Source organism: Micrococcus sp. 63XJN7_8_ISO-PGPR-S23-253 (genome assembly GCF_056173425.1).
Map to the genome: position 1 here is coordinate 560,728 of NZ_CM149673.1, position 54,756 is coordinate 615,483.

The 54,756-nt window shown below is 72.5% G+C and carries 63 protein-coding genes and 1 pseudogene (2 of these 64 cut by a window edge); 53 read left to right on the forward strand and 11 right to left on the reverse strand.

Annotated elements, in window-relative coordinates:
• The 26 genes and pseudogenes from rpsC to AC0VX4_RS02765 all read left to right on the forward strand — a co-directional run.
• Positions 1 to 332: the 3' portion of a 30S ribosomal protein S3 gene (gene rpsC / locus AC0VX4_RS02640; protein ID WP_002857479.1), read on the forward strand. It extends 487 nt beyond the left edge of the window; 332 of the gene's 819 nt are visible here — the last part of the coding sequence; the start codon falls outside the window, past its left edge; the stop codon is at positions 330 to 332.
• Positions 332 to 748 carry a 50S ribosomal protein L16 gene (gene rplP, locus AC0VX4_RS02645; RefSeq protein WP_002857481.1) on the forward strand — a complete coding sequence of 139 codons (417 nt, stop codon included), beginning with the start codon at positions 332 to 334 and terminating at the stop codon, positions 746 to 748. Before rpsC ends, rplP begins: the two co-directional genes overlap by 1 nt.
• Before the next feature lie 4 nt (positions 749 to 752).
• A complete protein-coding gene (gene rpmC / locus AC0VX4_RS02650) occupies positions 753 to 1,022 on the forward strand; it encodes a 50S ribosomal protein L29 (RefSeq protein ID WP_002857484.1) in 270 nt (89 codons plus the stop codon).
• Entirely contained in the window at positions 1,019 to 1,300 is a 282-nt protein-coding gene (rpsQ, locus tag AC0VX4_RS02655) for a 30S ribosomal protein S17 (protein WP_002857485.1), read from the forward strand. Before rpmC ends, rpsQ begins: the two co-directional genes overlap by 4 nt.
• A 341-nt stretch (positions 1,301 to 1,641) precedes the next feature.
• A complete protein-coding gene (rplN, locus tag AC0VX4_RS02660) occupies positions 1,642 to 2,010 on the forward strand; it encodes a 50S ribosomal protein L14 (protein ID WP_002857487.1) in 369 nt (122 codons plus the stop codon).
• 4 nt (positions 2,011 to 2,014) lie between these two features.
• Positions 2,015 to 2,356 carry a 50S ribosomal protein L24 gene (rplX, locus tag AC0VX4_RS02665; RefSeq protein ID WP_002857489.1) on the forward strand — a complete coding sequence of 114 codons (342 nt, stop codon included), beginning with the start codon at positions 2,015 to 2,017 and terminating at the stop codon, positions 2,354 to 2,356.
• A complete protein-coding gene (rplE, locus tag AC0VX4_RS02670) occupies positions 2,356 to 2,931 on the forward strand; it encodes a 50S ribosomal protein L5 (protein WP_002857492.1) in 576 nt (191 codons plus the stop codon). Before rplX ends, rplE begins: the two co-directional genes overlap by 1 nt.
• A gap of 73 nt (positions 2,932 to 3,004) precedes the next feature.
• Positions 3,005 to 3,403 (forward strand): 30S ribosomal protein S8, encoded by a 399-nt coding sequence (gene rpsH / locus AC0VX4_RS02675; protein WP_002857494.1) that lies wholly within the window; start codon positions 3,005 to 3,007, stop codon positions 3,401 to 3,403.
• Between the two features lie 30 nt (positions 3,404 to 3,433).
• Positions 3,434 to 3,967, forward strand: a complete 534-nt coding sequence (rplF, locus tag AC0VX4_RS02680; protein WP_002857496.1) for a 50S ribosomal protein L6 — start codon at positions 3,434 to 3,436, stop codon at positions 3,965 to 3,967.
• Positions 3,967 to 4,341: a 50S ribosomal protein L18 gene (gene rplR, locus AC0VX4_RS02685; protein ID WP_002857498.1), complete on the forward strand. Its 375-nt coding sequence runs from the start codon at positions 3,967 to 3,969 to the stop codon at positions 4,339 to 4,341. The genes rplF and rplR overlap by 1 nt, the downstream gene beginning before the upstream one ends.
• The gene (rpsE, locus tag AC0VX4_RS02690; protein ID WP_002857500.1) at positions 4,338 to 5,087 is read left to right on the forward strand and encodes a 30S ribosomal protein S5; all 750 of its coding nucleotides are present in this window, start codon (positions 4,338 to 4,340) and stop codon (positions 5,085 to 5,087) included. Before rplR ends, rpsE begins: the two co-directional genes overlap by 4 nt.
• Positions 5,088 to 5,090: 3 nt before the next feature.
• Positions 5,091 to 5,315, forward strand: a complete 225-nt coding sequence (rpmD, locus tag AC0VX4_RS02695) for a 50S ribosomal protein L30 (protein ID WP_002857502.1) — start codon at positions 5,091 to 5,093, stop codon at positions 5,313 to 5,315.
• Positions 5,308 to 5,760 (forward strand): 50S ribosomal protein L15, encoded by a 453-nt coding sequence (rplO, locus tag AC0VX4_RS02700; RefSeq protein WP_012751036.1) that lies wholly within the window; start codon positions 5,308 to 5,310, stop codon positions 5,758 to 5,760. Before rpmD ends, rplO begins: the two co-directional genes overlap by 8 nt.
• A gap of 165 nt (positions 5,761 to 5,925) precedes the next feature.
• On the forward strand, positions 5,926 to 7,233 hold the full coding sequence (gene secY / locus AC0VX4_RS02705; RefSeq protein WP_145032770.1) for a preprotein translocase subunit SecY: 1,308 nt from the start codon (positions 5,926 to 5,928) through the stop codon (positions 7,231 to 7,233).
• Between the two features lie 51 nt (positions 7,234 to 7,284).
• Positions 7,285 to 7,902, forward strand: a complete 618-nt coding sequence (locus AC0VX4_RS02710; RefSeq protein WP_002857506.1) for an adenylate kinase — start codon at positions 7,285 to 7,287, stop codon at positions 7,900 to 7,902.
• A gap of 4 nt (positions 7,903 to 7,906) precedes the next feature.
• On the forward strand, positions 7,907 to 8,749 hold the full coding sequence (map, locus tag AC0VX4_RS02715) for a type I methionyl aminopeptidase (RefSeq protein ID WP_100057082.1): 843 nt from the start codon (positions 7,907 to 7,909) through the stop codon (positions 8,747 to 8,749).
• 204 nt (positions 8,750 to 8,953) lie between these two features.
• Entirely contained in the window at positions 8,954 to 9,175 is a 222-nt protein-coding gene (infA, locus tag AC0VX4_RS02720) for a translation initiation factor IF-1 (RefSeq protein ID WP_010080397.1), read from the forward strand.
• Between the two features lie 35 nt (positions 9,176 to 9,210).
• Positions 9,211 to 9,324: a 50S ribosomal protein L36 gene (rpmJ, locus tag AC0VX4_RS02725; RefSeq protein WP_002857509.1), complete on the forward strand. Its 114-nt coding sequence runs from the start codon at positions 9,211 to 9,213 to the stop codon at positions 9,322 to 9,324.
• A 274-nt stretch (positions 9,325 to 9,598) separates the two neighbouring features.
• On the forward strand, positions 9,599 to 9,967 hold the full coding sequence (gene rpsM / locus AC0VX4_RS02730; protein ID WP_002857511.1) for a 30S ribosomal protein S13: 369 nt from the start codon (positions 9,599 to 9,601) through the stop codon (positions 9,965 to 9,967).
• Between the two features lie 83 nt (positions 9,968 to 10,050).
• Complete coding sequence (rpsK, locus tag AC0VX4_RS02735) at positions 10,051 to 10,455, forward strand: 30S ribosomal protein S11 (RefSeq protein ID WP_002857513.1); 405 nt, start codon at positions 10,051 to 10,053, stop codon at positions 10,453 to 10,455.
• Positions 10,456 to 10,587: 132 nt separating this feature from the next.
• Positions 10,588 to 11,586 (forward strand): DNA-directed RNA polymerase subunit alpha, encoded by a 999-nt coding sequence (locus AC0VX4_RS02740; RefSeq protein WP_002857515.1) that lies wholly within the window; start codon positions 10,588 to 10,590, stop codon positions 11,584 to 11,586.
• Between the two features lie 75 nt (positions 11,587 to 11,661).
• On the forward strand, positions 11,662 to 12,390 hold the full coding sequence (gene rplQ, locus AC0VX4_RS02745; RefSeq protein ID WP_002857517.1) for a 50S ribosomal protein L17, sunset domain variant: 729 nt from the start codon (positions 11,662 to 11,664) through the stop codon (positions 12,388 to 12,390).
• 113 nt (positions 12,391 to 12,503) lie between these two features.
• The gene (locus AC0VX4_RS02750) at positions 12,504 to 13,397 is read left to right on the forward strand and encodes a tRNA pseudouridine synthase A (RefSeq protein ID WP_002857518.1); all 894 of its coding nucleotides are present in this window, start codon (positions 12,504 to 12,506) and stop codon (positions 13,395 to 13,397) included.
• A 277-nt stretch (positions 13,398 to 13,674) separates the two neighbouring features.
• On the forward strand, positions 13,675 to 14,118 hold the full coding sequence (gene rplM / locus AC0VX4_RS02755; protein ID WP_002857519.1) for a 50S ribosomal protein L13: 444 nt from the start codon (positions 13,675 to 13,677) through the stop codon (positions 14,116 to 14,118).
• 41 nt (positions 14,119 to 14,159) lie between these two features.
• Positions 14,160 to 14,648: a 30S ribosomal protein S9 gene (gene rpsI, locus AC0VX4_RS02760; protein WP_002857521.1), complete on the forward strand. Its 489-nt coding sequence runs from the start codon at positions 14,160 to 14,162 to the stop codon at positions 14,646 to 14,648.
• A gap of 246 nt (positions 14,649 to 14,894) precedes the next feature.
• Positions 14,895 to 15,426: pseudogene (locus AC0VX4_RS02765) on the forward strand (polyphosphate kinase 2 family protein); the annotation flags it as partial.
• Positions 15,427 to 15,491: 65 nt separating this feature from the next.
• Here the strand turns inward: AC0VX4_RS02765 and AC0VX4_RS02770 are convergent.
• Positions 15,492 to 16,292 carry a peptidoglycan recognition protein family protein gene (locus tag AC0VX4_RS02770; protein WP_163721087.1) on the reverse strand — a complete coding sequence of 267 codons (801 nt, stop codon included), beginning with the start codon at positions 16,290 to 16,292 and terminating at the stop codon, positions 15,492 to 15,494.
• Positions 16,293 to 16,454: 162 nt separating this feature from the next.
• Between AC0VX4_RS02770 and glmM the strand changes: the two genes are divergently transcribed.
• Entirely contained in the window at positions 16,455 to 17,810 is a 1,356-nt protein-coding gene (gene glmM / locus AC0VX4_RS02775; protein ID WP_206496473.1) for a phosphoglucosamine mutase, read from the forward strand.
• An 8-nt stretch (positions 17,811 to 17,818) separates the two neighbouring features.
• Positions 17,819 to 18,046, forward strand: a complete 228-nt coding sequence (locus tag AC0VX4_RS02780; protein WP_163721086.1) for a hypothetical protein — start codon at positions 17,819 to 17,821, stop codon at positions 18,044 to 18,046.
• A 94-nt stretch (positions 18,047 to 18,140) separates the two neighbouring features.
• Here AC0VX4_RS02780 and mscL read toward each other — a convergent pair whose 3' ends face one another.
• Genes mscL through coaA form a run of 3 tightly spaced genes read right to left on the reverse strand, consistent with a single transcriptional unit; the run spans position 18,141 to position 20,380 of the window.
• On the reverse strand, positions 18,141 to 18,563 hold the full coding sequence (gene mscL / locus AC0VX4_RS02785) for a large conductance mechanosensitive channel protein MscL (protein ID WP_044659423.1): 423 nt from the start codon (positions 18,561 to 18,563) through the stop codon (positions 18,141 to 18,143).
• 59 nt (positions 18,564 to 18,622) lie between these two features.
• The gene (locus tag AC0VX4_RS02790; protein WP_475464544.1) at positions 18,623 to 19,366 is read right to left on the reverse strand and encodes a M15 family metallopeptidase; all 744 of its coding nucleotides are present in this window, start codon (positions 19,364 to 19,366) and stop codon (positions 18,623 to 18,625) included.
• Positions 19,367 to 19,369: 3 nt separating this feature from the next.
• A complete protein-coding gene (gene coaA, locus AC0VX4_RS02795; RefSeq protein WP_044659424.1) occupies positions 19,370 to 20,380 on the reverse strand; it encodes a type I pantothenate kinase in 1,011 nt (336 codons plus the stop codon).
• 74 nt (positions 20,381 to 20,454) lie between these two features.
• On the opposite strand from coaA, the gene galE reads away from it, so the two are divergent.
• From galE to AC0VX4_RS02855, 12 genes are all read left to right on the forward strand, one after another.
• A complete protein-coding gene (gene galE, locus AC0VX4_RS02800) occupies positions 20,455 to 21,510 on the forward strand; it encodes a UDP-glucose 4-epimerase GalE (RefSeq protein ID WP_225348608.1) in 1,056 nt (351 codons plus the stop codon).
• 50 nt (positions 21,511 to 21,560) lie between these two features.
• A complete protein-coding gene (glmS, locus tag AC0VX4_RS02805; RefSeq protein WP_475464545.1) occupies positions 21,561 to 23,432 on the forward strand; it encodes a glutamine--fructose-6-phosphate transaminase (isomerizing) in 1,872 nt (623 codons plus the stop codon).
• A 158-nt stretch (positions 23,433 to 23,590) separates the two neighbouring features.
• Complete coding sequence (glgX, locus tag AC0VX4_RS02810) at positions 23,591 to 25,720, forward strand: glycogen debranching protein GlgX (protein WP_475464546.1); 2,130 nt, start codon at positions 23,591 to 23,593, stop codon at positions 25,718 to 25,720.
• Complete coding sequence (locus AC0VX4_RS02815) at positions 25,717 to 26,448, forward strand: hypothetical protein (protein ID WP_475464547.1); 732 nt, start codon at positions 25,717 to 25,719, stop codon at positions 26,446 to 26,448. Before glgX ends, AC0VX4_RS02815 begins: the two co-directional genes overlap by 4 nt.
• Positions 26,445 to 26,825 carry a holo-ACP synthase gene (locus AC0VX4_RS02820; protein ID WP_002857550.1) on the forward strand — a complete coding sequence of 127 codons (381 nt, stop codon included), beginning with the start codon at positions 26,445 to 26,447 and terminating at the stop codon, positions 26,823 to 26,825. Before AC0VX4_RS02815 ends, AC0VX4_RS02820 begins: the two co-directional genes overlap by 4 nt.
• Positions 26,822 to 28,399 (forward strand): NAD(P)H-hydrate dehydratase, encoded by a 1,578-nt coding sequence (locus AC0VX4_RS02825; protein ID WP_475464548.1) that lies wholly within the window; start codon positions 26,822 to 26,824, stop codon positions 28,397 to 28,399. Before AC0VX4_RS02820 ends, AC0VX4_RS02825 begins: the two co-directional genes overlap by 4 nt.
• Positions 28,396 to 29,601: an alanine racemase gene (alr, locus tag AC0VX4_RS02830; protein WP_002857554.1), complete on the forward strand. Its 1,206-nt coding sequence runs from the start codon at positions 28,396 to 28,398 to the stop codon at positions 29,599 to 29,601. Before AC0VX4_RS02825 ends, alr begins: the two co-directional genes overlap by 4 nt.
• Complete coding sequence (gene tsaE / locus AC0VX4_RS02835; protein WP_060775398.1) at positions 29,598 to 30,224, forward strand: tRNA (adenosine(37)-N6)-threonylcarbamoyltransferase complex ATPase subunit type 1 TsaE; 627 nt, start codon at positions 29,598 to 29,600, stop codon at positions 30,222 to 30,224. Before alr ends, tsaE begins: the two co-directional genes overlap by 4 nt.
• Before the next feature lie 10 nt (positions 30,225 to 30,234).
• Positions 30,235 to 30,906: a tRNA (adenosine(37)-N6)-threonylcarbamoyltransferase complex dimerization subunit type 1 TsaB gene (gene tsaB, locus AC0VX4_RS02840; protein ID WP_060775397.1), complete on the forward strand. Its 672-nt coding sequence runs from the start codon at positions 30,235 to 30,237 to the stop codon at positions 30,904 to 30,906.
• Positions 30,903 to 31,490, forward strand: a complete 588-nt coding sequence (locus AC0VX4_RS02845; RefSeq protein ID WP_136940340.1) for a GNAT family N-acetyltransferase — start codon at positions 30,903 to 30,905, stop codon at positions 31,488 to 31,490. Before tsaB ends, AC0VX4_RS02845 begins: the two co-directional genes overlap by 4 nt.
• A 26-nt stretch (positions 31,491 to 31,516) precedes the next feature.
• Complete coding sequence (gene tsaD, locus AC0VX4_RS02850; protein ID WP_065573544.1) at positions 31,517 to 32,608, forward strand: tRNA (adenosine(37)-N6)-threonylcarbamoyltransferase complex transferase subunit TsaD; 1,092 nt, start codon at positions 31,517 to 31,519, stop codon at positions 32,606 to 32,608.
• 50 nt (positions 32,609 to 32,658) lie between these two features.
• The gene (locus AC0VX4_RS02855) at positions 32,659 to 33,189 is read left to right on the forward strand and encodes a hypothetical protein (protein WP_136940339.1); all 531 of its coding nucleotides are present in this window, start codon (positions 32,659 to 32,661) and stop codon (positions 33,187 to 33,189) included.
• A gap of 8 nt (positions 33,190 to 33,197) precedes the next feature.
• Here AC0VX4_RS02855 and AC0VX4_RS02860 read toward each other — a convergent pair whose 3' ends face one another.
• From AC0VX4_RS02860 to AC0VX4_RS02880, 5 genes are all read right to left on the reverse strand, one after another.
• A complete protein-coding gene (locus AC0VX4_RS02860; protein ID WP_002857567.1) occupies positions 33,198 to 34,229 on the reverse strand; it encodes a cation diffusion facilitator family transporter in 1,032 nt (343 codons plus the stop codon).
• On the reverse strand, positions 34,226 to 34,720 hold the full coding sequence (locus AC0VX4_RS02865) for a transglycosylase SLT domain-containing protein (protein WP_002857568.1): 495 nt from the start codon (positions 34,718 to 34,720) through the stop codon (positions 34,226 to 34,228). The genes AC0VX4_RS02860 and AC0VX4_RS02865 overlap by 4 nt, the downstream gene beginning before the upstream one ends.
• 5 nt (positions 34,721 to 34,725) lie before the next feature.
• Entirely contained in the window at positions 34,726 to 35,757 is a 1,032-nt protein-coding gene (locus tag AC0VX4_RS02870) for an NAD-dependent epimerase/dehydratase family protein (protein ID WP_060775392.1), read from the reverse strand.
• A complete protein-coding gene (locus tag AC0VX4_RS02875) occupies positions 35,754 to 36,929 on the reverse strand; it encodes an alcohol dehydrogenase catalytic domain-containing protein (RefSeq protein ID WP_060775391.1) in 1,176 nt (391 codons plus the stop codon). The genes AC0VX4_RS02870 and AC0VX4_RS02875 overlap by 4 nt, the downstream gene beginning before the upstream one ends.
• Before the next feature lie 82 nt (positions 36,930 to 37,011).
• Positions 37,012 to 38,208, reverse strand: coding sequence for a glutamate--cysteine ligase (locus AC0VX4_RS02880; protein WP_475464549.1), 1,197 nt, complete (start codon positions 38,206 to 38,208; stop codon positions 37,012 to 37,014).
• A 69-nt stretch (positions 38,209 to 38,277) separates the two neighbouring features.
• On the opposite strand from AC0VX4_RS02880, the gene AC0VX4_RS02885 reads away from it, so the two are divergent.
• The 5 genes from AC0VX4_RS02885 (at position 38,278) to AC0VX4_RS02905 (ending at position 43,732) form a co-directional block, all read left to right on the forward strand.
• A complete protein-coding gene (locus tag AC0VX4_RS02885) occupies positions 38,278 to 39,609 on the forward strand; it encodes a class I SAM-dependent methyltransferase (protein ID WP_002857576.1) in 1,332 nt (443 codons plus the stop codon).
• A gap of 170 nt (positions 39,610 to 39,779) precedes the next feature.
• Positions 39,780 to 40,844, forward strand: coding sequence for a siderophore ABC transporter substrate-binding protein (locus tag AC0VX4_RS02890; RefSeq protein ID WP_002857578.1), 1,065 nt, complete (start codon positions 39,780 to 39,782; stop codon positions 40,842 to 40,844).
• Entirely contained in the window at positions 40,841 to 41,899 is a 1,059-nt protein-coding gene (locus tag AC0VX4_RS02895; RefSeq protein ID WP_185194418.1) for an ABC transporter permease, read from the forward strand. The genes AC0VX4_RS02890 and AC0VX4_RS02895 overlap by 4 nt, the downstream gene beginning before the upstream one ends.
• A complete protein-coding gene (locus AC0VX4_RS02900; RefSeq protein ID WP_002857582.1) occupies positions 41,892 to 42,980 on the forward strand; it encodes an iron chelate uptake ABC transporter family permease subunit in 1,089 nt (362 codons plus the stop codon). The genes AC0VX4_RS02895 and AC0VX4_RS02900 overlap by 8 nt, the downstream gene beginning before the upstream one ends.
• On the forward strand, positions 42,977 to 43,732 hold the full coding sequence (locus AC0VX4_RS02905) for an iron ABC transporter ATP-binding protein (protein ID WP_002857584.1): 756 nt from the start codon (positions 42,977 to 42,979) through the stop codon (positions 43,730 to 43,732). Before AC0VX4_RS02900 ends, AC0VX4_RS02905 begins: the two co-directional genes overlap by 4 nt.
• A gap of 250 nt (positions 43,733 to 43,982) precedes the next feature.
• On the opposite strand, the gene AC0VX4_RS02910 is transcribed toward AC0VX4_RS02905, so the two are convergent.
• Positions 43,983 to 44,960: a hypothetical protein gene (locus AC0VX4_RS02910; RefSeq protein WP_002857586.1), complete on the reverse strand. Its 978-nt coding sequence runs from the start codon at positions 44,958 to 44,960 to the stop codon at positions 43,983 to 43,985.
• A 629-nt stretch (positions 44,961 to 45,589) separates the two neighbouring features.
• Here AC0VX4_RS02910 and groES point away from each other — a divergent pair.
• The 4 genes from groES to AC0VX4_RS02930 all read left to right on the forward strand — a co-directional run bounded on the left by groES (position 45,590) and on the right by AC0VX4_RS02930 (position 49,139).
• Entirely contained in the window at positions 45,590 to 45,886 is a 297-nt protein-coding gene (groES, locus tag AC0VX4_RS02915) for a co-chaperone GroES (protein WP_002857590.1), read from the forward strand.
• Positions 45,887 to 45,994: 108 nt separating this feature from the next.
• Positions 45,995 to 47,602 carry a chaperonin GroEL gene (gene groL / locus AC0VX4_RS02920; RefSeq protein ID WP_060775388.1) on the forward strand — a complete coding sequence of 536 codons (1,608 nt, stop codon included), beginning with the start codon at positions 45,995 to 45,997 and terminating at the stop codon, positions 47,600 to 47,602.
• Between the two features lie 151 nt (positions 47,603 to 47,753).
• On the forward strand, positions 47,754 to 48,032 hold the full coding sequence (locus AC0VX4_RS02925) for a hypothetical protein (protein WP_330986838.1): 279 nt from the start codon (positions 47,754 to 47,756) through the stop codon (positions 48,030 to 48,032).
• Positions 48,033 to 48,125: 93 nt separating this feature from the next.
• On the forward strand, positions 48,126 to 49,139 hold the full coding sequence (locus tag AC0VX4_RS02930) for a BCCT family transporter (protein WP_330986837.1): 1,014 nt from the start codon (positions 48,126 to 48,128) through the stop codon (positions 49,137 to 49,139).
• A 1-nt stretch (position 49,140) separates the two neighbouring features.
• Here AC0VX4_RS02930 and AC0VX4_RS02935 read toward each other — a convergent pair whose 3' ends face one another.
• A complete protein-coding gene (locus AC0VX4_RS02935; RefSeq protein WP_060775387.1) occupies positions 49,141 to 50,574 on the reverse strand; it encodes a dicarboxylate/amino acid:cation symporter in 1,434 nt (477 codons plus the stop codon).
• Between the two features lie 186 nt (positions 50,575 to 50,760).
• Here AC0VX4_RS02935 and guaB point away from each other — a divergent pair, with 186 nt between their 5' ends.
• The 4 genes from guaB to AC0VX4_RS02955 all read left to right on the forward strand — a co-directional run.
• On the forward strand, positions 50,761 to 52,305 hold the full coding sequence (gene guaB, locus AC0VX4_RS02940) for an IMP dehydrogenase (protein ID WP_002857598.1): 1,545 nt from the start codon (positions 50,761 to 50,763) through the stop codon (positions 52,303 to 52,305).
• Positions 52,306 to 52,398: 93 nt separating this feature from the next.
• Complete coding sequence (locus AC0VX4_RS02945; protein ID WP_002857600.1) at positions 52,399 to 53,535, forward strand: GuaB3 family IMP dehydrogenase-related protein; 1,137 nt, start codon at positions 52,399 to 52,401, stop codon at positions 53,533 to 53,535.
• Between the two features lie 48 nt (positions 53,536 to 53,583).
• Positions 53,584 to 54,549: an SURF1 family protein gene (locus AC0VX4_RS02950; protein WP_475464550.1), complete on the forward strand. Its 966-nt coding sequence runs from the start codon at positions 53,584 to 53,586 to the stop codon at positions 54,547 to 54,549.
• On the forward strand, positions 54,546 to 54,756 hold the 5' portion of the coding sequence (locus AC0VX4_RS02955) for a DUF3817 domain-containing protein (protein WP_144825882.1). It continues 338 nt past the right edge of the window; the window shows 211 of its 549 coding nt (coding positions 1-211); the start codon lies at positions 54,546 to 54,548; its stop codon lies off the right edge, out of view. Before AC0VX4_RS02950 ends, AC0VX4_RS02955 begins: the two co-directional genes overlap by 4 nt.

The window sequence follows — 54,756 nt, forward strand, 5'->3', positions numbered from 1 at the left end:
GCGCCGAGATGAGCCGCTCGGAGTTCTACCGCGAGGGTCGCGTGCCGCTGCACACCCTCCGCGCGAACATCGACTTCGGCAAGTTCGAGGCCAAGACCACCTTCGGCCGCATCGGCGTGAAGGTCTGGATCTACAAGGGCGACCTGACCGCCAAGGAGCTCGCGGCCAAGGAGGCCGCTCAGCCCTCCGGCCGTGGCCGCGGCGGCGAGCGCCGTGGCGGCGGCGAGCGTCGTCGTCGCAACGATCGCGCCGAGCGTGCTCCCCGCCAGGAGAACGCCGGCGCCGGCGCCGAGACCCCGGCCGCCGCTCCCGCTGAAGGAGGCAACGCCTGATGCTGATCCCCCGTCGCGTCAAGCACCGCAAGCAGCACCACCCCAAGCGTTCCGGCGCCGCCAAGGGCGGCACCACCGTGACGTTCGGCGAGTGGGGCATCCAGGCGCTCACGCCGGCCTATGTGACCAACCGTCAGATCGAGGCCGCCCGTATCGCCATGACCCGCTACATCAAGCGTGGCGGCAAGGTCTGGATCAACATCTACCCGGACCGTCCCATCACCAAGAAGCCCGCCGAGACCCGCATGGGCTCCGGCAAGGGCTCGCCGGAGTGGTGGGTCGCCAACGTCAAGCCCGGACGCGTGCTCTTCGAGCTGTCGGGTGTCACGGAGGACGTCGCCCGTGAGGCGCTCCGCCTGGCCATCCACAAGCTGCCGCTGAAGGCCCGTATCATCCGTCGAGAGGGTGGTGAGTGATCCCATGGCGATCGGCACCAAGGATCTGAACGTCGAGTCCCTGGACGGGATGGACAACGCCCGCCTGCTGGAGGCCCTGAAGTCCTCCAAGGAGGAGCTGTTCAACCTGCGCTTCCAGGCCGCCACCGGCCAGCTGGACAACGCCAGCCGGCTGAAGTCCGTCAAGCGTGACATCGCGCGCATCTACACGATCCTGCGCGAGCGCGAGCTGGGCATCCGCGGCGATGTCGCCGCCGAGGCGCAGGCCGAGAAGAACGAGGAGGCTGCCAAGTGACCGAGCAGACCCCGGCCGTCTCCGAGGAGCGCGGCTACCGCAAGGCCCTCCGTGGCATCGTCGTGTCCGACAAGATGGACAAGACCATCGTCGTCGAGGTCCAGGACCGCAAGAAGCACTCGCTCTACGGCAAGGTGATGAAGACCTCGAAGCGCGTGAAGGCGCACGACGAGGACAACACCGCCGGCGTGGGCGACCGCGTCCGCATCGCCGAGACCCGCCCGCTGTCCGCCTCCAAGCGGTGGCGCCTGGTGGAGGTCGTCGAGCGCGCCAAGTGATCGACCCGGCCCCCTGAGGGTCGGCGACGCAGAGGGCCGCCCCGTGCACTGGCACGGGGCGGCCTTGTGCGTTAGACTCTGATATTCGTGCGCCCTCTCGTTGGCAGGACCATCCATCCTGTGTGCCGAGGGCCGCGCACACCGATCCCGGATCCGCCTCGGCCCTGCCCTGCGCGCCCCTCCGCTCTCGACCTCCCGACGCTGTCTGAACACGCGTCGCCGGGGGACGACGGCGGGCGGCCCGCCTCGGGGGAGGGGTAAGCGTCCCGGGATGCCCGTTCAACCGTTCCGCAAGGCTCGCCCATCGTGGGGGAGAACCGGCGCGACGCTAGGAGAGACAAGTGATCCAGCAGGAGTCGCGGCTCAAGGTCGCCGACAACACCGGTGCGAAGGAAATCCTGACCATCCGTGTTCTCGGCGGTTCCGGACGCCGCTACGCAGGCATCGGCGACACCATCGTCGCCACCGTGAAGGACGCCATCCCCGGCGGCAACGTCAAGAAGGGCGACGTCGTCAAGGCCGTGGTGGTCCGCACCCGCAAGCAGTCCCGCCGTCCCGACGGCTCGTACATCAAGTTCGACGAGAACGCGGCGGTCATCCTGAAGACCGACGGCGAGCCCCGTGGCACGCGCATCTTCGGCCCCGTGGGTCGCGAGCTGCGTGACAAGAAGTTCATGAAGATCGTGTCGCTCGCCCCGGAGGTGATCTGACCTCATGGCCAAGATCAAGAAGGACGACCTCGTCCAGGTCATCAGTGGCAAGGACAAGGGCAAGCAGGGCAAGGTCCTGCGCGTGTTCCCGACGGATGAGCGTGTGCTCGTCGAGGGCGTGAACCGCGTGACCAAGCACCTGCGCGCCGGCCAGGACAACAACGGCTCCACCGAGGGCGGCCTGCAGGTCGTCGAGGCCCCGATCCACATCTCGAACGTGGCCGTGGTGGACCCGGAGACCAAGAAGCCGACCCGTGTGGGCTACCGCTTCGAGACCGTCGAGAAGGACGGCGTGAGCAAGACCGTGAAGGTCCGCTTCGCCAAGGCCTCGGGGAAGGAGCTGTGATGACCGAGGTGCAGCAGACCGAGAAGGTCACCCCGCGTCTGAAGACCAAGTACCGCGAGGAGATCCGAGGCGCCCTGCAGGAGCAGTTCCAGTACGGGAACGTCATGCAGGTGCCGGGCCTCGTGAAGGTCGTCGTCAACATGGGCGTCGGCGAGGCCGCCAAGGACTCCAAGATCATCGACGGCGCGGTCACCGACCTCACCGCCATCACCGGCCAGAAGCCGATGATCACCAAGGCCCGCAAGTCCATCGCGCAGTTCAAGCTGCGTGAGGGCATGCCCATCGGCACGCACGCCACCCTCCGTGGCGACCGCATGTGGGAGTTCCTGGACCGCCTGGTCACGCTCGCGCTGCCGCGCATCCGTGACTTCCGCGGCCTGTCCGACCGCCAGTTCGACGGCAACGGCAACTACACCTTCGGCCTGTCCGAGCAGACCGTGTTCCACGAGATCGATCAGGACAAGATCGACCGCGTGCGCGGCATGGACATCACCGTGGTGACGACCGCCAAGAACGACGACGAGGGCCGCGCGCTGCTGAAGGCGCTGGGCTTCCCGTTCAAGACCGACCAGTAAGACCTCCACGCCACAGGTCCTCCACCGGTGAACCGGTGGCGGAAACCACGGCGAGAAAGGGCGTGAAGCCCACATGACCATGACCGATCCCGTCGCAGACATGCTGACCCGTCTGCGCAACGCAAACTCGGCCTACCACGACACCGTGTCCATGCCGTCCTCGAAGCTGAAGACTCGCGTCGCCGAGATCCTCAAGGCCGAGGGCTACATCCAGGACTGGCGCGAGGAGGAGGCCGAGGTCGGCAAGAAGCTGACCATCGACCTGAAGTTCGGCCCGCAGCGTGAGCGTGCGATCGCCGGCCTGCGCCGCATCTCCAAGCCGGGCCTGCGCGTGTACGCGAAGTCCACGAACCTGCCCCACGTGCTGGGCGGCCTCGGCATCGCCATCCTGTCCACCTCCTCTGGTCTCCTCACGAACCAGCAGGCCGCCAAGAAGGGCGTGGGCGGAGAAGTCCTCGCCTACGTCTGGTGACGGGCAAGACGGAAGAAAGGCTGAACTGACATGTCTCGAATCGGACGTCTCCCGATCACCATCCCCGCCGGCGTCGATGTGACCATCGACGGCGACCGCGTCTCCGTGAAGGGCCCCAAGGGCCAGCTCGAGCACTCGCTGCCCACGCCCATCACGGCCACCCTCGAGGAGGGGCAGGTCACCGTGGCCCGCCCCGACGACGAGCGTGAGTCCCGCTCCCTGCACGGTCTGACCCGTACCCTCATCAGCAACATGGTCGAGGGCGTGACCAACGGCTTCTCCAAGCAGCTCGAGGTCGTCGGCACCGGCTACCGCGTGCAGGCCAAGGGCCAGGACCTCGAGTTCGCCCTGGGCTACTCCCACCCCGTTCCGGTGAAGGCGCCCCAGGGCATCACCTTCACGGTGGAGGGCAACAGGGTCACCGTCGCCGGTATCGACAAGCAGCAGGTCGGCGAGACCGCCGCCAACATCCGCAAGCTGCGCCGCCCCGACCCGTACAAGGGCAAGGGCGTGCGCTACGCGGGCGAGCAGATCCGCCGCAAGGCCGGAAAGGCAGGTAAGTGATGTCTACTCTGAAGGTGAAGGGCAAGGGCAAGTTCAACGCCCGCACCCGCCGCCACCTCCGGGTGCGCAAGCGGATCTCCGGCACCACCGTCCGTCCCCGCCTCGTCGTCAACCGCTCTGCACGGCACATGTTCGTGCAGGTCGTGGACGACACGCAGAGCCGCACGCTCGCGTACGCCTCCACCATGGAGGCCGACGTGCGTGCGCTCGAGGGTGACAAGACGGCCAAGGCCAAGCGCGTGGGCGAGCTCGTCGCCGAGCGTGCCAAGGCGGCCGGCATCGAGGCCGTGGTCTTCGACCGCGGCGGCAACAAGTACCACGGGCGCGTCGCGGCCGTGGCCGACGGTGCGCGAGAGGGTGGGCTGCAGCTGTGACCGAGAACATCAACCAGAAGGACACTCAGGTGACCGAGAGCACCGAGACCACCGTCTCCGAGACCGGGTCGGGCTCGGCGAGCCAGACCACCGAGCGCGCCACCGGTGGCCGCGGCGGTCGCGACGGCGGCCGCGGTGGCCGTGACGGCGATCGTCGTGGCGGCCGTCGCGACGACCGCAACCGTCGTGGCGCCCAGGACGACGAGAAGGACCAGTTCCTCGAGCGCGTCGTGGGCATCAACCGCGTCTCCAAGGTCGTCAAGGGCGGCCGCCGCTTCTCCTTCACCGCCCTCGTGGTGGTGGGTGACGGCGACGGCACCGTCGGCGTCGGCTACGGCAAGGCGAAGGAGGTCCCCGCTGCGATCCAGAAGGCCGTGGAGGAGGCCAAGAAGTCCTTCTTCCGCGTCCCCCGCGTCGGCTCCACCATCCCGCACCTGGTGCAGGGTGAGGACGCCGCCGGCGTCGTGCTGCTCCGCCCGGCCTCCCCGGGTACCGGCGTGATCGCCGGCGGTCCGGTGCGCGCCGTGCTCGAGTGCGCCGGCATCCACGACGTGCTCTCCAAGTCCATGGGCTCCGTGAACGCGATCAACATCGTGCGCGGCACCGTGGACGCCCTCAAGAAGCTGGAAGAGCCCCAGGCCGTCGCCGCCCGCCGCGGCAAGGCCCTGGACGAGATCGCCCCCCATGCGATGCTGCGCACCATGGAGAACGATCGCGCCCAGAAGAGCGCGAAGGCAGGTGCGTGAGCCGTGTTTGAGCCCACTCGCAAGAACATCCAGCCCTCGGACGCCACCCTGGTCATCACCCAGACCCGCGGCGTCACGGGCTCCAAGCAGAACCATCGGGACACCCTGCGCTCGCTGGGCCTGAAGCGGATCGGCCACCAGGTCACCCGCAAGGCCGACGCGGTGACGGTCGGCATGGTCAACACCGTGCCGCACCTGGTGTCCGTGGAGGAGGTCAACAATGGCTGACAACGACGCCATCAAGGTCCACGACCTGCGTCCGGCCCCCGGTGCCAAGACCGCCAAGACCCGCGTGGGTCGCGGTGAGGCGTCGAAGGGCAAGACCGCCGGTCGCGGCACCAAGGGCACCAAGGCCCGTTACCAGGTCCGTGCGGGCTTCGAGGGCGGCCAGCTGCCCCTGCAGATGCGTCTGCCGAAGCTCCGCGGCTTCAAGAACCCGTTCCGCACGGAGTACCAGGTCGTGAACCTGGACAAGCTCTCCGCGCACTTCCCCGAGGGCGGTGAGGTCACCGTGGACGCGCTCGTGTCCAAGGGCCTCGTCCGTCGCGGCCAGCCCGTGAAGGTGCTGGGCACGGGGGAGATCACCGCGGCCGTGCAGGTGAAGGCGAACGCCTTCTCCGCGTCCGCCGTGGAGAAGATCCAGGCCGCCGGCGGGTCCACCGAGACCCTCTGACACGCCGACCCATCGACCGAGGGCCCTGGCCCGGAGCAGCCGCTCCGGACCAGGGCCCTCGGTCCGTCCGTGTAGACTCGCACAGCGGCCGCCCCGGTGTGGCCGCCGTCTCGTGCCCCGCCCCGCGGCCGGCGCGCGCCCCACAGGACCACCGCAGGAGGACTCGTGCTCAAGGCCATCGCCCGGATCGTCCGGACGCCTGACCTGTTGCGGAAGATCGCCTTCACGCTCGGGCTCATCGCCGTCTACCGGATGGGCGCCTTCGTGCCGGCCCCCGGGGTGGACTACCCGGCGGTGCAGCAGTGCCTGGCGGCGGGCAACGCCCAGGGCGGCCTCTACTCCTTCGTGAACATGTTCTCGGGCGGGGCGCTCCTGCAGGTGTCCGTCTTCGCGCTCGGCATCATGCCCTACATCACGGCGTCGATCATCGTGCAGCTGCTGCGCGTGGTGATCCCGCGCTTCGAGCAGCTCCACCAGGAGGGCCCGCAGGGCCAGGCGACGCTGACGCAGTACACCCGCTACCTGACCCTCGCCCTCGCCCTGCTGCAGGCGACCACGATGGCCTCGCTGGCCCGCACCGGGGCCCTGCTCGGATGCAGCCTGCCGCTGCTGCGCGACGGCTCCATCCTCACGGTGCTGCTCGTGGTCATCGCCCTGACCACCGGATGTCTCATCGTCATGTGGTTCGGCGAGCGGATCACCGAGAACGGCGTGGGCAACGGCATGTCCCTGCTGATCTTCACCTCCATCGCGGCGGGCTTCCCGGCCGGCCTCGGCCAGGTGGTCCAGACGCAGGGCTGGCGCATCTTCGCGATCGTCATGGGGATCGGCCTGCTCACCATGCTGGCCATCGTCTTCGTGGAGGAGTCGCAGCGCCGGATCCCGGTCCAGTACGCCAAGCGGCAGATCGGCTCGCGGACCGTGGGCGGGTCGAGCACCTACATCCCGGTCAAGGTGAACATGGCCAACGTCATCCCGGTCATCTTCGCCTCCTCCGTGCTGATGCTCCCGGGCATCCTCATCAAGTTCAACACGCCGCAGGACGGCAGTGCGCCGGCCCCGTGGATCACGTGGCTGAGCCGGTACTTCGGCACCGGCGACCACCCGGTGTACATGGCCCTGTACTTCCTGCTCATCATCGGCTTCACGTACTTCTACGTGTCCATCACGTTCAACCCGGTGGAGATCTCGGACAACATGAAGCGCTACGGCGGGTTCATCCCCGGCGTCCGCGCCGGCCGGCCCACCGAGCGTTACCTGCAGTACGTCATCAGCCGCATCACGCTCGTCGGCGCCCTCTACCTCGGTATCGTGGCCATGATCCCGCTGATCGCCTTCGCGGTGATCGGCACCAGCCAGAACTTCCCGCTCGGCGGCACGTCCATCCTCATCATGGTGGGCGTCGGCCTCCAGACCGTGAAGCAGGTCAGCGCACAGATGGAGCAGCGCCACTATGAGGGCCTGCTGCGCTGAGCCCCGACCCGATCCCGCAACGCCGTCCGTATCGACAGTGAGGAACACACGATGACCCGCATGCTGCTCATGGGCCCTCCCGGTTCCGGCAAGGGCACCCAGGCCACCCGGATCGCCGACAAGCTCGGGATCGTCCCGATCTCCACCGGTGACATCTTCCGCCACAACGTGAAGTCGATGACGCCGCTCGGCGTCGAGGCCAAGAAGTACATCGACAACGGCGACTTCGTCCCCGATGAGGTCACGAACCGCATGGTCGCGGACCGCATCGCCCAGGCCGACGCGGAGCACGGCTTCCTGCTGGACGGCTACCCGCGCACGAAGGGCCAGGTCGAGGCGCTGGACGCCATGCTCGCCGAGGCGGGCCTGTCGCTGTCCGCCGTCGTCGAACTGGAGGTGCCCGACGAGGAGCTCGTGGAGCGCCTGCTCAAGCGTGCCGAGATCGAGGGTCGCGCGGACGACACCCAGGAGGTCATCGAGCACCGCCTGGACCTGTACCACCGCGAGACCGAGTCCGTCATCCAGGAGTACGTGGAGCGCGGCATCGTCGCCCGCGTGGACGGCACCGGCCAGATCGACGACGTCACCGAGCGCCTGCTGCAGGCCGTGTACTCCGTGCGCTCCGCCACGGGCTCCCTGCCCGTGATCCAGCCGGGTGCGGAGTCCTGACCCCGTGATCGGCCGCCGCTCGCTCGAGCTCAAGACCGCCCCCCAGCTGCAGGCCATGCAGCGCGCGGGGGTGGTCCTGTCCGAGGCTCTGGACGCCACGCTGGCCGCGGCCGCGCCGGGCGTCACCACCGCAGAGCTGGACGCCGTGTTCGCAGGTGTGCTGGCCGAACGCGGTGCGACCTCCAACTTCCTGGGCTACTACGACTTCCCGGCCTCGATCTGCACCTCGGTCAACGACGAGGTCGTGCACGGCATCCCCGGGGACCGGGTCCTGCAGACCGGCGACGTGCTGAAGGTCGACGGGGGTGCGATCGTGGACGGCTGGCACGCCGACTCGGCCCGCACGGTGATCCTGGGCTCCTCCGCGGCCGGCACCGCGGACCCGGCCGACGAGCGCCTCTCGGCGATCACGCGGGAGGCGCTCTGGGTCGGCATCGCGGCCTTCGCCTCCGCCACCCACGTCGGGGACATCGGGGACGCCATCGACGACTTCGTCTCCGCGCAGCCGGGCGAGGAGCTCGGCATCCTCGAGGAGTACGTGGGGCACGGCATCGGCTCGGCCATGCACCTGCCGCCGGACGTGTTCAACTACCGCACCGGCCACCGGGGGCCCAAGATCCGCCCCGGGCTGGCACTCGCCATCGAGCCGATGCTGGTGCGCGGCTCCATCGACACGAAGGTGCTCGCGGACGACTGGACCGTGGTGACCCTCGACGGCGCCCGCGCGAGCCAGTGGGAGCACTCGGTCTGCCGGCACGACGGCGGCCTGTGGGTGCTCACCGCGCCCGACGGCGGCGCCTCCGAGCTCGCTCGGTTCGGCGTGGTCCCGGTCCCGCCGGGGGAGTGAGGGCCCCGAGCTGTCGGCCGTCCGTCCCGCCCGTCCGGCGGACCGGGCGGCCGTCGTCGTCTGTGCTGGTTCGCAGGCCGAAAATGCGGTATCATCGAACGTTGTTCGTGTGCGCGCACTCGTGTGTGCCCGCGAGCAGACCCGTTCCCGCCCCGTCATCCGGCCCTCCGCGGCCGTGTCCGGGGCATGACGATTGTGGAGGACATGGCTAAGAAGGAAGGTGTCATCGAGGTCGAGGGCACGGTGTCGGAGGCATTGCCGAACGCGATGTTCCGGGTCCGTCTGCAGAACGAGCACGTCGTGCTCGCCACGATCTCCGGAAAGATGCGTCAGCACTACATCCGCATCCTCCCCGAGGATCGCGTCGTGGTGGAGCTTAGCCCGTACGACCTCAACCGGGGTCGGATCGTGTACCGATACAAGTAAGAACCCCCGTCCAAGCGAGCGCAGGAGGAAGAGCCGTGAAGGTTCAGCCGAGCGTGAAGCGGATTTGTGACAAGTGCCAGGTCGTGCGCCGTAAGGGCCGCGTGCTGGTGATCTGCTCGAACCCGCGCCACAAGCAGCGCCAGGGCTGATCGCCTCCCCGGGAGCCCGGGGAGCGACGCCGTCGCGTTGACCACACCACCCACCGGCCATCGGGCCGAACAGCAGGGACAGCGGTCCGCCCCGTGAGGGGAGGGCCCCCACCTCCGGCCGCAGGGGCCGGAGACCGACGACGGCGGACGCCCGCCGCGGAGCACGCCGGATCTTCCCCGGCGCCGCGACGACGGGTCCGCGTGGCCGAGTGCCGCGTCGTACGGGACGTCCCTGGTGCAGACCCCTGCTGCAGAAGAACAGGAGGACGGCCACATGGCTCGTCTTGCAGGCGTTGACATTCCGCGCGAGAAGCGCGTGATCATCGCACTCACGTACATCTACGGTGTGGGCAAGACCCGCGCTGAGGAGACCCTCTCCGCCACGGGCATCGACCCGAACATCCGCGTGAAGGACCTCTCCGACGAGCAGCTGGTGCAGCTGCGCGACCACATCGAGGGCAGCTACAAGGTGGAGGGCGACCTCCGCCGCGAGGTGGCCGCCGACATCCGTCGCAAGGTGGAGATCGGCTCCTACGAGGGCCTGCGCCACCGCCGCGGCCTGCCGGTGCGCGGCCAGCGCACGAAGACCAACGCCCGTACCCGCAAGGGCCCCAAGAAGACGGTCGCCGGCAAGAAGAAGTGATCCTGCACCGGCGGTGACCGCGTCCGCGTCCGGACGCCCCGCCCGCAGCATCAGCACCAGCAGCTTTCCCGGAGGAGAATCACATGCCCCCCAAGACTCGCGCATCGGCTGCCCGCAAGCCGCGTCGCAAGGCCAACAAGAACATCACCGTGGGCCAGGCCCACATCAAGAGCACGTTCAACAACACCATCGTGTCCATCACGGACACCACGGGTGCCGTCATCTCCTGGGCCTCGTCCGGCGAGGTCGGCTTCAAGGGGTCGCGCAAGTCGACCCCGTACGCCGCGCAGATGGCCGCCGAGCAGGCCGCCAAGCGTGCGCAGGAGCACGGCATGAAGAAGGTGGACGTCTTCGTGAAGGGTCCGGGCTCGGGCCGCGAGACCGCCATCCGCTCCCTGCAGGCCGCCGGCCTCGAGGTGGGGTCCATCCAGGACGTCACCCCCATGGCCCACAACGGCGCTCGCCCGGCGAAGCGCCGCCGCGTCTGACCTGAGCGCTGTGTCCGCGTCCGCCCCCGCCCGGGGCGGGCGCGGACAGGTCTGCGGACCTGCCCCCACCCCGTCCTCGTTTCCACCCACCGCGTGCGTCATATGGCGGACGCTCGCCGAAAGGAAATGTCCGTGCTCATTGCACAGCGCCCCACGCTGACCGAAGAGGTCGTCTCCGACCATCGTTCCCGGTTCGTCATCGAGCCCCTGGAGCCCGGTTTCGGCTACACCCTCGGCAACTCCCTGCGCCGCACTCTGCTCTCGTCGATCCCCGGTGCTGCCGTGACCAGCATCCGCGTGGACGGCGTGCTGCACGAGTTCAGCACCGTCAACGGAGTCAAGGAGGATGTCACCGAGATCATCCTCAACATCAAGAAGCTCTCCGTCTCCTCGGAGAACGACGAGCCCGTGGTGGCCTACCTGCGCAAGCAGGGGGCCGGCGTCGTCACCGCCGCGGACATCACCGCGCCGGCCGGCGTCGAGATCCACAACCCGGACCTGCACATCGCGACCCTGAACGCGAAGGGCAAGTTCGACATGGAGCTGACCATCGAGCGCGGTCGCGGCTACGTGACCGCCGCCCAGAACAAGTCCGCGGATGCGGAGATCGGCCGCATCCCGGTCGACTCCATCTACTCCCCGGTCCTCAAGGTGACCTTCAAGGTCGAGGCCACCCGTGTGGAGCAGCGCACCGACTTCGACCGTCTGATCCTGGACGTGGAGACCAAGGAGAACATGCTGCCGCGTGACGCGGTGGCCTCTGCCGGCTCCACCCTGGTCGAGCTGTTCGGCCTGGCCCGCTCGCTCAACGTCGAGGCCGAGGGCATCGACCTGGGCGACGAGCCCGAGGTCGTCGAGGGCTCCGCCGACCTGGCTCAGCCGATCGAGGAGCTCGAGCTCACCGTGCGCTCGTACAACTGCCTCAAGCGCGAGGGCATCCACACCGTGGGCGAGCTCGTGGGCCGTTCCGAGGCCGACCTGATGGACATCCGCAACTTCGGTGCGAAGTCCATCGACGAGGTCAAGGAGAAGCTCCAGGAGCTGGGCCTGTCCCTCAAGGACTCGCCGGCCGGCTACGACCCGCAGGCGCACGCGCGCCAGATGGACGACGACCCGTTCTCGGACTTCTGAGCCGATTCCGCACCACCTGACATCTTCGACCCGACGCCGCAGCCGGCTGAAGGGTCCCACCCGAGGAGAAACACCATGCCTACCCCCACCAAGGGTCCGCGTCTGGGCGGCAGCCCGGCCCACGAGCGCATCATGCTGGCGAACATGTCCGCCCAGCTGTTCGAGCACAAGTCGATCACCACGACGCTCACCCGCGCCAAGCGCCTGCGCCCGTACGCCGAGCGCCTGATCACCTTCGCCAAGAAGGGTGATCTGCCGGCCCGCCGCAAGGTGCAGGGTCTCATCGCCGCCAAGAACCGCACCAACAAGGCGGTCGTGCACGAGCTGTTCACCGTGATCGGCCCCGCGATGGCCGAGCGCAACGGCGGCTACACCCGCATCACCAAGATCGGCAACCGCCATGGCGACAACGCGCCCATGGCCGTGATCGAGCTGATCATGGACCCGATCTCCGGCAAGCAGGCCGTGGTGCGTGAGGCCGAGCAGGCCGCCGCGTCCGCGCCGGCCGCCCCGGCCGAGTCCGCCCCGGTGGAGGCCGTCGACCCGGCCGCCACCGAGGAGGTCACCGTGGCCGAGTCGCAGGAGGCCGCCGCCGAGATCGACGGCGCCGTGCCCACCAACGAGGACGGCTCGGCTCCGGCCGAGGCCACCATCAAGGGCAACGCCAGCTCGAAGAAGTACCACGTCCCCGGCTCGCGCTGGTATGACCAGACCACCGCCGAGGTCTGGTTCTCCACCGTCGAGGAGGCCAAGGCCGCGGGCTTCGAGCCCGCCGGTGGCGAGGCCGCCCAGAAGATGGCCTGACGCCATCGCCTGAGTCCGCGTCCGTCCCCGTGACGGCGCATCGGCGAGGGCCGTCCACCACTCGGTGGGCGGCCCTTCGCCGTCCCCGGCCCCGCCCCGCTGAGAGGAGCAGCATGAGCGAGCAGCACCGCCCGGACGCACCGCCGGCGCCCGGGGAACCCGCGTCCGTGCGAGTCCGCCTGGACCTGGCCTACGACGGCGGCGCCTTCCACGGCTGGGCCCGCCAGCCCGGTCTCGACTCGGTCCAGGGTGCGCTGGAGGACGGGCTCGAGCGGATCCTGCGCCGGCCCGTGCGCACGGTGGTCGCCGGCCGCACCGACGCGGGGGTGCACGCGCGCGGCCAGGTCGCCCACCTGGACCTGACCGAGACGGAGTGGGCGGGCCTGACCCGCGGCCGGCCCGGCCTGGAGCCGGCCGCCTCCCTCACCCGACGCCTCGGCGGGGTGCTCTCCGGGTGGGGCGGGGCCGTCGTCGTGCACGGGGCGGGGCGGGCCCCCGCGGGCTTCGACGCGCGGTTCAGCGCGCTGTGGCGCGAGTACGAGTACCGGATCGACGACGCACCCGCCGCGCGTGATCCGCGCACGCGGGGCTTCACCCACTGGCACGGCGCCGCCCTGGACGATCGCCTCATGGCGCTGGAGGCCGACGCCGTCCTCGGACTGCACGACTTCCTGTCCTTCTGCCGGCCCCGCGCGGGCGCCACGACCATCCGCGAGGTCCAGCACCTGGAGGTGCGACGCGATGAGGACGGCGTCGTGCGCGTCCGGATCCGGGCGGACGCGTTCTGCCACAACATGGTCCGGGCGATCGTCGGGGCGCTGCTCCAGGTGGGGGAGGGGGCACGCGAGCCCGGTTGGCTCGCGCGCCGGGTGGCGAGGCCGGCCCGCGACTCCGAGGTGCGCCTCGCCCCGCCCGGGGGGCTGACGCTGCTCGCCGTCGGCTATCCCGACGAGGCGGAGGAGCTGCGCCGGCGCGCCGAGGGCACCCGGGCGAAGCGGACCCTGTGAGCCGGGGTGGCCCGCGGTGGCGGCTTTTGGCTCCGGGGCCCGCGTTCGGTAGGATGGGGGGACGTTGCGCATGCCCGCACCCGGATGCGTCGTGCCGCGAGTGGCTCAGTTGCATGGCCTTCAGCTCGCGCCGCACCCCCGGGGCATCGGGCCCGGACGCCTTCCAGCCCTCACCTGGGGGACCGGCGCGCACGGAGAACTGACAGCGCGAGCGCGCCGGAATCACGACCCGGCGGGCAGGTGCTGTGGACCACCACCGACCCTGAAGGCAGACAACGTGCGTACGTACTCTCCCAAGCCTGGTGACGCCGACCGTCAGTGGCACATCATCGATGCCACCGACGTCGTCCTCGGCCGCCTGGCCTCCCACACCGCCACCCTCCTGCGTGGCAAGCACAAGCCGACGTTCGCCCCCCACATGGACATGGGCGACTACGTCATCATCGTGAACGCCGAGAAGGTCGCCCTCACCGGCGCCAAGCTCGAGAAGAAGCGCGCCTACCGCCACTCGGGCTACCCGGGCGGCCTGAAGTCGCAGTCCTACGCCGAGCTGCTCGAGACCAACCCGGTCCGCGCCGTGGAGAAGGCCGTCAAGGGCATGCTCCCGAAGAACTCGCTGGCCGCCCAGCAGCTCTCCAAGCTGAAGGTGTACAAGGGCGCCGAGCACCCGCACACCGCCCAGCAGCCCCAGACCTTCGAGATCGGCCAGGTCGCCCAGTGACCCCGGCGGGCCACTGACGCAGACCTTCCCTGAGGAGAACCATGAGCATCAACGAGAACGACGACGTGGAGCTGACGAGCTACACCTCTGAGTCCACCGCCACCGCCGAGGCCCCCGTCGCCTCCGAGCGCCCGGCCCTGACCGTGCCCGGCTCCGCCGTCGGCCGCCGCAAGGAGGCCGTGGCCCGCGTGCGCCTCGTCCCCGGCTCCGGCCAGTGGACCATCAACGGTCGCGCCCTGGAGAACTACTTCCCGAACAAGCTGCACCAGCAGGAGGTCTCCGACCCCTTCACGCTGCTGGAGCTGACCGGCGCCTACGACGTGATCGCCCGCATCCACGGCGGCGGCCCCTCCGGCCAGGCCGGTGCGCTGCGCCTGGGCATCTCCCGCGCCCTCAACGAGATCGACCGCGAGCACAACCGCCCGGCGCTCAAGAAGGCCGGCTTCCTGACCCGCGACGCGCGCGTCATCGAGCGCAAGAAGGCCGGCCTCAAGAAGGCCCGCAAGGCCTCGCAGTTCTCGAAGCGCTGATCCTGCGCCGCACGGTGTCCCCACCGTGCCCCCGCCGACGCCCCGTCCCGCTCCTCACGAGCGGGGCGGGGCGTCCGCCGTCTCCGTGGGCCGGCGGCACCTGACCCAGAGGCAATACGACGACGCATGGCGACGACGCCCTGACGGGCCGCTCGCCCGTCCGGTGCGCGGTCCGGTCGAAGACGGCCTCAGGAGCCGCCGTGGCCGAGAACACGAGTCCTGCGCCCGGCCCCCACCCCGGACCCGCAGGCCTGGCGTGAGGGCTACCCGTACAAGACCAAGCTCAGCCGCACGAGCGACGAGCGACGCAAGCGTGAGCTGCAGATGGAGCTGCTGAAGATGCAGCTCTGGGTCAAGGAGACCGGCCAGAAGGTCCTGGTCATCTTCGAGGGCCGCGACGCCGCCGGCAAGGGCGGCGCCATCAGTGGCCCAGCGTGAGCAGCTCAACCGCTTCGCCGCGCGGGAGACCGACCCCGTGCGTCGCTGGAAGCTCTCGCCCACCGACCTGGCTTCCCTCGACAAGTGGGACGACTACACGAACGCGAAGGAGGCCATGTTCTTCTCCACGCACACGGCCGACGCCCCGTGGACCGTCGTGAAGTCCAACGACAAGAAGTGCGCCCGTCTCGAGGCCATCCGCCATGTGCCGCACACGCTGCCCTACCCGGACAAGGACGAGCGCATCGTCCACCGCCCCGACCCGCAGATCTGCAGCCCGGCCAACGAGCTGGCCGAGTACGGCGAGGTCTCCGGCGGATCGTTCCCGCGCGTGCGCTGACCGGGCCGCACACGACGGCGCCCCTCACCGGACGGTGAGGGGCGCCGTCGTGTGCGGGGGCGGGTTCAGCCGCGCTCCTCCTCCACGTACTCCGGGGTGACGTGCGCGTCGTCGAAGAGGTTGTCCGCCCCGAAGCCCTCCGAGACGTGGTACTCGCCCGAGGCCAGGGAGAGGCGGACGTCCTCGCGCAGGATCGGCAGCTTGGCGTAGAACGCGTCGCCGCAGCAGCTGGTGGCGGTGACGTCGCGGTGGCCGATGATGCGGGACGGCGGCAGCTCGTACTGCTGGCAGATGTAGGCGACGAGCGGCACCAGGCCGGCGTAGAGGCTCTGCGGCGGCGGGTTCAGCATGTACAGCCCCTCGCACTCGATGCCGAGCGCATACGCGTTGAACCCGAGCGCGTGGACGCCGAGCATGAACGTCTGTCCGCCCTCGAGCGCGTGCCGGGAGCCGTGGCGGCCCTCCATCGCAAAGCCGCCGCGGGAGACGGTGAAGTGCTGCCCGGTGTCGCCCCAGTCGTTCGCGGGGCTCATGTGCGCGTTCTGGACCACCTGCGCGATGCTCTCCGCCGCCTCCCGGGAGCCGTCCGTGACGTTCGGCGTGGTGGTGTGGTGGATCACCAGGTAGGAGGGGCGCTCGTTCAGGGTCTGCAGGTAGTAGTTGGGCTGCATGGCGCCCCACTGCGCGGTGGTGATGATGTCCGGGGCGGGCAGACGGGTGGCCTGCTCGTCGCCCTCCGAGCTCTGCTCGGCCTGCTCATCACGCCCGCAGCCGGCCACGCCGGCGGCGATCGCCAGGCCCGTGCCGCCCAGCACGCTGCGGCGCGTCCAGGAACGGGGGAGCGGGGGCGGGGTCACGTCGGGCATGGATCGAGGTCCTTCGGGTTCGGGGCGGGGCCTCCCGGGCGGATGTGAGCGGACGGGCGCGCGGCCGCGGGGGCTCGACCGCTCCGATGCTACCGCCCCCGGGCCTATTTCGTGACCCTCCCGTGATGCGGGCCGCAGAGGTGGCCCCTACACTGACTGATCATGTCGAGATTGTTCGGAACCGATGGCGTCCGTGGCCTGGCCAACGAGACCCTCACCGTGGAGTTGTCCGTCCAGCTGGCCCAGGCCGCCTCGCCCGTCCTCGGCGCGGAGGCCTTCGACGCCGGCCGACGCCCGGTCGCCGTCGTGGCCCGGGACCCGCGCATCAGCGGCGAGTTCATCGCGGCCGCCGTGCAGGCGGGCCTGGCGTCCTCGGGCGTGGACGTGTGGGACGCCGGCGTGCTGCCGACCCCCGCCGCCGCCTATCTCGTGGGAGACCTGGACGCCGACTTCGGTGTGATGATCTCCGCCTCCCACAACCCGGCCCCGGACAACGGCATCAAGTTCCTCGCGCGCGGCGGCGAGAAGCTGACCGATGCGCAGGAGGACGAGATCATCCGCCACCTCGAGGGCGTGACCCCGCGGCGGCCCCAGGGCGCGGACGTGGGCCGCGTGCGCGTCTTCGCGGATGCCGAGGACCGCTACGTCCTCCACCTCCTGCAGACCCTCCCGCACCGGCTGGACGGGCTCAAGGTCGTCCTGGACTGCGCACACGGCGCGGCCGCCGGCTGCTCTCCCGAGGCGTTCCGCGCCGCCGGTGCGGAGGTCGTGGTGATCGGCGCGTCCCCGGACGGGCTCAACATCAACGACGGCTACGGTTCCACCCACCTCGAGAAGCTCCAGGCGGCCGTGCGCGAGCACGGCGCGGACCTGGGCATCGCGCACGACGGCGACGCCGACCGGTGCCTCGCCGTGGACGAGCGCGGCGAGGTCGTCGACGGCGACCAGATCATGGGCGTCATGGCCGTGGCGCTCAAGGACCGCGGCGCCCTGCGCGACGACACCCTGGTCGTGACCGTCATGTCCAACCTGGGCCTGAAGCTGGCCATGGGCCGGGAGGGCGTCCAGCTCGTCGAGACCCAGGTGGGCGACCGCTACGTCCTGGCCGGCATGAAGCTCGGCGACTACTCGCTCGGCGGCGAGCAGTCCGGCCACGTGATCTTCTCGGACCACGCCACCACCGGCGACGGCGTCCTCACCGGCCTGCAGCTCGCCTCGCGCGTCGCCGAGACCGGCACCCCGCTCTCCGAGCTGGCCGCGGTGATGGACCGGCTGCCCCAGGTCCTCGTGAACGTGCGCGGCGTGGACAAGTCCCGCGCCGCCGAGGACGAGGCCGTCCAGGCGGCGGTCGCCGAGGCGGAGGCCCGCCTCGGCGAGACCGGCCGCGTGCTGCTGCGCCCGTCGGGCACGGAACCGGTCGTGCGCGTCATGGTCGAGGCCCCGGACGAGGAGACCGCCGGCCGGGAGGCCCAGGTGCTGGCCGACGTCGTGCAGCGCGAGCTGCGCCTGCACGACTGACCGGACCGATGGTGTCGGACGCGGCCCCCCGGCCCCGCCGCTGGACCCTGTTCGCGGGGCTGCTCGCGGGGCTGGCGGTCCTGTGGTCGGCCGCGTTCCTCGCCGTGGAGGCGCCCGTGTGCGCGCGGCAGAGCGCCCCCGTGGAGTGGTTGCCGTGCCTGGATCCGGACCGGCAGGACTCGGAGGTCGCCCCGGACGCCGGGTCCAGCGCGGACCGGACGACGTCGCGTCCCTGAGGGCACGGCCCCCGCGCCGCCGCGGGCATGAAGGAAGGGCCCGGGGCGACTCGCGTGAGTCATCCCGGGCCCTTCGGCGTCGGACAGGGGGAGATCAGAGGGTGGTGGTCCCGGAGGTGGGGCCGCCGCGGCGCTCGGCGAGCAGGTCGCGGATCTCGGTGAGCACGGCGACGTCAGCGGCCACCTCCTCCTCGGCGGGGTCGATGCCGAGGCGGCGGTTGCGGGCCTCGATCATCTTGTTCATCGGCATCACGATGGCGAAGTACACGGCCGCGGCGATCAGCAGGAAGTTGACGATGGCGGTGAGCAGCACGCCGAACTTCACGTCGTTGCCGTTGACCGTCAGCACGGCGAACGAGTCGAAGTTCGGCGAGCCCACGGCGGCGGCGATGAGCGGCATGAGGACCGCCTCGACGAGCGCGTTCACGATCTTGCCGAAGGCGGCGCCGATGATGACGGCGACGGCAAGGTCGAGGACGTTGCCCTTCATGATGAAGTCTTTGAATCCCTGGAGCATGGGAAGAATCCTACGTGTGACGAGGGCGGCGCGGCACAGGGTCGAGCGAGTCGTGCGTCTCAGTCCGCGTAGTCCGGCGCCGGCGGCAGACCCCACGCGGTCTCGAGGACGCCGCCGGCCGCCTCGACCCGGGCCGCCTCCACGGACCCGACGTAGCGCAGGTGCCACGGCTCGTGATCGAAGCCCGTCACGTCCTCGGCTCCGGCGGGATAGCGGATGACGAACCCGTACTCGGCGGCGTGCGCGGCCACCCAGCGGCCCGCGGCGGTGTCGCCGAAGCACGCCTCGAGGTCACACGTGGGGGTCGCGGCGTCGCCCACGTCCCAGGCCAGGCCGGTCTGGTGCTCGGAGTACCCCGGCCGAGCCGAGACGCGGTCGGCCTCGGCGCGGCCCAGCTCGTCGACCCAGTGGCCGTACGTCCGGACCTGGTAGTCGTACGAGCGGTAGGCGCTCAGGGTGGTGAGCCGGTGGCCCGCCGCGGCGGCGGCATCCAGCAGGCCACCGGCCGCCGTCGCGGCCGCCGCCCGCAGGGACAGCTCGCTGCCGGGCACGGCCACCAGATCCGAGGGCGCCCAGTCGGGCGGAGCCACGGGGCGGGTCTTGTTCACGACGACGTCGAGGGCGGCCGGGTCGGCGTGCGCGCTCGACGACGGCGCCGTGCTCGAGGCGGCGCCGGACGACGCGGCCGCGCTCGAGGAGCCGGAAGCCGGCGTCGCCGAGGACGGGCCTGCGGCGGGCGTGCCGCAGCCGGCCACGAGCAGCGCGAGCGCGGCCAGCGCGGCGAGGGGGAGGGGGCGACGCATGGATCAGACCTTCCTCAGCAGCACGCGGGTCACCTCGTGCTGCGCGTTCTTCGTGAGCACCAGCCGGGCGCGCCCGCGGGTCGGGCGCACGTTCTGCTCGAGGTTCGGGCCGTTGATGGAGTCCCAGATGGACTCGGCCGTCGCCTGAGCCTCGGCGTCCGACAGGGAGGAGTACCGGTGGAAGTAGCTGCGCGGGTCGGCGAAGGCCCCCGAGCGCAGACCCATGAACCGGTCGATGTACCAGGACCGGATCCAGGACGCGCGCGCGTCCACGTACACCGAGAAGTCAAAGAAGTCGGAGACGGAGAGCCCGGCGGTGCCGTCGGCCCGGGTGCGCGGCGGGGCCAGCACGTTGAGTCCCTCCACGATCAGCACGTCGGGACGGTGCACCACCTGTTCCTCGCCCGGCACGATGTCATAGGTGATGTGCGAGTACACGGGCGCGCGCACCTCCTGTGCCCCGGACTTGACGTCCGCCATGAAGCGCAGCAGCGCGCGGCGGTCGTAGGACTCGGGGAAGCCCTTGCGGGACATGATGCCGCGCTCGTGCAGCACCGCGTTGGGGTGCAGGAAGCCGTCCGTGGTGACCAGCTCGACGCGCGGCGTGGTCGGCCAGCGACGCAGCATCTCCTGGAGCACGCGCGCCGTCGTCGACTTGCCGACGGCGACCGACCCGGCCACCCCGATCACGTACGGGGTGCGCCCCGTCCGCTCGCCGAGGAACGCGTTGGTCGCGCTGCGCAGGGCGGCGGAGGCCTCCACGTTGATGCTCAGCAGGCGCGAGAGCGGAAGGTAGACCTCGGCGACCTCGCGCAGGGACAGGTGCTCGCCGAGGCCGCGCAGACGCTCCACGTCGGCCTGGTCGAAGGGCTGCGCCATCTCCGAGGCGAGACGGGCCCAGGTCTGGCGGTCCAGCTCCACGAAGGGCGAGCGCTGGTGGCCGTCGGGCACGGCGTCCGCGGGCTCCTCGGGGCCCACGAGGGGCAGCTCGGAGGTCGGGGGGGTGTAGGTCACCCGATCCATTATGGCCGCGGCCCGCCCGGAGCGGGCCCCCACGTGACGTCACCGGGCACGGATAGGATCGGCCCATGCGCGTTCTTGTGACCGGCGGCGCCGGATACCTGGGATCCCACACCGTGCTCACGCTGCTCGAGGCGGGCCACGACGTCCTCGTCCTGGACAGCCTGGTCACGGCGACGACGACGGCGCTCGAGCGGGTCGCCGAGCTCGCCGGGACGCGCCTGGGCGGGTCGCGGCTGCGCCTGCACGTGGCCGACATCCGCCGCCCCGAGGACTACCGCGGGGCGCTCGCGGACTTCGGCCCGGCCGCACTCGTGCACTTCGCCGGGCTGAAGTCGCCCACCGAGTCGATGACCCGCCCCGCCGCCTACTACGACGTGAACGTGGGCGGCACGGCCGCCGTCGCCGAGGCCGCGCTCGCGGCCGGCGCCCGCACGGTCCTGTTCTCCTCCTCCGCGACCGTGTACGGCGACCGCGCGCCGGTGCCGGTCGCCGAGGACGCCGCCACGGACCCGGTCTCGCCCTACGGGCACTCCAAGCTCATGGCGGAGCAGGTGCTGCGCGACGTCTGCGCCACGGTCGACGGCGGCGGGCTGGCGATGCTGCGCTACTTCAACCCGGTCGGCGCGCATCCCTCCGGGCGGCTGGGCGAGGACCCGAGCGGGGTGCCGGCGAACCTCATGCCCTTCGTGGCGCGGGTGGCCTCCGGCGCGTACCCCGAGCTGCGGGTGTTCGGCGCGGACTTCGACACGCGCGACGGCAGCGCCGTGCGCGACTTCATCCACGTGATGGACCTCGCGGAGGCGCACGTGGCCGGGCTCGAATGGCTCGCGGCCCGGGTGGCGGCCGGGGGCGGTACGACGACCCGGGTCTGGAACATCGGCCGGGGCGAGGGCGTCACCGTGTTCGAGATGGTGCGCGCCTTCGAGGCGGTCACGGGCGGCCGCATCCCCTACCGCGTGGTCGAGCGCCGGCCCGGGGACATCGCCGAGTCGTGCGCCGCCGTGGACGCGATCGGCGCCGAGGTGGGCTGGCACGCCCGACGCGATGTGACCGCGATGGTGCGGGACCTCTGGGCCTGGCAGGAGGCCAACCCCGCGGGGTTCTCGCCCCGGACGGAGTGAGTCGGCCCGCCGTGCGCCGAAGTCGGGCCCGGTCCGGTATTCTCGTGCGCATGTGCGGAATCGTCGGATACATCGGCCAGCCCCAGTCGGATCGTGAGCACGGCGCTCTCGACGTCCTGATGGAGGGCCTGCGTCGTCTCGAATACCGCGGATACGACTCCGCCGGTGTGGCCGTGGTGGACGGCGGTCAGCTGTACCACCGGAAGAAGGCGGGCAAGCTCGCCAACCTCGCTGAGGAGCTCGCCGAGCACCCCGTCCCCACCGGCCTCGTCGGCATCGGCCACACCCGGTGGGCCACCCACGGCGGCCCCACCGACCGCAACGCCCACCCGCATGTGGCGGACGAGGGCCGGCTGGCGTTCATCCACAACGGCATCATCGAGAACTACGCCGAGCTGCGTGAGGAGCTGCTCGCCAAGGGCGTCGAGTTCCTCTCCGAGACGGACACCGAGGTGGCCACCCACCTCCTCGCGGACGTCTACCGGAACGCGGCCGGCCAGGACCTGACCCGCGCCATGCAGTTGGCCTCCCAGCGCCTCGAGGGCGCCTTCACCCTGCTGGCCGTGCACGTGGACCACCCGGACCGCGTGGTGGCCTCGCGCCGCAACTCGCCGCTCGTCGTCGGCCTGGGCGAGGGGGAGAACTTCCTCGGCTCGGACGTCTCCGGCTTCATCGACTTCACCCGCGAGGCCATCGAGCTCGAGCAGGACCAGGTCGTGACGATCACGGCCGACGCCGTCGAGATCTCGGACTTCCGGGGCGGCCCCGCCGAGGGCAAGCGCTTCACCGTGGACTGGGACGCCTCGGCCGCGGAGAAGGGCGGCTTCGAGACCTTCATGGAGAAGGAGATCCACGACCAGCCCCAGGCCGTGCAGGACACCCTGCTGGGCCGCACGGACGCCGCCGGCACCCTGGTGCTGGACGAGCTGCGGATCGACCCCGAGGAGCTCAAGGCCGTCGACAAGATCATCGTCCTGGCGTGCGGCACATCCGCCTACGCGGGCACGGTGGCCAAGTACGCCATCGAGCACTGGTGCCGGATCCCCGTGGAGGTGGAGCTCTCCCACGAGTTCCGCTACCGCGACCCGATCATCGACCCGCACACCCTCGTGGTGTCCATCTCCCAGTCCGGCGAGACCATGGACACCCTCATGGCGGTCCGCTACGCCAAGGAGCAGGGCGCCCGCACCGTGTCCATCTGCAACACCAACGGCTCCACGATCCCGCGCGAGTCGGACGCCGTGCTCTACACGCACGCCGGCCCCGAGATCGCCGTCGCCTCCACCAAGGCGTTCCTGGCGCAGATCACCGCCGCCTACCTGCTGGGCCTGTACCTGGCCCAGCTGAACAAGAAGCTGTTCAGCGGCCAGATCGAGGACATCCTGGCGGACCTCGGGGCGATCCCCGGCAAGATCGAGGAGATCCTCGCCGCCAAGGACAAGGTCAAGGAGCTCGCCCGCTCCATGGCCGACGCCACCTCCGTCCTGTTCCTCGGCCGCAACGTCGGCTACCCGGTGGCCATGGAGGGCGCGCTCAAGCTCAAGGAGCTCGCGTACATCCACGCCGAGGGCTTCGCCGCGGGCGAGCTCAAGCACGGCCCGATCGCCCTGATCGACGACGGCCAGCCGGTCTTCGTGGTCATGCCCTCGCCCATGGACCGACACTCGCTGCACGCCAAGGTGGTCTCGAACATCCAGGAGGTCCGCGCCCGCGGCGCCCGCACCTTCGCCGTCGCCGAGCGCGGCGACGCGGCCGTGCGCGGCCAGGCCGAGGTCGTCTTCGAGGTCCCCGAGACCCAGCCGATGCTCATGCCGCTGCTGACCACGGTCCCGCTGCAGATCTTCGCCCTCGAGCTCGCCACGGCGAAGGGCTACGACGTGGACCAGCCGCGCAACCTCGCCAAGTCCGTCACGGTGGAGTGATCCGCCGCTGAGGCCACCGAGACCTCTCCTGCCGGGCCCGGCCGCCACAGAGCGGCCGGGCCCGCGACGCGTCCGGCACGGTCGTCCTCCCGCGCCAGTAGACTCCCCGAGGAGGCCCGCCGCACCCGGCGGGCCGCACGACGAGACCCCGGAGAGTCATGCACACAGTGGAGATCGGCCAGCCGTACCCCCTCGGGGCCACCGTGGACGAGACCGGCACCAACTTCGCCCTCGCGGTCTCCCGCGAGGTGGAGGCGGTCGAGCTGTGCCTCGTCGCCGACGACGGCACGGAGACGCGCATCCCTCTCGAGGAGCGGCACGGCACCACATGGCACGCCCACGTGGCGGGCATCGGCCACGGGCAGCGCTACGGCTACCGCGTGCACGGCCCCTGGGACCCCGCCCGCGGCCTGTGGCACAACCCGGCCAAGATCCTCGTGGACCCGTACGCGCGGGCGTTCACCGGCGACTACGAGTGGGGCCAGCAGCACCACTCGTACGACTTCGACGAGCCGGACCGCATCGACACCTCGGACAACCTGGACACGAGCATGCTCGGCGTCGTCGTCGCCGAGGACTTCGACTGGGGCGATGACGCCCCACCCGCCGTCGAGCTCACGGACACGGTGATCTACGAGACCCACGTCAAGGGCATGACCAAGCTGCACCCCGCCGTCCCCGAGGAGCTGCGCGGCACCTACGCCGGCATGGCCCACCCGGAGGTGGTCCGCCACCTGACCGAGCTCGGGGTGACCGCCGTCGAGCTGATGCCCGTGCACCAGTTCGTCAACGACGCCACCCTGCAGGAGAAGGGGCTGAGCAACTACTGGGGCTACAACACGCTCGGCTTCTTCGCCCCGCACGCCGCCTACGCCTCCTCCTCGGAGGTGGGCGGCCAGGTCCGCGAGTTCAAGCAGATGGTGAAGGACCTGCACGCCGCCGGTCTCGAGGTGATCCTCGACGTGGTCTACAACCACACGGCCGAGGGCAACGACAAGGGCCCCATGCTCAGCCTGCGCGGGCTGGACAACGCCGGCTACTACCACCTCGTCGACGGCGACGAGCGGCACTACATGGACTACACGGGCACCGGGAACTCGGTGGACCTCTCCAGCCCCAAGGCCCTCCAGCTGGTCATGGACTCCCTGCGCTACTGGGTCACCGAGATGCACGTGGACGGCTTCCGGTTCGACCTGGCCACCACCCTCACCCGGGTGGAGGGGGAGCAGGGCCCGGACATGTTCTCCGGGTTCTTCGACGTGGTCCGCCAGGACCCGGTGCTGCGCACCGTCAAGCTCATCGCCGAGCCGTGGGACGTGGGCTGGGGCGGCTACCAGGTGGGCAACTTCCCCGGCCTGTGGTCCGAGTGGAACGGCATGTACCGGGATGCGGTACGCGACTTCTGGCGGGGCGAGCCCGGCACCCTCGGCGAGTTCGCCACCCGCCTGACCGGCTCGGCCGACCTCTACGAGGGGGACGGGCGCAGCCCCGGCGCGTCCGTCAACTTCGTCACGGCCCATGATGGCTTCACCCTGCGCGACCTCGTCTCCTACAACGAGAAGCACAACGAGGCCAACGGCGAGGACAACAACGACGGCGACGCGCACAACCGCTCGTGGAACTGCGGCGTCGAGGGGGAGACCGACGACCCCGAGGTCGTGACGCTGCGCGCCCGCCAGCGCCGCAACTTCCTGGCCACCCTGCTGATCAGCCAGGGCGTGCCCATGATCAGCCACGGCGACGAGCTGGGCCGCACCCAGGGCGGCAACAACAACGTCTACTGCCAGGACAACGAGATCTCGTGGATCGACTGGTCCGCCATGGACGACTCGCTCGTGGCGTTCACCCGCGACCTGATCGCGCTGCGCCGTGACCACGCGGTGTTCCGCCGTCGCCACCACTTCGACGGTCGCCCGGCGGCCCGCGACATCGAGGCGCCCCTGCCGGACATCGTGTGGCTCGAGCCGGACGCGACCGCCAAGACGGAGGACGACTGGGGCGCCGAGGCCCGGTCGATCGGCTTCTACCTCAACGGGCACACGCTCCCCCGAGGGGACGAGGACGGGGAGGAGCCCTACCGCGACTTCTACGTCCTCATGAACGCGTGGTGGGAGCCCGTGCCGTACACCCTGCCCGGGCCCACGTTCCCGGCCGAGTGGGAGGTCGTCGTGGACACCTCGTCCCACGTCGCCCCGAGCGGCTCGCACCCCCGCGTGCGCGCCGGGGACGTGCTCGAGGTCCAGGCCCGCTCCACCGTCGTGCTGCGGCAGGTCCCCGAGGGCGCATGAGCCCGCAGGCCGACCGGGGGCGCGTCCGCCGTGGCCTGCCGCGGTGGGCGCGGGCCCTCTGCGCCACCGTGGCGACCCTGGCGGCGCTGGGACTGGCCTTCGGCGCGGGATGGGCCACGCACGCCGTGACGGAGCCGCACCCGGACGACGCACCGCGCGTGGACGCCCTCCTCGTCCTCTACAGCCAGCCCCGCGTCTATGACGCCGCGATCGAGCTCGCCGCGTCCGGCGTCACCGACCGGCTCTTCGTCTCCGCGTACCTGGGGCCGGACGGGCACGAGAAGCTGTGCGGCGGCCCGGGGGAACGCGACCCGCGGCTGGCCGGCGTCAGCGTCGAGTGCTTCGCGCCCGATCCGGTGACCACCCAGGGCGAGGTCATCCACGCGGGCGACCGCATGCGCGAGCTCGGCCTGCACCACCTGGGCGTGCTCACCTTCCACCAGCACGTGGAGCGTGCGCGGCTGCTGGCGGAGCGGTGCTTCACCCCCGAGGAGGGCCGGGTGTCCCTGTACGCGTTCGACGCCGGCTTCGACCGGCTCGGCCGCCTGCAGCACGGCGTCTACGGCGTGCTGGCCTACGGGAAGGCGATGCTCACGCCGGGCTGCGACCAGCAGCTGCCCGGCGTGCTGCAGTGGCCGCTCGACCTGGCCAAGCGACTGCGCGGGCAGCCCGTCGGGGACGAGGCCGGCGCCGTCGTCGTGGGCGCCCGGCGGGCGGGGGCGGCGTGATCGTCGGCGTGGGGGTGGACGTGGTGGACGTCCCGCGGTTCCGGGCGCAGCTCGAGCGCACGCCGGCGCTGCGCGCACGCCTGTTCACCGAGGACGAGCGACACCTGCCGCTGCGCTCGCTGGCCGCGCGCTTCGCCGCCAAGGAGGCCATCGCCAAGGCCATGGGCGCCCCGCCCGGGATGATGTGGCACCACTGCTGGATCCCGCGCCCGGACCACGGCGACGGCCGCCCCACCGTGCACCTGACCGGCACCGTCCAGGCCCAGGCCGAGGCCCTGGGCATCACCCACTGGCACCTCTCCCTCAGCCATGACGGGGACGTCGCCACCGCCTACGTGGTCGCCGAACGCCGCGCGGCCGAGGAGGAGTCCGCATGACCGCCGATGACCTGACCCGCATCGCCGTGACCGGCTCGGCCGTGCGCACGGCCGAGGAGCCCCTGCTCACGGCCGGCCGCGGCCCGGAGCTGATGCGCGCCGCCGCCTGGGCCCTGGCCGAGCACGCCGCCGCCCTGCTGCGTGAGCGCGGCCCGGTGGCCGGCACGACGGTGGCCGCCCTCGTCGGCCCCGGCAACAACGGCGGGGACGCGCTGTTCGCCCTCGCGTTCCTGCGCCGTCGGGGCGTGGCCGCGGTCGCCGTGCCCGTCCGCCGGGACGACGACGGCGCCCCGCGCTGGCACGCCGAGGGCTGGGCTGCGCTGCGAGCGGCCGGGGGACGCCGCGCCGACGCGGTGCCGCCCGAGGCCGCGCTCGTGGTGGACGGCGTGCTCGGCACAGGCTTCACCGGCGAGTATGAGCTGCCCGCCGCGGCGCGCGCGCTGCCGGCGGATGCGCTCGTGCTGGCGTGCGACGTGCCCTCCGGTGTGGACGCGGACACCGGCGAGGTGCGGGGGGAGGCCCTCCGCGCGGCCGCGACCGTGACGTTCGGCGCCCTCAAGTCCGGCCTCGTCCTCGGGGAGGGGGCGGCGCGCGCGGGCACCGTGCACGTGGTGGACATCGGGCTGGGACCGCACCTGCCGACGTCGCCGGCCGCGCGGCTGGGCGTGATGGACGAGGCCGCCGCACGGGCCGCCCACCCGGCCCCCGCAGCCGAGGCCCACAAGTACACGCGCGGCGTGGTGGTGGTCGTCGCCGGATCGGAGCGCTACCCGGGGGCCGCCGTGCTCGCGAGCGCGGGCGCGCTGCAGACGGGCGCGGGCATGGTGCACCATTCCGGCCCGCAGACCACCCGGGACCTGGTGCTCGCCGCCCACCCCGAGGCGCTGGTCTCGGCGGAGGGGCCCGAGCCGTCGCGCGCGGACGCCTGGGTGGCCGGCCCCGGCCTGGACACCGAGCACGACGCGCGGCGGCGCTGGGCCGGCGTCCTCGCCGCGCTCGAGGAGCGGCCGGAGGCGGCCCTGGTCGCCGACGCCTCGGCTCTGGACCTGGTCACCGCCGCCGAGCTGCGGTCGCTGCGCGCGGCCGGCACGCCCGTGGTCCTGACGCCGCACGCCGGGGAGTGGTCCCGCCTGCGCGAGCGCGTCCCCGCAGATGGCGCCGACGCCGCCGACCCGCTCGCGGCACTGCGGGCGTGGACCGCTGCGCACGGGGCCACCGTCCTGCTCAAGGGCCCGCGCACCCTCGTGGTCGCCCCGGACGGCGAGGCATGGGTCGTGACCGGCGGCGGGCCCGAACTCGCGATGGGCGGGACCGGCGACGTGCTCTCCGGGGCGATCGGCGCCGTCCTGGCCGCGGACGTGGCGCGGCGCTCGAAGGCGCGCCAGGCCGGGGAGGATCCGGGCCCGGCGCCCACGGCTCGGCTCGCGGCGGCGGCCGCCTGGCTGCACGCCCGGGCCGGGGCCGACCAGGCCCGCGCCGGGCGGATCACCACGGCCACGCTGCCGGCCGCGCTGGGCGCGCGCGTCGCGCACCTGTGGTGGCCGGACGACGCCGAGCCGGGGGCCGTCCGATGAGCCGCGCCGACGTCAGCCCGGTGGACACCGAGCGCGCCGCACGCATCGACCTGGCGGCCGTCCGGCACAACGTGGGCGTGCTGCAGGAGCGGATCCGCTGCCCCGACGGCAGCCGGCCGCTGCTGACCGCCGTCGTCAAGGCCGACGCCTACGGCCACGGCGCGGTGGCCGTCGCCCGCGCCGCCGCGGCCGCCGGCGCGGACCGGCTCGGGGTGGCCCACGTGCGCGAGGCCCTGGCCCTGCGCGCGGCGGGGGTGCGTCTGCCCGTGCTCGCGTGGCTGCACACCGGGGCCACGGACTTCGCCGCCGCGGTGGAGGCGGAGGTGACCCTCGGCGTCTCGGGCTGGGACCTGGACGCCGTCGCCGACGCCGTCTGCGGGCTGCGGGGCCGCGGCGGGGCCGGACCCGAGGCCCGCGCCGTCCTGCACCTGAAGGCGGACACCGGCCTGGGCCGCCACGGCTGCCCGCCCGAGCGGTGGCCCGCGTTCGTCGAGCGTGCCGCCGAGCTCGAGGCCGCGGGCCTCGTGCGGGTGGAGGGCGTGTTCTCCCACCTCGGCGTGGCGGACGAGCCGGACCGGGCCGCCGAGACCACGGCGCAGCTGCTGCGGTTCGAACGGATGGCCGCCGAGGCCGCCGAGACGCTCGGCCACCCGCTGCTGCGGCACCTGGCCAACACGCCCGCCACCCTCTCCCGGCCGGACACGCACCTGGACATGGTGCGCGTCGGCCTGGGCCTGTACGGGCTCTCCCCGTTCGCGGACGTCACCGCCGCCGAGCTCGGGCTGCGCCCGGCCATGTCCCTCGTCACCGTCCTGGCCAACGTCAAGGCCGTCCCCGCCGGGCAGGGCGTGTCCTACGGGTTCCGCCACGTCACAGCGGAGCCCACCACCCTCGGGCTCGTGCCCGTCGGCTACGCCGACGGCGTCCCGCGCGTCGTCGAGGGCACGCGCGTCCACGTCGGCGGCCGGACCGTCCCCGTGGTGGGCCGCATCGCGATGGACCAGTTCGTGGTGGACCTCGGCCCGGACGCCACGGACGCGCCCGGCGACGCCGTCGAGCTGTTCGGACCGGCCTCCGGCATCCCGGTGGAGGAGTGGGCCGCGGCCGCCGGGACGATCAACTACGAGCTGGTGACCCGCATCGGAGGCCGCGTGGACCGACAGCACGTGGACCCCACGCCGACCCAGGAGGCCCGCCCATGAGCGACCACGCGATCCCCGCCCCCGGCCCGACCCTGCCGGAGCCCGTGCTCACGGCGACGGTCCCCCTCGAGGGCGCCGACGGCACCCGGGCGTTCGGCCGCGCCCTCGCCGGGGTGCTCCGCGCCGGCGACGTGCTGATCCTCATGGGCGACCTCGGCGCGGGCAAGACGACCTTCACCCAGGGGCTGGCCAGCGGATTCGGCGTGGCCTCCGGCGTGGTCTCGCCGACGTTCGTCCTCTCCCGCGTCCACCCCGCCCCGGCCGACGCCCCGGCGGGCACCCCGGACCTCGTGCACGTGGACGCGTACCGGCTGCGCTCGGCGGGGGAGCTCACGGACCTCGACCTGGACGCGAGCGTGGACCGCTCCGTGACCGTCGTCGAGTGGGGCCGGGGCATGGCCGAGTCCCTCGCCGGGTTCCCCGAGGACCCGGACGCCTCGTGGCTGGACATCGAGATCGTCCGGGCCCGCGGGGGTGAGGACGCCCCCGCGGCCTCGGCGGGGGAGGGCGAGGACGGCATCGTCACCGACTTCTCCGACGAGGACGGGGGCCAGGCCGAGGAGCTGCGTTCGGCCGTCGTGACCGGCCGCGGCCCGCGCTGGGCCGGCGTCGTGCTTCCGTAGACTGGCGGCCATGGCCCTGCTCCTCGCGATCGACTCCTCCGCCGCCGCCTCCGTCGCCGTCCTGCGGGACGGTGAGGAGCTCGCGCGCTGGGCCACGGACGACACCCACGCCCACGCCGAGGTGCTCGCCCCCGCGGTGCAGACCGTGCTCGACCAGGCCGGCGTCACCGGCATCGCGCTGGACGCGCTCGCGGTCGGCGTCGGCCCCGGACCCTTCACGGGACTGCGCGCGGGCCTGGCGACGGCGGCCGCCCTCGGCCTGGCGTGGGACGTGCCCGTGCACGGGGTCCGCAGCCTCGACGCGCTCGCCCACACGGCCGGCGTCGACGCCTTCCGCCACGGGATCGAGGAGTTCGTGGTCGCCACGGACGCCCGCCGCCGCGAGGTCTACTGGGCCCACTACGCGCAGGTCGGCGGGCAGCCGACGCTGCTGCACGGCCCCTTCGTCTCGCCCGCGGACGAGGTCACCCCGCTGCCCGTCTACGGCGCGGGGGCCGGGCTCTACCCCGAGGCGCTGCGCGCGGTGCCGGACTGGGAGACGGCCACGCCGTCCGCCGTCGGGGTGGGGCAGGTGGCCGAGCTCGCCCTGCGGCGCGGCCGCGGCCTCGTGCCGGCCGAGCCGCTCTACCTGCGCGAGTCCGACGCCAAGGTCCCCGGCCCCCGCAAGCGGGCGGGCGCGTGAGTCCGGCCGAGCCGGCCCCGACCGGTGACGGGCGCCCCGCCGAGGACGGGCACGGGCTGCCGCCCGGGTACCTGCTGCGCCCCATGACCGTGTGGGACGTCCCCGAGGTGCTCGCCCACGAGGCCACGCTCTTCCCGCTCGACGCCTGGCCCGCGCACTTCTACGAGGAGGAGCTCGCCCAGACCGGCCCCGCCGGCGGGCGGGACGCGCACGGCCGCCCGCCCACCCGGGACTACCGCGTGGTCGTCCGCGACGTGGCCGCGCCCGGCGCCGCGGACGACGACGGCCCCGCCCCCGGCGAGATCGTCGGCTACGGCGGGATCATGGTGGTCGGCGACGTCGCCGACGTGCAGACCGTGGGCACGGTCGCGGCGGCGCAGGGGCGGGGGATCGGGGCGGCCCAGCTGCGCTGGATGGCCGCGGAGGCCGCGGCGCGCGGCGCGAGCTCGCTCATGCTCGAGGCCCGGGCCTCCAACGCCGTCGCCCGGCGACTCTACGCGCGCCACGGATTCGAGCAGCTGCACGTGCGTCGCCGCTACTACCCGGGCGGCGAGGACGCCGTGATCATGCGCAAGGCCCTGTGACCGGGCCGCTCACTAGACTGGAGCCCATGCCCACCGCCACCGCAGCCCCCCTCGTGCTCGGCATCGAGTCCTCCTGCGACGAGACCGGCGTCGGCGTCGTCCGCGGCACCGCCCTGCTGGCCCACGAGGTCGCCTCCTCCGTGGAGGAGCACGTGCGCTTCGGCGGCGTGATCCCGGAGATCGCCGCCCGCGCGCACCTCGAGGCCCTCGTGCCCACGATCCGCCGCGCCCTGGACACCGCCGACGTCACCCTCGCGGACCTCGACGCGATCGCCGTCACCTCCGGCCCGGGTCTGGCGGGCGCCCTCATGGTGGGGGTCGCGGGGGCCAAGGCGTTGGCCACGGCCCTCGGCACGCCCCTCTACGGCATCAACCACCTCGTGGCGCACGTGGGCGTCGGCATGCTGGACGGCGTGCGGCCCGCGCAGTGGGACGACCTGCCCGCGGACCTGGGCGCGCTGCTCGTCTCCGGTGGGCACACCGAGATCCTGCGCGTGGGCCGGATCAGCTCCGAGGTCGAGCTGCTGGGCTCGACCATCGACGACGCGGCCGGCGAGGCGTACGACAAGGTCGCCCGGCTCATCGGGGCGGGCTACCCCGGGGGCCCCGTGATCGACCGGCTCGCCGCCCAGGGCGACCCGACGGCCTTCCGCTTCCCGCGCGGGCTCACCGCGGGCAAGTTCGTCGGCAGCGCCGAGGAGCCCGGCCCGCACCGGCACGACTGGTCCTTCTCCGGGCTGAAGACCGCCGTCTCCCGCGCCGTGGAGCAGTTCGAGGCCCGCGGCCTCGAGGTGCCGCGCGCGGACATCGCCGCCTCCTTCCAGGAGGCCGTCGCCGACGTGATCACCGCCAAGGCCGTCCGCGCCTGCCGCGAGCACGGGCTCACCCACCTGATGCTCGGCGGCGGCGTCGCGGCGAACTCGCGCCTGCGCGCCCTGCTCGCCGACCGGTGCCGCTCCGCCGGCATCGAGCTGACCGTCCCGCCCGTGAACCTGTGCACCGACAACGGGGCGATGGTCGCCGCGCTCGGCGCACGCCTGGTGCGCGACGGCGTCACCCCCTCCGACGCGTGGTTCGGCGCGGACCCGGGACAGCCGGTCGAGGTCGTCAGCGTCTGACCGTGCCCGGCCCCTTGCCGCCACGCCCGCGCGTTCCGTAGACAAGGCCCATGACCGGCCATGAGCACCCCCGCCCCGAGTCCACCTCTGCCGCCGTGGACGAGCAGATGCTGGAGGACTTCCTCAATCAGCACCTGCTCGGCTCACGCTCGGGTGTGAAGGCGTTCCGCGCCGCCGAGCAGACCTGGGCCGGCACCCCGCAGGAGGCCGCGCTGCGCCGCCTCGGCGACGCCGTCCAGGACGACCAGGACCGCCTCGAGGCGCTCATCGGCGAGCTGGGCCTCCGCACCCCGCTGGTGGACCGGGCCGCCGGCGCGGCGGCCGAGGTCGGCGGACGCCTCAACCCCGTGAACGCGCTGCGCACGCGCGGCTCCGGCTGGACGCAGATCGAACTGGACCTGCTGCAGGGCATGCTCCAGGCCAAGTCCGCGATGTGGCACGTCCTCGAACAGCTCGCGCCGCACCTGCCGGCGGTCGACGCCGCCGAGATGCATGCCCTGCGCCAGAGGGCCGCCGACCAGCAGCGCGAGGTCCAGCGCATCACCTCTGCCACCCTCGAAGGCCGGTTCCTGGCCGGCTGAGGCCCGGGCTACTCCTCGCCCGTCTGGTGCTCCTCGGGGCCGCCGCCGTGCACCTCGGCGGGCAGCTCGGCCACCGGGGCGACGACGACGTCCTGCAGCTTCCAGTCCAGTGCGGCGATCGCGTCCCGCAGCGCGCAGCAGCGGCCCACCGTCACGTCCGCCCCCTCGTGCGGCACCACGAACATCTCGACGTGGAACACGTGGCCCTCGTCCCGGACGCGGGCGCCCGCATGGCGCACCCACGGCTCCGCCCAGGCGACCCGCTCGGCACGGTCGATGAGCGGGTGTGGCCGGGCGCCGTCGATCGTGGCGGCGCGACGGTCCGCCAGGTTCGTGACGGCCTCCTTCAGGTTCTTCCAGCCGTCCAGCACGATGCTCACGCCCACGAAGATCGCCGCAGCGGAGTCCGCCCACCACCAGCCCAGGCCGATGCCGGCCACGCCGACGATGGTCGCCACGCCCGTCTGCCAGTCCGCCTTGTTCATGTCCGCGTCCGCGTACAGCACGCGGTCGTGGAGCTGCTCGGCCAGCCTGAGCTTCTTGTGGCCGAGGATCATGGGCCCCGGCACGGACAGGGCCATCACGGCCATCATGAACCAGCCCTGCCACACGGTGTGCCCGAACAGGTCGAACGTGCCGATGGGCGGGTGCTCCGCCGTCACCAGGCCCAGGATGGAGTCACCGACGAGGACCACGCCCATCACGGACAGGGCGACGGCGGCCACGAGGTGCCCCACCCCGACGGACCGGTGAGAGCCGTAGGGCCGGGCCCGCGTCGGGGCCATGCGGGCCACGCGCAGGGCGACGAGGAACGCGATCGGCGGAATCAGGGAGAGCAGGTCCTCGATCCACGCGGCCCGCATGGCCTGCGAGGAGCCCATCACGACCGCCACGAGGACGATCGTGACCACGATCACCCCCAGCGTCGCCCATTCGAGCCGCTTGGCCTGCCGGACCACGCGCTCGATCTCCGGGGGCAGCTCCGTGGCGCCGAACCGGCGCCCGCTCGGCCCCTTCTCGCGGGTGTCCTGCCGCGTCATCGGGCAGCCTCCGCTGCGCGCTGGTCGAAGTACGACTCGAGGGCCGTGAGCATCTGATTCTCACCCAGGGGCACGGCCATCACGAGCTTCACCGGCTCGCCGTCCGGACCCTGCGCCTCGGCGTAGTGGCGGGTGATGCTCGCGTGCGACGTCCACGGGGACGCCGAGGTCAGGCCGCCGGCCACCAGGTCCATGTCGCCCTTCTCCAATGCGGTCATGAGCGCCTCCTCCCCGGCCACGGTCCACTCGACGCGTGCGTCGTGCGCCGCCGCGAAGCCGCGGATCAGGTCGGGCTCGGGGCCGACGGGCTCGGCGCCCGAGGCGTCCACGTGGGGCGGGTGGTGCACGACGCCGGCGCGCAGCACCCCGCCCGTGACGCGGTCCAGGGTGCCCTCCGGGTCGGCGGGGTAGCCGGAGGAGGTGCAGGCGGTGAACCCGAGGGCGGCGCCCCCGAGCAGGCCCGTCAGGGCGGTCCGGCGGGTGAGGGTCATCGTCCTCATTCCGTGGGCGAGTGCGAGCGGTGCCCGGCGTTGCCGAGGCCTTCGGCGCCGTCGAGATGGTCGAGCACGAGGCGGACCGCCTCCCGGGCGTCGGTGGTCTCGGACCAGCCGGTCGCGGCGCGCAGGGCCGTGGTGTCCATGATGGGCACCGCCGCGGCCATGTCCACCCACCCCGGGTCGGTGGGCTGCAGCCGTGCCCGGTAGGTCAGCGCCGCGGCCGCTCGGAACAGGCCCACGGGCAGCTCCAGGATGCGGCGCGCCCCGAGGACGGTGCCCATGGTGTGCGCGTCCAGCACGGGGTCGGCGGCCACATTGAAGGCCCCGCCCGCGCGGTGGGCGATCACGCGCCAGTACGCGTCCGCCACGTCCTGGGCCGTGAGCGCCTGGAACCGCAGGCCCCGCGGGAACGGCAGCACCGGGGTGCGCAGGCGGGCGACCAGCCGGGCGGGGACGAGGTCCCCCAGGAAGTAGTCCTTGATCTCGGGCCCGGCGGCGGACTGGAAGATCAGCCCGGGGCGCAGCCGGGTCACGAGCAGCTCGGGGTGCTCGGCCTGCACGCGGTCGAGGATCGACTCGACCTCGGCCTTCTGTGCGGCGTAGTGCGAGGTGGGGACCCCGGTGGTGGGATGGGACTCGGCCACGGCGCGGCCCTTCGGCCCGGGCCCGTACGCGCCCACCGAGGACGCGTAGACCAGGTGCGGCACGCCCGCCTCGGCCACGCCCCGGAACACCCGCTCGTTGCCGGCCACGTTGACGGCGCGCAGGTGGTCGCGGTCGCGGTTGGGGCGGATCACCCACACCAGGTCGACGACGGCGTCCGCGCCGGCGACGATCTCGCGCAGCCGCCCCGCCGCCGTGGGCTCCGCGACGTCCAGGCGGTGCCACTCGACGCCGTCGTAGGGCGCTCCGGCCCGGTCCGGGCCGCGACGGCTCACGCCCACGATCGAGCTCACCTCGTCCGCGGCCTGGAGGCGGCGCAGGACAGCGGTGCCGACGTTGCCCGTCGCGCCCAGGACGACGATCCTCACGGCTTCAAGACCACCTTCACGCAGCCGTCCTCCTTCTTCTGGAACGTCTCGTAGAGGGCGGGCGCGTCCTCGAGCGGGGCGGTGTGCGTGGCCAGGTCGAGCACGCCGAGGGGGTCGGACGGGTCGTCGAGCAGGGGCAGCAGGTCGTCCACCCAGCGACGGACGTTGCACTGGCCCATCGTCAGGGTGATCTGCTTGTCGAACAGGGTGAGCATCGGCATCGGGTCCTTCATGCCGCCGTAGACCCCGGAGAGCGACACCGTGCCGCCGCGGCGGACCGCGTCGATCGCGGTGTGGAGGGCGCTCAGGCGGTCGACGCCGGCGGTCTTCATGGCCGCCCGGCCGAGCGCGTCGGGCAGCAGGCCCACGGCGGTGTGGGCCGCGTGCCCCACCGGGGAGGCGTGCGCCTCCATGCCGACCGCGTCCAGGACCGCGTCGGGGCCGCGGCCGCCGGTGCGCTCGCGGAGCACCTCGGCCTCGCCGCCGTCGGCGTCCAGGACCTCGATGCCGTGCCGGGCCGCCATCGCGCGGCGCTCGGGGACCGGGTCGACGCCGATCACGCGGTACCCCCGGTGCACGCCGATGCGCGCCGCCAGCTGACCGATGGGGCCGAGGCCGAGCACCGCGAGCGTGCCGCCGTCGGGGACGTTCGCGTACTGGACCCCCTGCCAGGCGGTGGGGACCACGTCCGAGAGGAACAGCCACTGCTCATCCGGGCCGGTGTGCGGCACCTTCACGGGGCCGTAGTCCGCGTGGGGCACACGCAGCAGCTCGGCCTGTCCGCCGGGGACGGAGCCGTAGAGCCGGGAGTAGCCGAAGAGCGCGGCGCCGCAACCCTGCTCCCGCACCTGGGTGGTCTCGCACTGGGACTGCAGCCCGCGCTGGCACATCCAGCACCGACCGCAGGAGATGGTGAAGGGCACGACCACCCGGTCACCGGGCCGGATGTGGGTGACCTCGGACCCGACCTCGCGGACGATGCCCATCGGCTCGTGACCGATCACGTCCCCCGCGTCCATGAACGGCCCAAGGACCTCGTACAGATGCAGGTCCGACCCGCAGATGCCGGTCGAGGTGACCTCGATGATCGCGTCCGTCGGCTCCTGGATCCGCGGATCCGGGACGTCCTCGACGGCGACGTTGCGCTTTCCCTGCCATGTGAGTGCTCGCATGGTGCGACCGTAACCGCGCCGGGCGCGCCGGCGGAAGCGTGCAGGCGCGGCGGGACCGCCACCTCGTCGGGGGAGCGGCCGCTCAGCCGGCGCGGCCGTCCAGCGACGCGCGGGTGCGGGCGGCGGCGTCCAGCACGACCGCGCGCAGCGGGGCCACCGCGTCATCCGCGTCCTCACCCACGGCCGGCGGGCCGGCCAGGGCCTGCGCCTCCACGCGACGCTGACGCGCGGCGCCGCCGTCGTCGATCATCGCCTGGACGCCGGCGAGCTCCGCCGCGCAGCCCAGCCGCTCGGCGACCGGGGTCAGTCGCTCGATCTCCGCCGGCAGGTGCTCCGCCAGCGGGACCTGGGTGCCCCGGGCGTCCACGATCACGGTGGCGTCCATGCCGTACCGGGCGGCGCGCCACTTGTTCTCCTGCACGTGCCACGGCGGCAGGACCTCGACCGTCTCACCGCGCTCCAGGCTCGCGGACAGGTCGTCCACGAGGCACTGCGTGTAGGCGGTCACGGCGGCGATCTCCTCGAGCGTGGCCAGGCCGTCGCACGCGCGCATCTCCACCGTGCCCAGGCGGGGCACGGCCCGCACGTCCCAGCGGCACTCGGTGACGTCCGCGATCATGCCCACCTGCTCCATCTGGGCCACGCAGCGCTCGAAGTCCTCCCACTCCTGGAACTGGAACGGCAGGCCGGCCGTGGGCAGCTGCTGGAACAGGAGGGTGCGCTGGGACTGGTAGCCCGTGTCCGTGCCCGCCCAGAAGGGGGAGGAGGCCGAGAGCGCGAGCAGGTGCGGCACGCGGTTGACCAGGCCGTTCACCACCGGCATGGCCTTGGAGACGTCGTCCAGGCCCACGTGCACGTGCACGCCGAAGATCAGCAGCTGCCGACCCCAGTACTGGGTGAGATCCAGCATGCGGTCGTAGCGCTCACTGGGTGTCGAGGGCTGCGCGATCGCGTCCGCGAACGGGTGCGTGCCCTGGCAGAACAGGGAGATGCCCCGCGCGGCCGCGGCGTCGGCCACGCGCGCGGCGATCCGGCCGAGGTCCGCCGTCGCGGCGTCGACGCGCTCGTGCACGCCCGTGACGAGCTCCACCGTGTTCTGCAGGAGCTCGCTGGTCATGTGCGGGTTCACGTCGTCGTCGGCCAGGCCCTCGGCCACATGCAGGGCGCGCAGCAGGTCCGGGGCCTCGGAGCGCAGCTCGCCGGACACGGCGTCCACGAGAGCGAGCTCCCACTCGATTCCGAGAGTGGACTGCGCGGAGTCGGCGAAGGGCAGAGTCATGCCGCCCATCCTAGAAGCCCCTGCCGGGTCTGCGCCTGGTGTCCACGCTTCGGACCTAGGGTGGGGCGCATGGCCCGCCCCCGCCCCGCCTCCCGCCCGCCGCGCCCCACGGCCGCCGCCTCGGAGGCGGACGCCACCGCCCTGGCTCCCGTCCTCGAGCCGGAGGGCCGCGCGCTGCTCGACTCCCTCGCCGGGTACCGCGAGGCCGACGCGCTCGCGGTCTCCTCCCGCCTGCGTGCGGCCGGGCATCCTCCGGAGCGCGTGGCCGCCGCGCTGACCCAGGCCGCGCTGCGGTCCCGGGCGGAGGCCCGCCTCGGGCCGGAGGCGCGCCGGATGCTGTTCACCCGCGACGGCCTGGAGCAGGCCACCCGCCCGCTGGTCGCGGGCCTGCACGCGGACCGACTGGCGGCCGCGGGGGCCCGGTGCGTCGCCGACCTCGGCTGTGGTCTCGGCCTGGACGCGCGCGCCTTCGCCGACCGGGGCCTGGACGTCGTGGCGGTGGAGCGGGACGCCGTCGTCGCCGCGGCCGCCGAGGTGAACCTCGCCGGCCACCGCGGTGCGCGTGTGGTGCACGGCGACGCCGTGGCCTGGGCCCGCGCCCGTGTGCCCGCCGAGGCGGACGCGGTGTGGCTGGACCCCGCACGCCGTCAGGTCGGCGGGGGCGGGTCCGCGCGCGTGTTCGACCCCGAGGCGTTCTCCCCGCCCCTGAGCGTCGTGACGGACATCGCCGCGACGGGCGTCCCGGTCGGGGTCAAGCTCGGCCCGGGGCTCCCGCACGAGGCCGTGCCGGCGGGCGCCGAGGCCGAGTGGGTGAGCCTCGACGGCGACGTCGTGGAGGCCGCCCTGTGGTTCAACGCGGCGGCCCGCCCCGGGGTGCGGCGGGCGGCGCGCGTCATGACCGTCCGGGGCGGGGAGACGACGACGGCGCAGCTCGTCTCCGGGGCGGACTTCGGCGACTCGCCCGAGGTCGAGGCCGTGGGGGAGGCGGGCATGGCGGGGCTCGTCGGCGCGGTCCTGCACGAGCCGGACGGCGCCGTCATCCGGGCCGGACTCGTGACGGATCTGGCCGCGTCCTGGCCCGTGCCGACGCGGCAGCTGGACCCCCACCTGGCCTACCTCGTCGCGCCCGAGCCCGTGCGGGACGGCCTGGCCCGCGCCCATCGGATCGAGGCGGTGCACGGCTTCCACCTGGCCTCCCTGCGGCGCTGGGCGAAGGAGACCGGGGTGGGCCGGCTGGACGTGAAGAAGCGGGGCATCCGCGAGACGCCCGAGGAGGTGCGGCGCGCCGTCCTCGGCGGGGCGAAGCCGGGCCGGCGTGGCGGGGCCGGACGGCACGCCACCCTCGTGCTGGCGCGCGTGGGTCGGTCGCGGTTCGCCCTCGAGGTGACGCCGTTGGACTGATGGGGCTCGCGGCCGCGGGCTCCGGGCGGCGGGACCGTCGAAGCCCCCGTTGGGGGATTACGGCACCCTCGTGTACGGTAATCGACTGAGGCAAGGCTCACCTCCACGGGAGCGCGCCCACCACCCCGACTGCTCATCCCGGGGCAGCCCCGCCGCCCAGAAGGAGAACCATGCCGCGTTCCGTCCGCGCCCCCCGCCTCACCAGTCTCGCCCTGACCTCGGTGGCGGCCCTCGCCCTCGTCGGCTGCTCCGCCGGCGGCGCGGCCACGGGCTCGTCCTCCGCGACCGCCTCCGGCGAGTCCTCGGCCTCCACGAGCGCCTCGGGCGGCTCCTCGGCTGCCTCGGGCGGCATCGCGACCGGGGTCACCGTCACCGACATGTCCGGCACCGAGGTCACCCTCCCGGAGGAGGTCGACTCCGTCATCGCCACGGACAACCGCATCTTCCGCACCCTGGACGACTGGGGCGTCGAGCTGACGGCCGCGCCGAAGCAGATCATGTACAAGGGCGAGGGCGGGCCCTCCTACCTCCAGGACGACTCGGTCGTCGACATCGGCAACCACCGGGAGCCGGACATGGAGCTGTTCGTCACCGCCGAGCCGGACGTCGTGTTCAATGGCCAGCGGTTCAACGAGCGCAAGGCGGAGATCGACGAGCTGACCGGCGACGCCGCCGTCGTGGACACGAACTTCGACGTCACGCAGACCCCCATGGACGAAGGCCTGAAGAAGCTGACCACCCTGCTGGGCGAGGCCACCGGCCACGAGGCCGATGCCGAGAAGCTCATCGCCGACTTCGACGCCGCCACCCAGCGCGCCAAGGACGCCTACGACCCTGAGCAGACCGTCATGGGCCTCATCGCCTCGGGCGGCGAGCTCTCGTACGTCGCGCCCAGCACCGGCCGCGCCATCGGCCCGTTCTTCGACATGCTGGACCTGACCCCGGCCCTCGAGCAGTCGGGCACCGACAACCACCAGGGCGACGACATCTCCGTCGAGGCCATCGCGAAGTCGAACCCGGACTGGCTGATCGTCATGGACCGCGACGCCGCCGTCGGCGAGGAGAACGCCACCGCCGCCGAGCTGATCGAGCGTTCCGAGGCCCTCCAGGACGTGACCGCGGTGAAGGAGGGCAACATCGTGTACCTGCCCGCCGACTTCTACGTCGCCGAGGACATCCAGAACCACACCACCGTCATGGAGGACCTCGCGAAGGCCTTCGAAGGCGCGCAGTGATCGTCGACGTGCGTCACCACGTCGCCGTCGCCCCGCCCCGGCTCGAGGAGCCGGGGCGGGGCGACCGCGTGTGCTGGGTCCCGCCCGCCGTCCTGCGGCCCGAGCGCACCCGCTGGCAGCGCACCTGGCCGCTGCTGGTCGGCGTCGTGGTGACCGCGGTCCTCGTCGTGGTCTCGCTGTTCGTGGGCGTGTACGACGTCGGCGCGGAGGGCGGACGCGAGATGTTCGCCATCACGCGTGTGCCGCGCACGGTCGCCCTCGTGCTGGCCGGCGCCTCGATGGCGATGTGCGGGCTGATCATGCAGCTCATGACGCAGAACCGCTTCGTGGAGCCGAGCACCACGGGCACCACCGAGTGGGCCGGGCTCGGCCTGCTGGTCACCATGGTGCTCATGCCGGGGGCGGGCCTGGTGACCCGGATGGTCGGGGCCATCCTCTTCGCCTTCGTCGGCACCCTCGTGTTCTTCCTCTTCCTGCGGCGCGTGCGCCTGCAGTCCTCCCTCATCGTGCCGATCGTGGGCATCATGCTCGGCGCCGTCGTGGGCGCCGCCTCGACGTTCCTCGCCCTCCAGACGGACATGCTGCAGCAGGTGGGCGCGTGGTTCGCCGGCTCGTTCACCTCCGTGGTCCGCGGCCGGTATGAGCTGCTCTTCCTCGTGCTGATCGTGTGCGTGGCGGTCTTCGTCATCGCGGACCGCTTCACCGTGGCCGGCCTCGGCAAGGACGTCGCCACGAACGTCGGCCTCAACTACGACGCCGTGATCCTCACCGGCGTGGCCATGGTGGCCGTGGCCACCGGGGTGGTCACCGTGGTGATCGGGGCCCTCCCGTTCCTGGGGCTCGTGGTCCCCAACCTCGTGTCCATGGTCCGCGGCGACAACCTGCGGACGAACCTGCCCTGGGTGGTCATGGTCGGCGTGTGGATCGTGATCGTCTGCGACCTGATCGGGCGCACCGTGATCGCCCCGTTCGAGGTGCCCATCTCGCTGATCCTGGGCCTCGTGGGCGCGATCGTGTTCCTCGCCCTGCTGCTGAGGCAGGCCAAGCATGGCTGAGCCGCTCGCGACCGCCCCGGGTCGCCTCCCCGCCCCGCCCGGCGGCGCCACCGCGGCCGGGCCCGTCGACGCCGACGCCCCGCGCCGGTCCGGCGCGTTCGTCACCGCCGCCGACCGCCGGAGGTATGCGGTCGTCGTCGCGGTGCTGGCCGCCGTCGCCGTGCTCTCCACCGCCGGGGTCCTGCTGTGGGGCAACGAGGCCGAACCCGGCTCGCGCGCGTTCTGGATGATCGCGCGGATGCGCGTGGAGTCCCTGGGCGTGATCGGGATCGTGGCGCTGTGCCACTCCTTCGCGACCGTCAGCTTCCACACGGTGACGGGCAACCGCATCATCACCCCCTCGATCATGGGGTTCGAGGCGCTCTACACCGCCGTGTCGACCGCCGCCGTGTACGTGCTGGGGGCCGCCGGCGTCGCGGTGCTGACCGGGGTGGGGCCGTTCCTCGCCCAGGCCGCGCTCATGGTGGTGCTGGCGACGGCCCTCTACTCGTGGCTGCTCTCCCGGCCCTACGGCAGCGTCCATCTGATGCTGCTCGTGGGCGTGGTGCTGGGCGGCGGGCTGGCCGCGCTGAGCACGTTCATGCAGCGACTGCTGGACCCGAACTCGTTCGACCTGCTGAGCGCGCGGCTCTTCGGCAACATCTCCAACGCCCGGACCGAGTACGTGGCGATCGCCGCGCCCATCGCCGTCGTCGTGTGCGCGCTGCTGTGGCTGCGCTCCCGCCGCCTGAACACGGTGGCGCTCGGCGCCGACGCCGCGACCAACCTGGGCCTGCACCACCGGCGCGAGCTCATGGTGACGCTGCTGCTGGTCTCCGTGCTGATGGCCATGACCACCGCGCTCGTGGGCCCGATGACGTTCCTCGGCTTCCTCGTGGCGACGCTGGCGTACAGCCTCGTCGACACCCACGACCACCGGTTCATCCTTCCGGTGGCGGCGCTGGCCGGGTACGCGGTGCTCACGAGCGCCTACTTCGTGCTGCGGCACGTGTTCTACGCGGGAGGTGCGGTCACGGTGGTCATCGAGCTGATCGGCGGCATCACCTTCCTGGTCGTCGTGATGAGAAAGGGACGTCTGTGATCGAGCTGCGCGGCGTGGTGAAGCGCCACAGCGATGAGGTGTGCATCGGACCCGTGGACCTGGACATCCAGGCCGGGGGAGTGACCGCGCTCGTGGGGCCCAACGGGGCGGGCAAGTCCACGCTGCTGACGATGATCGGCCGACTCCAGGACGCCGACGCCGGGACGATCGCCGTGGGCGGGCACGACATCACCACGACGCCGTCCCGGAAGATCGCGCAGACCCTGTCCATCCTGCGGCAGGAGAACCACTTCGTGACGCGGCTGACCGTGCGGCAGCTCGTGGGGTTCGGACGCTACCCGTACACGCGCGGGCGACTGACCCTGGAGGATGAGCGGCACGTGTCCGACGCGATCGACTTCCTCAACCTCGGCCCGTTCGAGAACCGGTACCTCGACCAGCTCTCGGGCGGCCAGCGGCAGCGCGCGTACGTGGCGATGGTGCTGGCGCAGAACACCGAGTACGTGCTGCTGGACGAGCCGCTGAACAACCTGGACATGCAGCACTCGGTGCAGATGATGCAGCAGCTGCGCCGGGCCGCCGACGAGCTGGGCCGGACCGTGGTGATCGTGCTGCACGACATCAACTTCGCCGCCCACTACGCCGACCGGATCGTGGCCATGGGGGACGGTCAGGTGGTGGAGACCGGCACCCCGGCCGAGATCCTGCGCCCTGAGGTGCTGGAGCGGATCTTCAAGACCCCCTGCAGCGTGGTGGACGGACCGCACGGGCCGCTGGCCGTGTACTACTGAGCGGGGCGACGGTGAGGCCGGCCCGAGTCGGGCGGGGCCAGCCCGGTCCGGGCGGGGGCCGGGTGCCCGGTCGGCGCGAGTGTTCCGTGGGCAGAACCCGCCGAGTCTCGCCTTCCGGGGGCAGAACCCGCCGGGTCTCGCCTTCCGGGGGCAGAACCCGCGTGTTTCCAGGTTCCGTGGGCAGAAACGCCCTCGCTTCTGCCCACGGAACCCCTGCGCACAGACGGCAGGGCCATACGCGACGACGACGTCAGGCATCCCAGCCGTTCGAGACCTGTGCCCGTCGTCTGAGGACGGCCTCGATCACCCGCGCGTATCCCTCGCCGACGTCCCGGCCCGTGACGTGCAGGGTCATCTGCCCACGTTCCGCGTAGTACTGGTCTCGCCGGGCGTCCCGGGCGTGTTGCTCGGCACTCCGGTGCACCTCGCCGTCGTACTGGAGGACGAGCCGGCAGTCCTCGAACCACAGATCGGCCTCGGGGGCGTCCCGCCGCCCGGGGTCGAACACGTGCTGCAGCGTCGGCTCGCCCAGCCCCGCCTCGACGAGCGCCAGCCTCAGCCGGGTCTCCTGCGGCGAGTCGGCACCCACCCGTACGCGCTCGAGCGCCGCCGTCGCCCGCGGTCTTCCGACGAACCGCCCGAGCGGCCGCATCGCCTCGTGCACCGCGGTGACCGTGGTGACGGGAGGCCGCCGGCCGCGCGGGGACCAGGGGTGACGGACCAGGTGGTCACCCGCCGACACGAGGGATGCCTCGTCCCAGGGGTGGCCGATCGAGCACAGATCGAGCCAGGTCCGTTCCGGCGTCGTCACCCGTAGCCCGAGCACGGAGGTGACGTGGCCGGCGGGCAGGGGTCTGCGGTGCTCCATGACGCCGGGGATCCGCGCCCGTGCGGTGCCGCGGTGCAACGTGATCTCGACGGCGGCGCGTCGCGTGGCCCCGCCCGGGGGAAGCGGGAGGCCGTGGAGGTGCGCCGCCGTCTCGTGGGAGAGGACGGCGTCGGGACGGGACCGCAGGAGGGCGGTCAGCAGGTCGAGGCCGACCCCGTGGTGCGGCGGCGGGAGCCCAGCCGACTCCCAGGTGCGCAGCGGCATGTCACGTCGGCGGTGGATGCCGCGGGCGAGGCGGAGGACGTCGGACCGCCGCACCCGGCTGGGCGGCAGACCGCGTTCGAGCACGTCGCGGGTGGTGAAGACGGGGACGAGGGGGAGGTCGGGGGCGAAGGGCATGGGTCGACCCTGACGCGGTCGGCCCGACGGCGGCCGGGCGGGCCGCGTGTCTGTGCACACCGGCGCGGGGTGGGCCGGCTGTGCAGGACTGGGCGGCGGCCGGTTGTCCCGCCGGGACGACGTCGTCGTGGCTCGGTGGGCAGAACTGCGAGGAGTTCCGCCCACGCAACATCCGTGGGCAGAAGAGAGGGCGCTTCTGCCCACGGAGATCGAAAACCTGCGGATGCTGCCCACGCGATGGGCGGGGGTGCGGTTTCTGCCCACGGAGGGTGGCGGGTGGCGAGGGGGGTGGGGAGTGGGGGAGGGGCAGGATCCCGGCCGCAGTCGTGACCACTCCGTGTGCTCCCGGGCCCGGAACCCGCCCCGCCCGCCGCCCCACCCCACCGCGCCCCACGCCTCCGCCCACGGCGGACGGTGAGGACACGGCTGGCACTCATGTTGAAGGAGTGCCAAAAGCCGGAGTAGAGTCAGGACTGGCACTCGGGGGTACCGGGTGCCAATGCCCGAGGTGGACCGTCCGGCACCGCGACGACGGAGGGTCTGACGCCCGTGGCGCACCCGCAGACCACAGCATCAGCGGACCGGCGAGCCCGCCGGAGCCGCACGTCGACGAAGAAGGAGTGTGCAGCATGTCTGTCTCCATCAAGCCCCTCGAGGATCGCATCGTTGTCCGCCCCCTGGAGGCCGAGCAGACCACCGCGTCGGGCCTCGTGATCCCGGACACCGCCAAGGAGAAGCCGCAGGAGGGCCAGGTCGTGGCCGTGGGCCCGGGCCGGGTCGCCGAGAACGGCAACCGCGTGCCGGTCGACGTCGCCGAGGGTGACGTGGTGCTCTACTCCAAGTACGGCGGCACCGAGGTCAAGGTCGGCGGCGAGGAGTACCTGGTGCTCTCCGCCCGCGACGTGCTGGCCGTCGTCACCAAGTGACCCCGCCGCGACGGGCCCGGTGAGCGGCGCGCACCGCACCGGTGCGCGCGCCCCGGGCCCCTCGCGTCCCCGCACCCCCTGACTCCCTGAACGAAAGGAGCGTCCGTCATGGCCAAGCAGCTGGCTTTCAACGACGACGCACGCCGCGCCCTCCAGGCCGGCATCGACAAGCTCGCCGACACCGTCAAGGTCACCCTCGGCCCCAAGGGCCGCAACGTGGTGCTCGACAAGGCGTGGGGCGCCCCCACCATCACCAACGACGGCGTCACGATCGCCCGCGAGGTGGAGCTGGAGGACCCGTACGAGAACATGGGCGCCCAGCTCGCCAAGGAGGTCGCCACCAAGACCAACGACATCGCGGGCGACGGCACCACCACCGCCACCGTGCTGGCCCAGGCGCTCGTGAACGAGGGCATGCGCCAGGTCGCCGCCGGCGCCGCGCCGGGCGAGGTCAAGAGGGGCATCGAGGTGGCCGTGGCCGCCGTCGAGCAGCGCCTGCAGGAGAACGCCCGCCCGGTCGAGGGCAAGGAGGTGGCCCACGTGGCCGCCATCTCGGCCCAGAACGACGAGGTCGGCGAGCTGCTGGCCCGCGCGTTCGACACGGTCGGCACCGACGGCGTCATCACCATCGAGGAGTCCTCCACGACCTCCACCGAGCTGGACGTCACCGAGGGCATGCAGTTCGACAAGGGCTTCCTGTCCCCGTACATGGTCACCGACGCCGAGCGTCAGGAGGCCGTGCTCGAGGATGCCTACGTCCTGATCAACTCGGGCAAGATCTCCAACGTGCAGGAGCTGCTGCCCCTGCTGGAGAAGGTCCTGCAGGCCAACAAGCCGCTGTTCGTGATCGCCGAGGACATCGAGGGCGAGGCCCTGTCCACCCTCGTGGTCAACAAGATCCGCGGCACCCTGAACGTCGTGGCCGTCAAGGCGCCGGGCTTCGGCGACCGCCGCAAGGCCATGATGCAGGACATCGCGATCCTCACCGGCGCCCAGGTCGTCTCCCCGGACCTCGGCATGAAGCTCGAGCAGGCCGACCTGGACGTGCTCGGCTCCGCCCGCCGCATCACCGTCACCAAGGACGAGACCACCATCGTCGACGGCGGCGGTGCGGCCGAGGACGTCGAGGCCCGGGTCGCCCAGATCAAGGCCGAGTCCGCTGCGACCGACTCCGACTGGGACCGCGAGAAGCTCCAGGAGCGCCTCGCCAAGCTCTCCGGCGGCATCGGCGTGATCCGCGTGGGCGCCGCCACCGAGGTGGAGCTCAAGGAGCGCAAGCACCGCATCGAGGACGCCGTGTCCTCGACCCGCGCCGCCCTCGAGGAGGGCATCGTGGCCGGCGGCGGCACCGCGCTCATCAACGCGCTGACCGTGCTCGACACCGACGCCGACGTCCAGGCCCTGACCGGTGACGCGGCCGTGGGCGTGGACATCGTCCGCAAGGCCCTGAAGCAGCCGCTGCGCTGGATCGCCCAGAACGCGGGCGAGGACGGCTACGTGGTGGTCTCCAAGGTCGCCGAGCTGGAGCCGAACCACGGCTACAACGCGAAGACCGGCGTCTACGGCGACCTGATCGCCGATGGCGTGATCGACCCGGTCAAGGTGACCCGCTCCGCGCTGGCCAACGCCGCCTCCATCGCGGCCCTCGTGCTGACCACCGAGACCCTCGTGGCGGACAAGCCCGCCGACGAGGACGAGGCCGGCCACCAGCACTGACCCCTGCGTCGGCCCTGACGCGGCCGGCCGACGACGACGGCCCCTCACCCGCCCGGGTGAGGGGCCGTCGTCGTGCGGGCGGCCACGGCTGCGTCGCTTCGTCCGGGAGTACTCCTATCCGCACGGCATCCACCCGGCCCTCGTGCCGGGCGTGTCCGTGGAGGACCGCCGGGTGCGCTACGGCGTGGACCCGGTGATCCTCGCCGTCGTCGGGCTGCTGGTGGTCGGGTTCGTGGTGTGGGGTGTGCTGCAGCCGGACGCCGTGCTGGCCGTCTCGAGCGCGGCCCTCGACTGGGTGATGCTCCACGCCGGCTGGCTCTTCGCGGCCGGCATCGGCATCGGCATCATCTTCTTCGGCCCGTACGAGCCGCTGACCTACTATCTGGCCCCGCGCCCGGGGCGTACGAGGCGGGGAGCGAGGAGGCGGTGACGGGCGCGCTGGCCCAGGCCGCGCTGCACTGGGGCGTGAGCGCGTGGCACGGCGGCCTCGCTGGGCATCGGCGCCCTGCAGATCGGCCGCGGCGTGGAGATCGTCTCGGGCTGGTCGGCGCCGGGGAACACGGTGGCGCTGGGGATCATCGTGGTGCTCACGATCGGCACCATCGTCTCGGCGGTGTCCGGTGTGGCCCGCGGCGCCTCGATGGCCGAGGGGGAGGACATGCAGGAGTTCCTCTCCCACTGGACGATCTTCTACTGGGCGTGGTGGGTGAGCTGGGCCCCGTTCGTGGGCGTGTTCATGGCGAAGATCTCGAAGGGCCGGACCATCCGCCAGTACGTCCTCGGCGCCCTGTTCATCCCGGCCGCGGTGATCGTCGGCGCATTCACGATCATCGGCGGCACCACCGTCTGGCTGCAGCGGACCCGGGGCTCTGTGGCGCCGGACGGCACGGCCGCCTCGCTGCCCGCGCCGGCGGAGATCTTCTGGGTGGTCCTGGACCAGCTGCCCGGCGGCGGGCTGGTGGCCCCGGTCGTGATCGTCATGCTGGCGGTCTTCTTCATCACGACGGTGGACTCCGCCTCGATCGTGAACTCGCAGCTCTCGCAGCGCGGTGCCCCGGCCCCGCGCCACACGATCACGGTGTTCTGGGCACTGTGCATGGCGGGCATCGCCGTCGTGATGCTGCTGACCGGCGGCGACACCGCGCTCACCGGCCTGCAGAACCTCATCACCATCACGGCGCTGCCGTTCACCGTGGTGCTCGTCCTCATGGCGGTCGCGCTCCAGCGCGAACTGGCCAACGACCCCTTCGCGATCCGTGACCGGTACCAGCGGGCCGCCGTCGAGAAGGCGACGGTGCGGGGCCTGGTGCAGTACGGGGACGACTTCGCGTTCACAGTGGAGCGCACCCCGCCGGGCAGCTGGTACGCGGCCGGTGAGGGGTTCGACTCCACCGCCGCGGCGATCACCGACTGGTACCGCCGCACGGACGAGGACGGGAACCCGGTGGACTACGACTACGTGCTGGGCGAGTACCCGGACGAGGGGGACGGGGACGACGCGGACGGGCCCGCCGGAGCGGGCCCGTCCGGTCGCTGACTCAGGCGCGCGGCTCCGGGGTGCCGACGAGCTCGGCGCGGGAGTCGGCGGTCGCGTGGGCGCGGGCCTCGACGATCTCCTCCTCGTCCTCGCCGAAGATGTCGCCGCGCGGGGCGTCGTAGCGGTCCCGGTCGAGGATGCCCTCCTGGGAGGCCACGAGCGCGGGGATGAGGGCCTGGCCGGACACGTTGAGGGCGGTGCGGCCCATGTCCACGATCGGGTCGACGGCCAGGAGCAGGGCCATGCCCTCGAGGGGCAGCCCGGCGGTGGACAGCGTGAGCGTGAGCATCACGGTGGCGCCGGTGGTGCCGGCGGTCGCGGCCGAGCCCAGCACGGACACGAGCGCCACGAGGGCGTATTGGCTCAGGCTCATGTCGATCCCGTAGAACTGGGCGATGAACACGGCGGCCACGGCCGGGTAGATCGCGGCGCAGCCGTCCATCTTGGTGGTGGCGCCCAGCGGCACGGCGAAGGAGGCGTAGCCGGTGGGCACGCCGAAGTTGCGCTCGGCCACCCGCTGGGTGACGGGCAGCGTGCCGAGGGAGGAGCGGGAGACGAAGCCGAGCTGGAAGGCCGGCCACACGCCCGTGAAGAACTGCTTGACGGAGAGCCCGTGCAGGCGCGCCAGCAGCGGGTACACCACGAGCATCACGAGGGCCAGGCCCACGTAGATCGCCACCACGAACTTGGCCAGCGTGCCCATCGTGGACCAGCCGTACGAGGCCACGGCGTTGCCCAGCAGGCCGATGGTGCCGATCGGGGCCAGGCGGATGATCCACCACAGCAGCTTCTGGATGATGGCGAGCACCGAGCGGGAGAACGTGAGGAACGGGGCGGCCTTCTCGCCGACCTTGAGCGCGGCCACGCCCACGACGATCGCGATCACGAGGATCTGCAGCACGTTGAACGTGGGGGAGGAGGCCAGCGCGCCGTCCTCGCCTGCCGTGGTCTTGACCGTCAGGCCGAGGAAGTTCGCCGGCACCAGGGAGGTCAGGAAGTCGAGCCAGCCGACGTCCTTGGCCTGGTACGACGCCGGCGCGGTCTGGCCGGTGCCCACGCCCGGCTGCAGCACGACGCCGACGGCGAGGCCGATGAGCACCGCGATCAGGCTCGTGATGGCGAACCACAGCAGGGTCTTGGCGGCCAGGCGGGCCGCATTGGTCACCTGGGCCAGGTTGGCGATGGAGGCGACGACGGCGAAGAAGACCAGCGGGACGACCGTGGCCTTCAGCAGGCTGATGTAGATGCTGCCGATGGTGGCCAGCGTCTCGCCGAGCCAGGTCGGGTGCTCGGAGGTGTGCCCCGTCGCGCGGGCGATCAGGCCCAGGACGAGGCCGAGGACGAGGGCGGCGGCGATCTGCCAGCCGAAGTTCGACGTCCAGGCGGGGAGCCGGCGTCGGGGCGCCGGTGCGGGGGAGGACTGTGCGGTGCTCATCCGGGGGAGATTAGGCGGACCAATACCATGACACCGAAACGGATTGCGTCATGTGACGTCGTGGTGACGTCCGTCTCGTCCCCGCGTGGCCCAGCACGGGGGTCCTGTGATGTGCCCCGCACCCGGGTCACCGGTTTGACCCCCGGGCATAGAATCGCGGAAACACCCGTCCCGAAAGGCGCCTTCGTGACCACCACCAGCACCGGTCCCAGCCCCGAGCCCGTCCACTCCTCCTCGGATCCCTTCGGCTTCTTCGGCCTCACCTATGACGACGTCCTGCTCCTGCCCAACGCCACGGACGTGATCCCCGCGGACGCGGACCCGGCCACCCGGCTGACCCGCAACATCCGCTTGAACATCCCCATCGTCTCCGCGGCGATGGACACCGTGACCGAGGCTCCCCTGGCCATCGCCATGGCCCGCCAGGGCGGCATGGGCATCATCCACCGCAACCTGTCCATCGAGGACCAGGCCCGCCACGTGGACACCGTGAAGCGCTCCGAGTCGGGGATGATCAAGGACCCCGTGACCATCGGCCCCGACGCCACGCTCGCCGACCTGGACGAGCTGTGCGCCCAGTACCGCGTCTCGGGCCTGCCGGTGGTGGCCGAGGACATGACGCTGCTGGGCATCATCACCAACCGCGACACCCGCTTCATCCCGCGCGAGGAGTGGGCCACCCGCACGGTGGACACCGCCATGACCCGCATGCCGCTGGTCACCGCGCAGGAGGGCGTCTCGCGCGCCGAGACGATCCGCCTGTTCTCCCAGAACCGCGTGGAGAAGCTGCCGCTCGTGGACGATGCGGGCCGCCTGACCGGCCTGATCACCATCAAGGACTTCGACAAGGCGGAGCAGTACCCGGACGCCGCCAAGGACGACGAGGGCCGGCTGCTCGTCGGCGGCGCCGTCGGCTTCTTCGGCGACGGCTGGGAGCGCGCCATGGCGCTCGTCGAGGCGGGCGTGGACGCCCTCGTGGTGGACACCGCGAACGGCCACACGCACGGCGTGCTGGACATGATCGCGCGCCTGAAGAAGGAGAAGGCGGCCGCGCACGTCGACGTCATCGGCGGTCAGGCCGCGACCTACGCGGGCGCCAAGGCGATCGTCGACGCCGGCGCGGACGCCGTGAAGGTGGGCGTGGGCCCGGGCTCGATCTGCACGACCCGTGTGGTGGCCGGCGTCGGCGTCCCGCAGATCACCGCCATCTACGAGGCGGCCAAGGCCACGCGCCCCGCGGGCGTCCCGCTGATCGCCGACGGCGGCCTGCAGCACTCCGGTGACATCGGCAAGGCCCTCGTGGCCGGCGCCGACTCGGTGATGCTCGGCTCCCTGCTGGCCGGCACGGCCGAGTCCCCGGGCGACCTCGTGTTCTACCAGGGCAAGCAGTTCAAGACCTACCGCGGCATGGGCTCCCTGGGCGCCATGCAGACCCGCAACGGCACGCGCTCCTTCTCCAAGGACCGCTACTTCCAGGCGGACGTGCCGGACGAGGACAAGCTGATCCCCGAGGGCATCGAGGGCCAGGTGCCCTTCCGGGGCCCGGTCGCCTCGGTGGTCCACCAGCTCGTGGGCGGCCTGCGCCAGACGATGTTCTACACGGGCGCGTCCACGGTGGCCGATCTCAAGGAGAACGGCCGCTTCGTGCGCATCACCGCGGCGGGCCTGAAGGAGTCCCATCCGCACGACATCATGATGACCGTCGAGGCCCCGAACTACCGTTCGCGCTGACCCGCACGTCGGGTCCGGGGCGAGCCCCGGACGGGGGCGGCGCCGACGACACGGTCGGCGCCGCCCCCGTGGCGCCTGGGCTAGGCTGGCCCGGTGACGAACCAGATTGAGATCGGCCGCGGCAAGCGCGGCCGCCGGGCCTTCTCCCTCGACGACGTGTCCGTGGTGCCCGCGCGGCGCACCCGGGATCCCCAGGACGTCAGCCTCACGTGGCGCATCGACGCCTACACGTTCGACATGCCCGTGATCGGTGCGCCCATGGACTCCGTGATGAGCCCCGAGACCGCCATCGCGATGGGGCGGCTGGGCGGTCTCGGCGTCCTCAACCTCGAGGGCCTGTGGACCCGCCACGAGGACCCGCGCCCGCTGCTCGAGGAGATCGCCGCCCTCGAGGCCGGCCCGGCCGGGACCGAGGCCACCCGCAAGCTGCAGGAGGCCTACGCGGCCCCCATCCGCCCCGATCTGATCACCGAGCGCCTCGCGCAGATCCGCGAGGCCGGCGTCGTCGTCGCGGGCTCGCTCACCCCGCAGAACACGCAGGAGTTCTACCGCACCGTCGTGGCGGCGGGCGTGGACCTGTTCGTCATCCGCGGCACCACCGTCTCGGCCGAGCACGTCTCCTCCACCCAGGAGCCGCTGGACCTCAAGCAGTTCATCTACGAGCTGGACGTGCCCGTGATCGTGGGCGGGGCGGCCGGCTACACGCCGGCCCTGCACCTGATGCGCACCGGCGCGGCCGGCGTGCTCGTCGGCTTCGGCGGCGGCGCGTCCACCACCACGCGCCGCGCCATGGGCATCCGCGTGCCGATGGCCACGGCCATCTCGGACATCGCCGAGGCGCGCCGCGACTACATGGACGAGTCCGGCGGCCGCTACGTGCACGTGATCGCCGACGGCGGCGTCTCCACCTCGGGGGAGATCGTCAAGGCGATCGCCATGGGCGCGGACGCCGTCGTCCTGGGTGCCGCCCTGGCCCGCGCCACCGACGCCCCCGGCGGCGGCTGGCACTGGGGCCTCGAGGCCGCCCACCCGGAGCTGCCGCGCGGGCACCGCACCCACGTGGGCCAGGTGGCTCCGCTCGAGGAGGTCCTGTGGGGTCCCGGCCGCCACGCGGACGGCACGTCCAACCTGATGGGCGGCCTGAAGCGCGCCATGGCCACCTGCGGCTACACCGAGCTCAAGGACTTCCAGAAGGTGGAGGTCCTCGTGACCCCCACCCAGACCGTCTGATCCCCGCCGCCGCATGGCGGCACCCCCGACCGGAAGAGTTGATACGGCGTGCTGCGCACCGCCCTCAAGCCCGTCTGGCTGGCCACCCTGGTGCTGGCCCTCGTGGCGGCCGCGGTCTTCGTGGCGCTGTCCAAGTGGCAGTTCGAGTCCGCGGAGACGAACGCGCCGCCGCCGCGCACCCAGACCGAGCACGCCGTGCCGTTCCTGGAGCACGTGCGCCCCTACGAGGCCCTGCTCGGCTCGCAGGCCGACCAGGTCGTCACGGTCGAGGGGGAGTTCGTGCCCGGCACGGACGTCCTGGTCGGCCCGCGCCTGCTGAACGGCCGCGACGGCTACTGGACGGTCACGGCCCTGCGGGTGGCCGGCGCCCCGGACGGCGAGGTCGTCCCGGTGGTCCGCGGCTGGTCGGCCGACGCCGACGTCGTGGACCCCGCGCCCACCGGGCAGGTCACCGTCACCGGACGCCTGCTGCCCCCGGACGGGCCGCTGCCGCGCGAAGCCGCGGCCGAGGACACCGCCGACCGGCTCCTGTACCGCAGCCTGGCCCCGGCCCAGCTGGTGAACGTGTGGGGCGAGCCGTCCTACGCGGCGTACGTCGCGGCGTTCGAGATGGCCGACGCCGCGGGCGCCGAGACGGGCGCGGTCGGCCCCGGCGGGCTCGAGCCGGTGTGGGTGGCCCCGCAGCCGGAGGAGACCCAGATCATCTGGCTCAACGTCTTCTACGCCGTGGAGTGGATGCTCTTCGCCGGCTTCGCCCTGTTCCTGTGGTGGCGGTTCGTCCGCGACGACCACCTCCGGGACGAGCACGAGCGCCGGCTCGACGAGGAGTGGGCCGCGCAGTGGCGCGCCGAGGAGCTCGAGCGGCGCCGGGCGGCCGCGCGTGAGGCCAAGGAACGGGCCGTCGCGGCGCAGGCCGCGGCGCACCCACGCCAGGACCACGACGACGACGGGGCCGCGCGCCCCGACCCCCGCGACCCGGGCCCCCGTGGGCCCCGAGAGGAGCAGAGCCGATGAGCACCCAGCACCCCGGCCCCCAGCCGGTGGACCCGGCGAGCCTGCCGGATCCCGAGGACATCACGGAGGCCGACCTGCCCGAGCCGCCCCCGCGGCCGGGCCGGGAGCATCGCCGTTTCGCCGGCACCCAGCAGCAGATCCGCTCCGCCACCCGCCTCTACGTGGTGTGCGCGTGGATCACCGGCATCATGCTCCTGCTGCTCGTGG

Coding starts and splice junctions, on each gene's coding strand:
- rplP (WP_002857481.1), top strand. CDS start 332: ATGCTGATCCCCCGTCGCGTCAAGCACCGCAAGCAGCACCACCCCAAG.
- rpmC (WP_002857484.1), top strand. CDS start 753: ATGGCGATCGGCACCAAGGATCTGAACGTCGAGTCCCTGGACGGGATG.
- rplX (WP_002857489.1), top strand. CDS start 2,015: ATGGCCAAGATCAAGAAGGACGACCTCGTCCAGGTCATCAGTGGCAAG.
- rplE (WP_002857492.1), top strand. CDS start 2,356: ATGACCGAGGTGCAGCAGACCGAGAAGGTCACCCCGCGTCTGAAGACC.
- rpsH (WP_002857494.1), top strand. CDS start 3,005: ATGACCATGACCGATCCCGTCGCAGACATGCTGACCCGTCTGCGCAAC.
- rplF (WP_002857496.1), top strand. CDS start 3,434: ATGTCTCGAATCGGACGTCTCCCGATCACCATCCCCGCCGGCGTCGAT.
- rplR (WP_002857498.1), top strand. CDS start 3,967: ATGTCTACTCTGAAGGTGAAGGGCAAGGGCAAGTTCAACGCCCGCACC.
- rplO (WP_012751036.1), top strand. CDS start 5,308: ATGGCTGACAACGACGCCATCAAGGTCCACGACCTGCGTCCGGCCCCC.
- AC0VX4_RS02710 (WP_002857506.1), top strand. CDS start 7,285: ATGACCCGCATGCTGCTCATGGGCCCTCCCGGTTCCGGCAAGGGCACC.
- infA (WP_010080397.1), top strand. CDS start 8,954: ATGGCTAAGAAGGAAGGTGTCATCGAGGTCGAGGGCACGGTGTCGGAG.
- rpsM (WP_002857511.1), top strand. CDS start 9,599: ATGGCTCGTCTTGCAGGCGTTGACATTCCGCGCGAGAAGCGCGTGATC.
- rpsK (WP_002857513.1), top strand. CDS start 10,051: ATGCCCCCCAAGACTCGCGCATCGGCTGCCCGCAAGCCGCGTCGCAAG.
- rplQ (WP_002857517.1), top strand. CDS start 11,662: ATGCCTACCCCCACCAAGGGTCCGCGTCTGGGCGGCAGCCCGGCCCAC.
- AC0VX4_RS02750 (WP_002857518.1), top strand. CDS start 12,504: ATGAGCGAGCAGCACCGCCCGGACGCACCGCCGGCGCCCGGGGAACCC.
- rpsI (WP_002857521.1), top strand. CDS start 14,160: ATGAGCATCAACGAGAACGACGACGTGGAGCTGACGAGCTACACCTCT.
- AC0VX4_RS02770 (WP_163721087.1), bottom strand. CDS start 16,292: ATGCCCGACGTGACCCCGCCCCCGCTCCCCCGTTCCTGGACGCGCCGC.
- glmM (WP_206496473.1), top strand. CDS start 16,455: ATGTCGAGATTGTTCGGAACCGATGGCGTCCGTGGCCTGGCCAACGAG.
- AC0VX4_RS02780 (WP_163721086.1), top strand. CDS start 17,819: ATGGTGTCGGACGCGGCCCCCCGGCCCCGCCGCTGGACCCTGTTCGCG.
- mscL (WP_044659423.1), bottom strand. CDS start 18,563: ATGCTCCAGGGATTCAAAGACTTCATCATGAAGGGCAACGTCCTCGAC.
- AC0VX4_RS02790 (WP_475464544.1), bottom strand. CDS start 19,366: ATGCGTCGCCCCCTCCCCCTCGCCGCGCTGGCCGCGCTCGCGCTGCTC.
- galE (WP_225348608.1), top strand. CDS start 20,455: ATGCGCGTTCTTGTGACCGGCGGCGCCGGATACCTGGGATCCCACACC.
- glmS (WP_475464545.1), top strand. CDS start 21,561: ATGTGCGGAATCGTCGGATACATCGGCCAGCCCCAGTCGGATCGTGAG.
- glgX (WP_475464546.1), top strand. CDS start 23,591: ATGCACACAGTGGAGATCGGCCAGCCGTACCCCCTCGGGGCCACCGTG.
- AC0VX4_RS02815 (WP_475464547.1), top strand. CDS start 25,717: ATGAGCCCGCAGGCCGACCGGGGGCGCGTCCGCCGTGGCCTGCCGCGG.
- AC0VX4_RS02825 (WP_475464548.1), top strand. CDS start 26,822: ATGACCGCCGATGACCTGACCCGCATCGCCGTGACCGGCTCGGCCGTG.
- alr (WP_002857554.1), top strand. CDS start 28,396: ATGAGCCGCGCCGACGTCAGCCCGGTGGACACCGAGCGCGCCGCACGC.
- tsaE (WP_060775398.1), top strand. CDS start 29,598: ATGAGCGACCACGCGATCCCCGCCCCCGGCCCGACCCTGCCGGAGCCC.
- tsaB (WP_060775397.1), top strand. CDS start 30,235: ATGGCCCTGCTCCTCGCGATCGACTCCTCCGCCGCCGCCTCCGTCGCC.
- tsaD (WP_065573544.1), top strand. CDS start 31,517: ATGCCCACCGCCACCGCAGCCCCCCTCGTGCTCGGCATCGAGTCCTCC.
- AC0VX4_RS02855 (WP_136940339.1), top strand. CDS start 32,659: ATGACCGGCCATGAGCACCCCCGCCCCGAGTCCACCTCTGCCGCCGTG.
- AC0VX4_RS02860 (WP_002857567.1), bottom strand. CDS start 34,229: ATGACGCGGCAGGACACCCGCGAGAAGGGGCCGAGCGGGCGCCGGTTC.
- AC0VX4_RS02865 (WP_002857568.1), bottom strand. CDS start 34,720: ATGACCCTCACCCGCCGGACCGCCCTGACGGGCCTGCTCGGGGGCGCC.
- AC0VX4_RS02875 (WP_060775391.1), bottom strand. CDS start 36,929: ATGCGAGCACTCACATGGCAGGGAAAGCGCAACGTCGCCGTCGAGGAC.
- AC0VX4_RS02880 (WP_475464549.1), bottom strand. CDS start 38,208: ATGACTCTGCCCTTCGCCGACTCCGCGCAGTCCACTCTCGGAATCGAG.
- AC0VX4_RS02885 (WP_002857576.1), top strand. CDS start 38,278: ATGGCCCGCCCCCGCCCCGCCTCCCGCCCGCCGCGCCCCACGGCCGCC.
- AC0VX4_RS02890 (WP_002857578.1), top strand. CDS start 39,780: ATGCCGCGTTCCGTCCGCGCCCCCCGCCTCACCAGTCTCGCCCTGACC.
- AC0VX4_RS02900 (WP_002857582.1), top strand. CDS start 41,892: ATGGCTGAGCCGCTCGCGACCGCCCCGGGTCGCCTCCCCGCCCCGCCC.
- AC0VX4_RS02910 (WP_002857586.1), bottom strand. CDS start 44,960: ATGCCCTTCGCCCCCGACCTCCCCCTCGTCCCCGTCTTCACCACCCGC.
- groES (WP_002857590.1), top strand. CDS start 45,590: ATGTCTGTCTCCATCAAGCCCCTCGAGGATCGCATCGTTGTCCGCCCC.
- groL (WP_060775388.1), top strand. CDS start 45,995: ATGGCCAAGCAGCTGGCTTTCAACGACGACGCACGCCGCGCCCTCCAG.
- AC0VX4_RS02935 (WP_060775387.1), bottom strand. CDS start 50,574: ATGAGCACCGCACAGTCCTCCCCCGCACCGGCGCCCCGACGCCGGCTC.